Source organism: Veillonella parvula, from assembly GCF_018378075.1.
Taxonomy (GTDB): Bacteria; Bacillota; Negativicutes; order Veillonellales; family Veillonellaceae; genus Veillonella; species Veillonella parvula_K.
This window is the reverse complement of sequence record NZ_JAGZYE010000002.1, coordinates 173,014-230,684: the sequence shown is the minus strand read 5'-3', so window position 1 is coordinate 230,684 and position 57,671 is coordinate 173,014. Positions and strand designations below refer to the sequence as shown.

Sequence of the window (57,671 nt, the reverse complement as noted above, 5' to 3'; positions counted from 1 at the left end):
TTAAAAGCGTGCTTTTACCGGACCCGGAAGGACCTAAAAGGCAAATAAATTCACCTCGTTCAATGTCCAGATTAATATTTTCAAGGATGGTGAGCGGTTCTCCATCTTTCATAAATTCCTTGTGTGCATTGCGCACCGAAATGTAACCCATGCGTCCACCTCCTATTTCTCAATGCCCCAACGTCTATAAATCCATTTTTCGATGAGGGACACGCCCCAATCGAGCAAAAGTCCTACAAAGCCAATCGTCAAAATCGCCACCATCAGAAGATCGTTACGCAAATTGTTCCGCATATCGATGATGAGGAATCCAAGACCCGTCTGAGAGCCTACCATTTCCCCCGTCACCAGGAAAATCCACGCCGTACCGAGCGCGATGTGAAGTCCCGATGCGATGCCGGGAAACACGGCGGGCAATACAATTTTAAATAACAATTCCGGCTGCTTGATACCAAAATTTCGAGCCACCTTGATGTATACGGGATCGATATTTTGAATCGCCGACACCGTGGACAATAGAACCGGGAAAAACGCCGCAATAAAGATGATAACAATGGCAGGCGCTTGACCGATACCGAAGAACAGAACGATAAACGGCAACCATGCTACTGGCGAAATAGGACGAATCACCTGAACGATAGGATTAATATAGTTCCAAATGCCCTTATACCAGCCTAAAATAAGGCCTAAGAACACACCGGCTACGACGGAAATGATATAGCCGATGAAAAAGCGCACCAAACTATCCGCAATATCCTTGAACAATACGCCGTCCCCGATAAGTTCTCCGAACCCGAGCAGCACCTTGTACGGCGTTGGCAACAAGGCCTCGTTAAATCCGCCGATGCGAACAACTAGCTCCCAAATCAGCCAGACCGCGATGAACGCCCCCGGCACATATGTGTATTTCTTCATGGTCTACCCCCTATGGCAATAGCGATGTATCTACAAACTCTGAATAACTCGGCACCTTTTTAATCAAATCGACATGGGTCATGTGATGCACGAGCGCCTTATAACGATCCTCGGTGAGGGCCAAATCTCCAAACCCAATTACTTGCAAGGAACGCTCGATAACAGGATCCTTAAATTTCATATATTTCAAGGCAATCTCCTTTTGCGCCTCCGGATGCTCGTCTAAATATGTACCTGCATCGAGATAAGCTTTTGTGAAAGCCTTCGCCAAATCGTGGTGTTCATCGACGAATTGACCGTTGAACACGAGGGCGCAACAGATATTGTCATGCCATAAGTGATCAGGGTCTTCAAAGACCTTCCCAGCTCCCATTTCTATAGCAAGAGAACCAAATGGCTCCGCCACGCTATAGCCAGCGATTTGACCGACCGACAATGCGGACGGCATTTCAGGAGGGCTCATCTCCACTATCTGTACGTCCTTCTCGCTAAGACCTGCCCGTTCAAGCATGAGGTCTACGAGGATTTTTTGAGTTGATTGCTTATGAGGGATAGCAAAGGATTTACCTTTCAAATCCTGTACAGAGTTAATATCGTTATTTACAACGATAATGTTGCCTTCCGTATGACCTAATGCCGCCGCGCGCACATCTATGCCCTGTTCACGAGCCTTTACGCCGAGCTCAACGAGAACGGCTGCAGCGTCTACTTTACCGGTGTTGAGCGCATCCATGAGTTCCGGCCAGGAACCGTATTTAACAAGCTCTACATGGACAGGACCATCTGCTGTCTCCAATTCCTTCGTAGCAAATACCGGCAGCGCATGAGTAATCGGTAAATACGCAACGCGCACGGTCTTCAGCTCCTGTGCTGACTTCGGTACCGTATGCTGATAATATGCATACGCCGCACCTCCGATAACGAGAAGCACAACAGCAATGATTAGATACCAAATTTTCTTCATAATGTCCCCTCTTTCTACCTCACAACAAGGGGCGTTTATGACTCATATCAATTTCCGCATTTTTCTAAACCTTAGATGAAATCAGGCTTTAGAACACCTCGTCTTCTAAACTTAATATAACCTACTATAACAATATGTATTAATTATGTCAATAAATCATATTAATATTGTAGGTATTATTATTTATGTACGAAAAATGTCAATATAGACAAGAGCCTATTCATTTAAATAAGCATTTTAATATAAAAGGCAAATAAATAGATAGTATGTAGAGGATCAACACCAGTAAACGTTCAGATAACATAAAGCTGCAAGATTTTAATTAACCAAAAACAGCAAACAACTAATTAACAAAAAGTGGTAAGGCGCTAATTAACAAAAAACAGGTAGCATCTATTGGATACTACCTGTTTTTAATGTTTATTAAGTTTTCACAATTATTTGAATAGAGTCTTTTTATTTAGTACGTAAACTTCAGATGTACCTGCTTCACTAGACTCAGATACATGTGGATAAATGGAGGACTGACGGAAATGCTTAATTTCCCCTTTAGGAACGATTAACATAAGTGGCTTACCAGATTCGATAATCTTGTTAAATTCCTCTTCACTTACTTGTTCCATAAGATATTTCTTCTGCCATTCAGCGCTACGTTTTTTTAATTTATCTCGATCATCCCAGCGGCTTTCATCACCATTAATCTTGATAACCTTATGGCCCGTATAATACACAACAGCCGTACTATAGCCGTTATAGTAATAGACATCCCCTTCATAGGAATCCACTACTGGAACAACATCAATATTACTACGTTGCTTAACGAATGGCTCTAAACCTTCCATAACAACTATAGAAGATATAACCATCGTACCAAGGACAATAATTGTAACTAAACGATATCCTCGTTTCGTATACCATGTATAGAACATAGCCAATATTGCCATAGCAACCACGACATAGAGCAAACAATAAAAACCCCATGGTGCGAAGAAAGAACCTGCTACATAAGCAATCCATAGAAGCAACGTCGGCCCCATAATAATCCATTTTAAGGCTCTAGATTTGCCTTTGCGAATAAGCTTCATAACACCCAAAGCACCGATAGCGCTAAATGGGACTAAGCTAACAAAGGTATATAGTGGATATTTGGTAGCCATTAAGGTGTAGAATAGCACAATTCCAACACCCCAAGTCATATTATAGATAAAACCTGTGTGGCGTTGTTTAAAACCATCGATTATACCGTAAATAACAGCACCCGTCCACGGCATGGATGCGCCAAGGAAGATAGCAAGATAATACCACCACACATTATCTTCTGGATGTTCCGATTGAGTAGCGCGAGTCACATTGTGAAGCCCTAAGAAGCCATTGATAAAGTCTTGACCATGAACACTGTACATGTATACATACCACGGCAAACAAACTACACAAAAAGCTAAAATGCCACGCCAATCGAAGATGGCTTTCACCATAGACCAAGAACGATTAATACCTGCAAAAACAAGCAGAATCATACCAGGCAACACAATGGCTACCGGACCTTTAGTGAGTACGCCTAACGCGGCGAATACATAGGCCACAATCATGGCATACGGTTTCTGTTCCACCAGTCCCTTGTAGGAGTAAATCATGACCATCAATGTCGTATAGAGGAGCACCATATCCGTAATAACGCCATGTGCTACGGTCCAGAACATAAGAGATGTGCCTAGAACGGATGCCCCAATGAGACCAAGTGCCCACTTACCGCTCATGGTACGCGTAGATTGATACATAGTCGCCACCGACAAAGCACCAAAAATAGCACTCGGTAGGCGCACCACCCAATCAGCAATTCCAAAGATTTTAAAGCCAAGAGCAATGAGCCAATAAATCATAATTGGTTTATCGTACCAATAAGTACCATAAATCTGCGGAGATAGCCAATCACCTGAAAGAACCATTTCCTTTGCTGTTAACGCATAATTAGATTCAACGGGATCTGTAACAGGCAACATATTATTGCCAAACATATAAAACACTAGCCACACAATAAATACGACTGGTGTTAATCGAGAGAGTTTCATAAGGGCCTCCTTATCGACGATTCCGATAGTATCTAAAGCCCAGTACTACAGCTATAATGACAAATACAACGATCATAACAATCAAGAACTCATGATTGTACTCGATAAGGTCTTGCCAATTTTCACCAAGTACCTTGCCTAAGTAAACGAGCAAAATCGTCCAAGGAATCGTACCGAGTACCGTCCAGATGATGAAATGCCACATGGGATAGCGTGCCATTCCTGCAGGGAAGGAGATAAAGGTACGAACACCAGGTAAAAGTCGACCAAAAAATACAGCTACACCGCCATATTTATTAAACATCTTTTCTGCCAGTTCAAATTTATGTTCATTAAAGAATATATATTTACCATATTTCAATAATAAAGGGCGCCCACCATGCTCACCCATCCAGTAGGATACTATAGAACCAACAATACCTGCTAAGATACCTACCACCATTGTTGTATGCATATCAAATATGCCTTGAGCTATCAAATACCCCGCAAAACCAAGTACGATTTCACTTGGAATAGGCACGTTAGCATTTTCTAGAACCATTGCAATAAACATGGCCGTATAGCCATATGTTTCCATAAACGAAATAATATATTCCACTATTTTACCTCATTAAAAATCCCCATCCGGGTTCTATAATGTACTTATTCTGGTACATCATTTCGTGAAAATTTCACCCAACCATTTGGTACACCATATATTTTACCATAATAAAGAGACCCTCACCACAGGTGGGGCCTCTTTAAGGTATAAACAGTATGCAATTTTCGCAATAGCTTTTTTGCTATTGTGTACATCTCAATAAAAACAGCTAACAATTAACTGGCTATACGATACCTAATCTTCTCTGTTTAAGCAAGACCATATGGTACACATATAGGACATGTTTCTTCACTGCGAGGGCTTTGTAAAATATCCGCTTTAATACCGAACCACTCTGCTAAATTCTCTGGGGTCATCATCATATGCGGAGTTCCATCACCTACAATAGCTCCCTCTTTAATAGCAATAATGCGGTCACTATAGCGCAAAGCTAGATTCAAATCATGGAGCACCATAACGACCATAATATTTCGTTCCCGCTGTGTGCGTTTAACTAGCTCCATCAACTCAATTTGATGGCGACTATCGAGATAGGTAGTCGGTTCATCGAGGAGTAAAATATTCGGTTCTTGCGCCAAACTTAATGAAAGCCATACGCGCTGCCGTTCACCGCCGGATAGTTCCCCTATTTGCCGATACCGATATTTCCATACATCTGTGCATTTCATCGCCTGCTCCACAGCAGCTAAATCCGCATCAGATAGTTCCTTAAAAATCGATACATACGGATTTCGTCCGGATCGAACCAACTGCTCAACTAACATTCCTTCAGGAGCTGTCGTAATTTGCGGTAACAAAGCTATATGACGCGCTAATTCCTTCGTATTCCACGAATGTAAAGGTTTTTCATCCAGCGATATGGTGCCTTGTTTTAGCTTAATAAGTCGGGCCAAAGCTTTCAAAAACGTTGATTTTCCCGAACCATTCGGACCGATAATAGATATTATTTCCGGTTTATCAAAGACGATGGATTGATTTTCCAGTATCAATCGTTTTCCATAACCTACCGTTATATTATCGACTGTTAACACACTCATCTTCGCCCCACCCCTTTCAATAGATACAAGAAGAATGGAGCACCCAAAAAGCTCATCAGTACGCCTACAGGGATTTCACCTGGCGCAATCATCATGCGCGCCAAAGTATCGGCATAAACAATTAATATGCCACCAAAAACCATAGACGTAGGAATCAAATAACGATAATCCACACCTACAATGAGACGCGCCACATGAGGCACAATAAGACCTACAAAACCCAACATTCCCGACACGCTCACCGCTGATGCGGCTAATAAAGAAGCTAATACGAGTAAGGACAATCGACATCTTTCAACATGCACACCTAAAGTGCGCGCCGTATCATCGCCTAAACTAAGCAATGTAAGCCATCTGATAGATATCATAGATCCAATAATTCCTATAGCCGTATAAGGCCAGATCATCATTACATCATCCCAGCTGCGCCCTACAAAACCACCTGCCATCCAGCTCACCGTTCCTTGAACACGATCCGGATAAAACACAGATAGAATCGTATTAAATCCGCCGAAAAAAGCAGCTACTGCCACACCGGCCAAGATAAGGCGCAACGGATTGAGCCCACCTTGCCAAGAAATCCCATAAACCAAAAACGATGCCACTAACGCACCAACAAAAGCACCAATAGGAACAAGCATAACGTAAGTAGGCATGAGAATCATGATGATCATAGCCGCCAAAGCACCGCCAGAGGTAATGCCGATAATTCCGGGATCCGCCAAAGGATTTCGCAAGATACCTTGTAAAATCACACCGGCTAAGGCAAGATTCATGCCCGCTAAAAATCCCACTACAACACGTGGTAAGCGTATAGTCATGATAATTTGACCAATTTTTGATGTATCGCCACCCGTTATGATTTGGTATAATTCGCTCCAAGTTAATGGAACGGCGCCCAATTTCATACTCAGTAACACACCTGCTATTAACAGAATCAGCGCAGCCACAAAAACGCGTAAGCCACGACGTTCCTGCACATTAATGAGATTGTCCATATAACACCTTTTCCGCATATAATAACACTTGATCCATTCGGGCGGTCGGCACCGACGCAAACAACGGACCCGGCAAGACCTCTATATTCCCATTAGCAATAGCAGGTACATTCTGCCATGCCGGCGTTTTAAAAGCCTTTTTAAAAGCTGTTATATCTTTCTCACCGCTACTGCCATGATTAATCAAGATAACCTTGTCACAATCAAGAACGGCCATCGTCTCCAGATTAAGCGGAATATATCCATCCAAAGCATTCTCCGATACATCTTGTGGCAAATATACATCAGCCACATTTTTTGCTCCTAATCTTTGGAAAATATCTCCCACATATGTTTTACTGGAGGCTAGTTGATAACTCGTAGGCGTCCCAAAAACGATGAGAACACGCGGCGCAGACTCATCTTTATGCCGTTGTATGATTTCTGTTAGGATATCATTATATTTCTGGACCAATGCAGCCGCCTCCCTATCATGACCAGTCATAACGCCCACATGTCGAATATGGTCCATGATGTCATCATAATTGGAGGATAGATGGTAAAAGCTAGGAATATGATTCGCATTAAATGCTTTGCGCAACGCCGTTTGAAACGGCATGGCAATGCCGATAACGAGATTTGGGTCGGACATAATAATTCGTTCAATACTTGGAGATACAGCACTATTCATATTCGGATACTGTGCAATTTTAGCCTGCACCTCTGCCGGTAACTCCCTTGAATTTACTACGCCTACCGGGCTAACACCTAAAGCGATGAGTAATTCGCTATCTGCCGAAGAAATAGATACTACTCGACTTGCCACACTCGGCAACGACACAATTTGCTTCGTATCATCTTCAATCTGAATAGCACCTGCCTCACTGAATACCTCTCGCTTGCCTTCAAAACTTATACCCGTAGTGAAAGCCCCCACAATGGCAACAATACCCAATAAACATAATAATGGCTTACTGATAATGATCACCTCACAGATTACTTATGCAAGCTAAACCTCATAGATTATAATTTCAAATTAATGCCACTATATTATGTATGAAATACATGCATTAAAGCCTCAGCATTTCATACATACATTAATATCTCACTATTACATACGCAGATTAAGGCCCATGCGATATGTAGCGCCATGAATATCCCGTAAGTCTTGTTTTTCGCCAAATATATTTTCAACCCCTACATACATGGATGCATTATCATTCAACTGACGAGTCACCATAATATTCCAAGTTTGAATATTTTTCTTCTTCGGAATGCTGAGACGTGGGTTAACAACGATAGCATCGATGCCATCAAGGTAGTTAATATAATAATTACCCCAGAACGCACCAGTCCAACGACCTTGATGATAATTAACACCACCACTGAATACATGGCGACCACGGTTTAACAGACGGTCGTGGGTTACGTCATTTTTCGCATCCAAATATGTATAGTTGCCGAATACATCCCATTTATCATTGAGTCTATGATTTACAGATAATTCCACACCTTGCAATACAGCACGAGGTAAATTGGAATACGAAACATAAATTCGGCGATTTGCCATATCAATACGATTAGCACCGCTTTCAATATAATTTTTAATAACATTGTGGAAATAGGACGCCTTAACATTTGTCCGTTTCCAATCTTTTTCTACGGAGAAATCAAAGTTATATGAGCTTTCAGGTTTCAAATTAGGATTACCTTGCAAATATATATCGAAAGCCCCTAATCGCCCTCTTGGCACATTAGATGCCATAAGCCAATGATGATACATTTCCGTCATACCAGGTGTGGAGTAGCCTGCACCATAGTTCATTTTAAAGCGAAGACTATCATTTGCTTTATAGGTAACACCAATCTTAGGCGACCAATGGCTATCAAATGCATTTGACGTATCATAGCGAACAGCAGGAATAATTACCCATTTACGACTAGGTTTCCATTGATGTTGCACAAAGTAACTACCGTAATTAATGGTTGCCTTACCCGCGGTATCTGTAATGCCTTCTCGAGTTCTTGACCATGCTATGGAGCCATTATTAATACGTGTACTAATCGCTTCTTGACGGCGGAATTGAACGCCATACGTCAAGAGATTCTTCTTATCAATTGCCGTGTTAACCTGTGCCTCTGTAATCCATTCTTTATTATAATATTCATCCCAAATGGATAGTTTTTTTATGCCACCCGTGCGCTTATATTGATCATAAGTGTCTTTGTAATGATTGTAGTAAGACTGCACCATAAGCGATGACCGGCCGCGACGGCCATTCCAACGAAGACCTGTGCTTGTAGTAGTCGTATTTTTATCAACCGATTGAGTCAATGCGCTACCCTTTTTCGTATTCATGTCCAAATCTTCAGTTTCTCGATCTATAAAGAAGGAAAATTTATCCCTTTTTCCCGCTTGATAAGATACGTCAAAATGAAGCGGTATTCGGTCACCATGATAGTTATTATCCGATCCAGAGTCATTATTTCCCGCTATATTCCTGCGAATACCGGCACCAATCGATCCGTTCCACTTTCCTTGTTGTCCACTACGAGCCAATACATTGAAGTTATATCCTGTTGCACTCGATGCATCACGCCGGGAAATTTCAGTATTAACCTCTACACTTGGCTTTCTGGATTGTTTTGTAATAATATTAATAACCCCACCGTTCGCTTCGGAACCATAAAGGGCACTCGACGGACCACGCGTTATTTCGATGCGCTCCACATTATCCATGCCTTGACGAAGCCAACCCATGGCATTAGCTCTCGTTTTCGTCAACTCTCCAGTAACACGTCGTCCATCAATAAGAATTAATGTATGACGAGATTCGGCACCACGCATTGTAATATTTTGTCCACCGTGGGCATCAGTGCTGAAAGCAACGCCTGGCACACTTTGTAAGGCTTGCTCTAAATTACGATATTGACGATCTTTAATTTCTTCTTGTGAAATAATCGTTGTCGCAATTGGCACATCCCGAACTAAAGCCTCCGTACGAGTAGCAGTAACCGTAATATCTTTCATGCGTCTCGACTGCTCATCACTCGCATTATTTTGAGATTCATTCATACTAACTACACTTGTAGAACTATTATTTTCTGCACCTACCACACCTGCAGCAGATGTTAGATACACAACACACAATAGTGCTGCCCATGATTTTTTCATCACACACCTCCAGAAAATATATTAGGGCTCTAATAGCATAAAACGATATCTAATCTCAATTATATATTCATTAAGAATAACTATCAATATTATTTTATGTTATCAAAGTAATATATATACATATAAAAAAACTAGTATCTATAAAGATACTAGTTTTTCATTATACTTATAAATTATAGTGAATTGTGATATCTGCATATTGCTGTGTACCTGTAGAATTTTCAGCGCCACCCACACTATAAGCATATTCCCTAGCATGTTCTGATAACATAGGGTCATCAGAGTTAAGAACTTCCACACTGGCAACACTGCCACCTGGGGCAAAATAAATTCTTAGTGTTACATCACCTTGAATTCCCATAGTGTATGCATCTGTAGGGTAATTACTATTAATTGCACTTTGTAAATTACTCCAATACCCATCATAACTGAATGTGCCGCCACCACCGACATCAACTTCAGTACCTCCGGTACCTTCACGATCGCTAAGCCCTTCTCCGCTACCTGTTGATGCATACCCGATCCCAGAACCTTCAGCTCCGACAAGTCCACTCCCCGTATTGCTACCAACAGAAGATTGTTTAACCGTTCCTATTTCACCAGCACTCGCTTGTTGACTAGACGGACTTACATCACTTTTTGTAGGAACAGCAGAGTTGCCATTTTGTCCTCCATGACCGGCTCCTCCGTTATCAAGTTGAACATTATTATTTTCCAATTCTTTTGAGTGTTGGATCTCATGAGCTTTTTCTTCTTTAATTTGCTCTTTAATTTCCTCTACTTGTTTCTCTGCTTCCTGTTCCGTTAGAAAATTAATTTGTAACGATCCAGTCATTTGAGATTCGATATAATCAGAAAAAGAAACAAAGGCAACACCAACCGTAATAATACTTATAACTGTAGCAATAACAAAGGCTTTTTTATAGGTCATATGTGGATATTTCCACACATCTACATATTTTTTCGCCATAGCATCACCTATTTATTAACAGTGGCAATACTAATACTTGCAGCGCCGGCTAATTTCATCTCATCCATTAATTCCACAACCTTGCCATAACTCAAATCCTTGTCAGCACGAATAAGGAAGTTTTGATTTTTATTCTCTCCAATTTTGGCTTTCACAGAGCTAATAAGCTGTTCTTTCGTCACATATCCATCATCAATCATCAGCTGCCCAGATTTTTCAAAATCAATTAAAACCGGGCGCAACTCTGCGGACTGTTGTGTTTTTGTTTTTGGTAGCATAATAGACAAGGATTGTTGCGGAATCGTATATATGGTGCTAATCATAAAAAATACGAGCAAGAAAAAGATGATATCAATCATAGGGATAACCATCAAAGTAGGCTTTTCTCCCTCCATACGGCTCATTCGTTTCATGCAGCATGCCCCCGATCATAAGAATCTAAGACACGAGAAAATGAATCTTCTAAACGAGATATTGTCATACGTACATGATGAGTAAATCCGGCATGAAAACACAATGCCACAATAGCCACGCAAAGACCAGAAGCAGTTGCGACAAGGGCTTCCCCCACACCACCGGTAATAGCAGTAGGTACCGCACCGTCAGCACCGAACACCTGAAAGGCACCGATCATCCCCGTTACAGTACCAAGCAATCCTAATAATGGTGCTATCGTAACAATGGTAGAGAGCCAATCAAGACCACGGGAAGCGTGCGTATAAACATGGGCCACCATATCCTCCATTTTGGATTGCAATACATTGCGATCATGACACTGTCCAAGCACGCGAGTCAGATTATACGAAATATTAGCTGTATATTTAGATTCTAAGCTAGTTAATAAGGATTGCCAATTTATTTCGCTCTCTTCTAATGCATCATTCAAAGCAAACATTTCCCGCTTCAATTGTCGATAATAAGCTATACGTTCTATCGCTATAGCTACGGTTATGATAAGTGCCACTAGTAGCGGCCACATAACAAATCCACCATGTAAGAATAATTCCCACGCCTCTTTCATCGTAAACCTCCTTTATAAGTAGCTTAATTCTATATACTAATTTCCTACACTAACAAACTGATTATAAATAGACTATCCTATTATAAATTGATAAATAAAATCACTTAATAAGTCTATCACATCATACTACATTTTCCAATCTTATATGTATAACAAGCACTTTAGAGAATATTATAATCTATGAATCTGAAATAATTTTGAATTTATATCTCAATTAATGCGCAAAAAAAGCGACCAGGATTTCTCCATGATCGCTTTTATACTACCTTTAGATTATATTTGTACCTTTCTAGACTACAGCATAGAAGCAGTACTATTGCAATTCAGTAGTTTGTGTCTTTACTTCACGAGCTGTAGTAAATGCTGCTAATTCTGCATCACCAGAACCAAGAATTACTTTATTAGCCACTAACGCATTAGCCGCTGTTTTAGCATCTTGTAAAGTAATTCCAGCACGAGGAGCACTAATTGTGACTGATGTGCTTTTACCACCGACCGTAGAAAATGTAAGATATACAACGCGTTTTTCCGCCATGTGGGCGCCTCCTTTCACGTTTCATAAACAAGTTCATCGAATCTAGATAGGCTGTAAACATGTTAGATTACAAGTATACGTATCTTCGATTCATATCAATAAGGATGGGAATGTGTGGACTTGCTATTTCTACACCTCTTTACGACTATCTGAGAATGTACGAATCTAGCAATAAAATGTGTTTGGAGCACCTAAAACAAGAATGAGTAGAAACTCTACCCTTAATGCCCTAAGGATACTTCATTGACGCGGACCACGTCGGACAAGCTGTGGTCATACAAGGCTGCCAGCGCATTACCAACGGTTTTCACATTATCGTCAGACGCTTCTTCTGCAACACGAGTATAAGTTACGTCTTTGTACTTCGGCGCATCTTCGGTACCGATGTTAAAACGCAACACCAATTTAGTGCGTTTAATGTTAGCCATCGTATCACCTCCTTTCACCCTCTTATATTCCTGAGGGCCTTGTTCGACAACCCCCTTGCCGTTATTTAAGGTACTTATGGTGAAAGTAGCTGAACTCTGACTGTAATACTATAAATTGAAATAGAAAAAGACCTCTACCTAATGATATCTAGAAGATTAATATTCTAGATACCACCAGTAAAGGTCTATAAAGTGCTCTTATTACGAGTACTATTCAAATACATATTATTCGGTTTTCAACGCCAATATAAAGTCATATGCTTTAACAGCAGCTTCTGTGTCCACAAAATGTAGAGGATTTAACATACGACAGAATTTAAAAAGATACTCATGTTTACGTAAAATTTCTTTTATATGTAGCACTGTCTCACGGGCTGTACAAGCTGAACTATAGCCATTCATCATAGCATATAGATACGAAATGGATAAATTATCCTCCCGAAGGAAGCTGTGAACGAAGACGAGTAAATCCCAGCCTTGCGGTGTTAACTCAGGCCAACGACGGCTATTCTCCCAATCGAGCAATGTGATCTTATCTAGTTCAGGCTCATAGGTAATGTCGCGCATAGCAGGACGGCCATGACTCAAGCCATAATCATGCAACTGACCTAATGTCTTGCCAAACATATAAAAAATATGACTTAACATATCCTGCAAACTATCATCCTCTGGATGTTGAGCAGGCAATTGGCTATAATATGTTAACGTTTTACCACAAGCTTCTGTAACAACATAATGTTCTCTAAAACCAGCAATAACAGGAGCTACTGGCAATTGCGTATTCACAAAAGAAATCTTGTAAAACTCATAATCAAAAGAAGCTCTAGGTGCGGGCTTAATCCAACTAGAGCGATGGTTACTTATATCCTGTTTTACAAAGTACTGTTTGTTGTTAAAATCCACAGAAAAAACACGATGTTCTGTCTCTTGATCAATCATTCGATCGATATATTCTAATAGCATATCATTCATTATTTCCCCCCGTATATACACTCTATAATGCTAAACGCCCTCTCAAAGCATAATGACTAGCATGTCCAATATAATATCTCCCAAATTTATATTGTATAATCTAGTATATATAGCATTATAATAATTTATGAATTACAACATATTAGCTATTACTCATATAAGTGTATACAATTTGTGTACTTATTATACTACAATTATCAATCGATATCAAAATCAAATTTATTTATAAAGTTAGTATTTTACTGTATTTATTTTACATTTATCGATTTATATATATTTCACGATTTATAATTCAGTACAATTAAATCCAAACCTATTACTATTAACATTACTGAAATTCCATTTATAGAAAAGAAAAACCCCCTAGCCTATGCTAGGGGGTTCTTCTGGTAATTATGATAATAGGTTTAGATTTAGACTACTATATAGACCAACTCTGATCATGTCTAAATCAAACGAATTAACCTACGAATTTTGTCACTGCTGCAGTGTCAGTTAAGTGACGTTTAGGCATGCCCATTTCAGCAGGGGAAATGCCAAGAGCAAGACCCACTAATTGGGACATATGCAAGATTGGCATATCTTTGCCACCGCCAACAACTTCTTTTGCTTCTTTTTGGAACATATCAAGTTGCATTTGGCAAAGTGGGCAAGGAGTAACTACGCAATCTGCGCCTTCTGTAGCTGCATCTTTATTGATGGAGCCAGTCATTTGCATTACGGAATCATGTGCAGGGTATACAGCATGGAAACCGCAGCAATCAAGTTTACGAGAGAAGTCGATTGGTGTAGCACCGATAGCGGAGATTAAATCTGCTAAGGATGTAGGCATTTGATAATCTTCGAAGCCCAATTCAGTTTGAGGGCGAAGAATATGGCAGCCATAGTATTCAGCTACACGTAAACCAGTTAAAGGTTTAACAACTTTAGCTTTCAATTTATCCAAACCGTAATCGCGGATCAATACCCATAAGAAATGAGTAATATCAGTTGTACCGCGGTATTGTTTACCGATTTGAGCTAATTTTTTATTAACTTCGTTCTTTTCTTTTTCGTTTGCATCAAGTTCATTTTTAGCTTCACGAAGCATCAAAGTACAAGTATTACATACAGTTAAAAGGTTCAAACCTTTTTCTTCTGCTAATGCAATATTACGTGCATTTGTAGCAAGTGTAACTTCTGGAGCGATATCTTGAACGTGGGACGCACCACAGCAAGTCCAGCCGTCAAGTTCTTCCAACTCGATGCCTAATTTTTTAGCTACAGCAACTGTTGCTAAGTAGTCTTCTTTGGCAGCGCTTTCAAGAACGCAACCTGGGAAAAATGCGTATTTCATTATTTGCTTACCTCCTCAGCTGCTTTCATAAGTCTGCGAACACCATCAATACCGTTTACAGGTTTTTGAGGTACTACAAGTTCGAATGGATTGATTTTGCTGTGTTTCCACAAACGTAAAGCATAGAATGCTTGTTTAGCGGAATCAACAACACCATCAGATTTCAAGCTCATAGAAACTTCTTTCAAGCGACCAGTTTTGTAAAGGTCCTCTTTGAAAGCAACTGCATGGCGAACGCCTTTGCTGTTAGTAAGACCAGCTTTTGTAGCTTCTTTACGCAAGTTGGAAATATCTTGAGCAGGTTTTAAGTGTTTAGGGCAACGGGAGATACAGTTCATGCAATGAACACATTTCCAAAGGCCATTGTCGAATGCAGGTTGAATGTGAGCCATAGGTGCATCATCACGGCTATCCAATACGAAACGGTTAGCTTTTGTGAATACATATGGTTCTAAGAAGTCATCTTGACGTGCAGTCAATTTGTTACATTCAGATGCGCAGCAACCGCAAAGAATACATTCTGTACCAGCAACGAATTTTTTGAAGTCAGCTGGAGTTTGGCGAACGATTTTGTCCCCTTCGTTGAATTCAGCTTTAAGGAAAATCCAAGGAGCAACTGTTTTCAAGCGATCAACTTTGGATTCCCAGTCAACAACCAAGTCACGGATAACACGGAAGTTGCCGATTGGAGCGATTGTCAATTCGTCTGTGCCATAACGTTCTGTTAATTCATCGATTTTAGATTCACAGCCGAGCATCGCTTCGCCGTTTACACGAATGGAGCAAGCGCCGCAAACTGCGGAACGGCAAGCTGCCAAGAATGTCAATGTTGGATCCTGTGTATCTTTAATTTTTTGAAGGCCCCAGAGGATTGTACGGTCAGGTTCGTAATCAAATTTGAAAGTCTGTACAAACGCGCGACCTTGTTGGTAACGGTGAATATGGTAGGTGATTTGTCTCATCTTAGTACTTCCTTTCTTGTGGTTCGTATTTAGTGAACACTACGTCGCGTTCTGTTAATTCGTATTGACCGTCAGCACCTAATTTGATCAAAGAATGTTTTAAGTATTTTTCATCATTACGTTTAGGATGGTCTTCACGAATATGAGCACCACGAGATTCACGGCGGTGTAAAGCGCCCATAGCAATAGCTTTTGCTACTGTTAACATGGAGCCGATTTCACAATAGTTTACGAATGCCATATTGTAAGTACGTTCAGGGTCACCTACATAGCAAGTTTTATAATCTTCAATCAATTGTTCGATTTCTTTTAAGGCTTCAGTAATACCTTCTTCATTACGGAAGATACCTACTTTATTCCACATTGCATCAGCCAATGCATCGCGGATTTCTACAACCGGACGACCGCCTTCACGGGATGTTACTTCTGTGAAACGAGCTTCCCAAGCTTTTGCAGCTGCAGCAAGTTCCGCATCTACGTTAGGTTGTTCATGTGTTTCAGCATAATCAGCTGCGCCAGCACCGGATACCTTACCGAATACTACACCGTCTGCCAAGGAGTTACCACCCAAGCGGTTCGCACCGTGGATGGAGATACAAGATGCTTCGCCAGAAGCGAACAAACCAGGCAATTCACATGCACAAGTTTTGTAATCCACTACGTCGATACCACCCATTGTATAGTGACATGTAGGACGAATAGGTACCGGTTGAGTCAATGGATCGCAATGTTCGAAGCACATAGCTAAGTCGCGGATACCATGAAGTTTTTCGATAATAACTTCAGGGCCCAAGTGACGAAGGTCAGCTACTACATATGCGTTAAGGCCAGAACCGAAACCACGACCTGCAGCGATTTCATCTTCGATCGCTTTCGCTACAACGTCACGAGATGCCAATTCCATTTTGTTAGGCGCATATTTTTTCATGAAACGTTCGCCTTCAGCGTTAAGAAGGTAACCACCTTCACCACGAACCGCTTCGGACATCAAGATACCAGTACGACCAAGACCAGTTGGATGGAATTGGATCATTTCCATATCTTTCAAGCCGTTACCAGCGCGGAATGCTGCTGCCATACCATCGCCTGTGGAAAGGAATGGGTTTGTAGTACGAGTCCAGAAGATACGGCCTGCACCACCAGTAGACAAGATAATAGCTTTCGCTTTAATTTGTTCTACGCGACCTTCTTTCATGTTCCACACAACAGCGCCACCAACGTGACCTTCTGCAGATTTAACAAGATCTAAAAGATACCATTCTTGTAAGAAGTGTACGCCTTCTTTCAAGCATTGTTCGTAAGTTGTGTGCAAAATAACGTGACCAGTTTTATCCGCAGAGTAGCAAGTACGTGGATAGGATTGACCACCGAAGTTACGTTGCGCAATTTTATTCTCTTCAGTACGGGAGAATGGAGCACCCATGTGGTCCATTTCAAGTACGCCTTCTGGACAACGAGAGCAGAAGAATTCGATTGCATCTTGGTCGCCAAGATAGTCAGAACCTTTTACAGTATCGAAAGTATGAGTTTCAACTGTATCTTCAGCTGCAACGTTGTTCAAACATGCATTTACACCGCCTTGCGCCATTGCTGTTGCAGAGCGAGTTGGGAAAATTTTAGTAATAAGAGCTACTTTTAAGCCTTTGCGACGACCTACTTCAAGAGCCGCACGCATGCCGGCGCCACCGCTACCTACTACTAGAACATCAAACTGTTCCATAATGACCTCCTCATAACTACCTATTAATAAGAAACCTGTTAGACTATCTCATTTCAAAAACTTATAAAAATTTTTGATAACCTAATCATTTTTCTTTCAAGAAAAACCCCATACTTATGCGATTTTTCTTATTTCTTTACCTATAATTATAGAGAGCATTTCAGGTCATGTCTAAACCCTATTATGCATAATTAATTTTGATTAATCTAATTGATAATTTATTTCACTTAGCATTTTTAAGGTAAAAAAAGGAGTCAAAAAATTACCTATATGAATAATTTTTACAAGAAGTTAAGGATTTTACGAAAGTAGTTCGGTTCCGAAATTTTTCTATGTTTTTATTTCCTTTGGTATCTATAGAATTCGCATAAACACTAGCTTTTTAATTATTGCTAACCATTCCTAATAATTAATATCCATTAAATTCCTACTAAATTTACCTCGAATTTAATCATCGAAAATTATCGTATTTCTCCCTTCATAACAAGCATTTATTTCTGTGATAATAATTATCATAAGTTTTTTTAGTGATTTATCGCACATCATCTAAAATCGATAAAATCACCCTCATCTATGCGCATACGGCAATCTTCGATATAGTTAGATTTTATTCATTAGCAGAATTCATTAAGTTTCAGTCTTTCACCATTTTTAAGGCTTTCAAAGATGAAGAAACGTCTTGTAAACTCGCATGTACATTCATCTTTTGCTCATTACCATTGTATAAGGTATGATAATAGATAAATAAGTTATATAATATTATATATATAGTCACCTTATATGGTGTTGTGGCTTTCAAAAAAAGAAAGTTTATATATATATAATGACTATAATTAATGTAGTTGGAGAGCTATATTTTTAAATCATACATAAGGAGAACAGAGAATGAAAATTTTACTTGTAGAAGACGAAGAAATGCTGAATGGTATCACGGCTAAATATTTACGTGCAGAAAATATGACAGTTGATACATGCTTCAATGGGCAACAAGCGATCGATTACGTTAACACATCTAGCTATGACGTTATCGTAATGGATATTATGATGCCAATCCTCGATGGTATCAGTGCTCTTGCACAAATGCGTAACGACGGTAATACAACACCTGTATTGCTTTTAACAGCAAAGGATTCCTTACAAGATAAAGTTACAGGCCTTAACACTGGTGCAGATGATTATCTTGTAAAGCCTTTCGATCTTGAAGAGTTAACCGCTCGTATTTATGCATTGGCTCGTCGTAATGCGCGTCATGCACAAAACGATATCCATGTAGGTCCACTTACCATCAATGTTCCTCAACGTACTGTTAAACGCGACGGCGAAACAATTACATTGACTGCAAAAGAATTCGACCTATTATTCTATTTAGCAAGTAACGAAAATATCGTATTATCTCGTCAACAAATCCTTGACCATGTTTGGGAATACGATTATGAAAGCTACTCTAACCTTATCGACGTATACATTAAAGATTTGCGCAAGAAAATTGATACTGATGAGAATGTAAAACTCATTCAAACGGTTCGTGGAGTAGGGTATGTCCTCAAAACAGAAAACTAATGATCCTCACCGAGATCTAGATACCATGTCTGGGGCAGCCACCGATTTATTTAATCGGCTGCCCCTAACCTTTAAAATTATGTCTTGGTATACCATCTTTTTGCTTATCATTTTGATGGTTGCATCCGCATGGATTTACGCATATACACATGAATCCGATAACAAAGAAGTGCGCGAACGCTTACAACAACAAGCGATGATTATGGCTACGGATATCCGCAAGTTTAAACCGTACCAAGATAATACATTCTTCTTTGTATCAACTCAAGACGGCTATATTATTAAAGGCGCCTTGCCAGATGGGTTTCCAAACCAAACAATCCTTTCCTTAGGCCAAGTTGGTGAAATTGCTGCTGGTGATGATACCTTCTACTACTACGATACTCCGGTCAACGAACCGAACTATCGTGGTATTTTGCGTGCTGTTACAAAAGTAAAAACAGCCTCTAAAAAGACGGAAAACCTTTTATACAGCTTACTGTTAGGGAATATCATTTTCTTACTAATTTCCTCCCTAGGCGGTTATCTTTTCATCAAAAAAGGACTTAAACCGGTCCGAACCTTGACGAAAACAGCTAAAGTCATCGGTAAGAACAACGACTTGAGCCGTCGTATCGACATTCCGGCTCGCACAGCGAGAGATGAAATCTACGAACTAACTACAACATTTAACCGTATGATTTCAGGTCTTGAGGATTCTTCCAATCGTGAAAGACAGTTTAGTTCTGACGTATCTCACGAGCTACGTACACCAATTGCCGTTATTAAAGCAGAAAGTGAATTTGCTCTCCAATATGGTCCACGACTATACAAGACTCTGTACAGAAAATACAGATAAACAGATTACGATTACATCTCATATTGAGCCTAATTTACATATGAATGCTCACGAAGTATCATTACGTCGAGCTATCACAAACCTAGTGGACAATGCCATTAAGTTTACAAACTCTACTATTGATATTTCGGCTAAACTCGTAGGCAGAGACTTAGTCATTACCGTAACAGATAATGGTATTGGCATCGAACCTGAAGCTCTAGATCATATTTGGGATCGTATGTATCAAACGGAACAATCGCGAAATAAAAAATCTAATCACGGTATAGGTTTAGGCCTCTACTTTGTAAATAAAGTTATTAACTTACACCATGGTACAGTAACGGCCACGAGTGAACCCCAAGTAAAAACTACATTTACCGTGCGATTGCCGTACAATACAAGGGAAGAATAACATAAAAGGGACTGACCAATGGTCAGTCCCTTTTCTATATCAATTTTAATCCAAAAGCCCATAATGTAGAATTAATTAAACCATAAAAAACTAGCATATAGAAGCTCCTTCTATATGCTAGTTTTTGTGTATTTAATTTTAAAGCAACTTATTATAGATAATTAACTTTAGCCTACAAATTGTTGCCAAAACGGCATATATACATATTCTAAGAAGGTCCATACAAGCAGACCCGCTACAGCACCAACGATAGCACCATTAATGCGGATCCAGCTGAGATCGTCCTCCACCTTAGATTCAATAAAGTAAATAAATTTATCTGTACTGAGGCCACCTAATACTTGACGTATGATAGTTTCAATGAGGTCATACCCTTGTTCAAGTACATAGTCGCCAATATCGTGTAAGGTTTTTTCAATACGATTTCTAAGATCTTCTGATTGGCCGTATACATTCCATAATTCAAGAGCAATATTAACTAAAACCTGAGCCGGAGTTTCTCCGTTTTCATCCCCTACGAGCAATAGTTCTTCTATATAAGGGCATAAATGATTTTCGATAACAGATTCCCAGTCTTGTTCGCGAATCCAACGTTCCCACGCTTCATTAAGAGCATCGCAGACTTCATGATTCTCTTCAATATTACGAATTGGTTCTACCCATTGTCGCAACCAAGCAGTTCGTTCGGGGCTATTGGGCCGCTTCCAGCTTTCCAGCATCGCATAGGCCTCTTGTACAATAGCCTCTGCCATTTCTTGATAGTTTACTACATCGGTAGCTTCGGACATAGAAATAAGGAAATCAGACCAGAAGCCTTTTCGCTTTTTCTTATGTGCCTCTTCTGCTACGACAGCGGTAAGCCAGGTAACCATAGCCGGATGATTAATCCGTTCTTGAATCACGTTTAGAACTTGCACAACCATACTTTCATAGCGATTATGCTCACATAAATCGAGTAATACGTGTTTCAAAACGGGCACGAGAGAATGTTGTTGAAGCAATCCACGAATGCGTTTTGCCCCCCATTGTGCCCATTCTTCATTAGTTTGAGATTTCCATAAAAGGTGTAGTCCTTGATGAATCACAAGGCGTGCTGCTCGTTGCCCCTCAGGAGACAACAAGAACTTCTCAAACAATGGCACAAATTGCACATTTTTTAATAATACTTTACAACGCTCCTTGGTAAGCATCTTCGTCTCTACAAGTTTAATAACGCCATTAATGAGGCGATCTTTATTTCGAGGAATTAGCGCTGTATGATATGGGAAACCTAGTGGCTTACGGAATAATGCTGTTACAGCAAACCAGTCGGCCACACTGCCGATGAGGGCAGATTGAACAGCCCAGTACAACGGTTGATACCAACTTTCATAGCCAAAGAAAAATTGTCCTACAAAAGCAAAACAATACAATACGGCAGTCAAGCCTAAAATGCCATTAGCACGCTGTTTCAAGGTAAGGGATTTCAAATAACTAATCATTTGAGCACCCCCTCTACAATGAGGGTCAAACCGTATAAGGTGCCCCCAAGGACAGCCCCTATAAGGGAACCATTAATACGCACCATTTGAAGGTCATAGTACATTTTGCCGCGCACAATTTGAGTGATTTCATCAGGCGAGTAACGAGATAATTCCTGACCTACCACACTGTCGATGAGGGGGTTCAATTTCTGCAACCACGGAATACTACGCAACAAGAAGAACCGCTCAAACGGCGCCTGCTTGTCTGGATTCAACAAAATTTCGGTGCCGAGAACATTAAAGCGCTCCATAACGATGTCCATGAGGCGTTTCCAGTCCAATGTATCCCCATCGATAAGTTTGCCTTCCCATTCTTCAAGAACCATTCTAATCCACTGATTTTTATGTTCTTCGATGAAAGCTTGCCACTCTGTATTAGTTTCCAAATTATTAAAAAAGCGAATGGCTTGGCCCCATACATAGCGCCCCAATGCAGAGTCAATAGATTCATTTTCCTTCAAGAATTGAACGGCTTTTTTCTGTACCGTTTCTACCAATCGTTCTGGTGAAAGTCCATCTCCACCAAAGGCGATGGCCAATTCGCGAAAGAAAGAATCCTTTGTATAAGTTTTCATAATGTCTAGCATGACGCGATACAAATAGGGATATACCTGATTTGATGCGATAACACGCTGACATGTGCGGTTAAAATAAAGCCAAAACACGCTTGCTGTGTGACGTTCTAGCATACAACGACCAAAGAGAATAACAAGGGGTGTTGCTTTCCAGTTTGTAACCCCCTTATAAATGGCCTTATTAATCTCTTGGCGCATCGGTTCAATATCCATATGAGATAAAACTTGATTGCCCACACCGTACAAGAGATTTCGAATTTGAACTTGTCCCACATCGCTCATGCCGTATTCAACGATACGGACCATAACACGTTCTTTTTTGATAGCATAATACATCTGTGGCACGCGCAATAGCTCTTCGCTGAGCATAGTGCGGCCTATCTGAATTAATCGTTCCTTACTGCGCGGCAAGATTGCCGTTTTGAAAGGAATGCCTAAAGGCTTCGTAAAGAGAGCCGTTACTGCATACCAGTCCGCGAGGCCGCCTATCATAGCTGCCCCAGAGATATGCATGATAAAGGCCCAAAATGTATCATGTCGCTGCGGATATGAAATTAAAAATATAATAGCCATGACAACCAACAGGGTGGTTGCCACTGGTTTAGTTTTCATCATCACTTGATCCTAACTTACTCAATTACGCATATAGACTGTTCCTATATAACGTAGTGACCTCGAGGTCTACGGACTTTCACACTTATATCTACAATCTAAAATGTAGCCTCATCGCCATCTTTTTGAGGTTCCCAAATCGACACCTCCCCAAAGAGAGCTTTAAAGTACACAGACGGTGTCCATAATGGACCATTCAAATGCATTGGAATAAAGGCTTTATTCACCTGTACACGGCGCAAAAATTCAATACTGCCCCATTCCATAGCGTCTTCCAAACGATTGTCTACAGGGAACATCGCTACATCTACGGACAAGCCCTCTAATTCCTTGAACTCACGCCAAGCCATACGCTTTGCATCCGCATTGTTTTCTGGCGTATCACCAAGCCAATGCCACCAGTTAAGGTCTCCTGCATGGAAGATAGAGTCAGAGTCGATATTCGCCGTATTTGTCTTTATGTAAAAAGAGCCACCTTCATCGGTGCTGCCATACATATGGATGCCTACATCATCTAATAGTGCATCTTGGCCAGGGCGCATGGTAATACATTTTTTTACCTTGCCCTCTAACGGCACATCTTGATGACAAATATAGCGCGTTTGAGGACCATCAAACTCCGTAATGGATGGGTTAAAGTGATCTCCATGAGTGTGACTTACGAAGAACCAAAGTTCACGACCTCGTTTAGCCAACTGCCAAACAATATTATTAGGATCCTTATAATAATCAAACACATAGCAACGCTTACCATCCTCTACGAGAAATCCGCTATGCGCTAAAAAAGTAACATGTAACATTATTATCAATACCTCTAATTTATTGAGAATTTATATCATTCGTATTTTTTATTATACCATATTTTTCTAAATACATGGCATAAACAAATGGCTATTCATGACACATATAAAGGACTTTTTTAAAGTCTTATCAAATATATAGTGCCCCATATGTATCATAATAAGGGCAGAAATGCCGCTGGCATTTCTTAGATGCGGCCAGCGGCTTTCATATAGTCGATATATTGGTTACCCCAGTTTTCAAGGGAAGCTAATACAGTTTTAAAACCAGCTCCCACTTCGGTAAGGCTATATTCAACCTTTGGTGGAATGGTTCCATATACTTCACGATGTACAAGGCCGTCATCTTCCATTTGGCGCAACGCTCTTGTAAGTGTAGCTTGTGTAATTGGATGTAATCTCCGCTCTAGTTCACGGAAGCGCACAGGACCTTCAGATAATTCATGCATAATCAACAAAGACCATTTACCAGCCAATAACTTTTGGCTCGTTGCAAAAGGACACCGCCCCACTAAATCATGAACATTTACAAGTTGCTCTGCCATTGTCATTCTCCTTATATATCTAGCTTAAGTAGCTTGTTATAACAAAATTAACATCTATAACTAAGCTACTCTTTATAGCTACACTACAATTTCTATTTCGGTATTAGAAATATTTCCACTTAATGTAGTTCAAATCATATCACAATTTTTTAGAATTGCAAGTATTTTATAGTATCATTTTTTAGGGTACAAAAATTTTTGAAAAATTTTTAATCAGTAAATATCACAATTCTATCATATTTGATAGTACCTATCTCAAATAATTCTACTATTCAAAATATTTGCACCAATATATAATAAACTCACTAACTAAATACAATTATCGGTTGGTGAATCAATAACTATTAGATTTAATCATCAACATTTATAGCTAAACAATTGTATCAATTTTACAGCATTAAACAGATTACACATTATCAATTGAAGGATTAGGTGATATTATGAAACGCATGCCTACACTATTCGTCGGTCACGGCAGCCCTATGATGGCTTTAGAACATACAGAAACAACAAATACTTTCAACCGTATAGGACAAAATATAATCAACAACTATGGCAAACCAAAAGCCATACTCGCCATCTCTGCTCATTGGTATGCAGATGGCACCTATGTTCAAAGCACAGAGAATCCAAAACAAATTTACGATATGTATGGATTTCCGCAAGAACTCTACGAAGTTGTATATCCTGCAAAAGGTGACAGCAATTTAACGAAAGAAGTACAAAAATTACTGGGTAACTCCGTTTCTATAAATGACACTTGGGGCATCGATCACGGCATGTGGACCGTATTAGTTCACATGTTTCCTGATGCATCGATTCCCGTTGTCCAACTATCTATCAATAAATACCTAAGCCCAAAAGAAGCCTATCAACTAGGAACAAAGCTTCAGTCATTACGCGATGAAGGCTATCTTATCATGGGCAGTGGTAATATCGTTCATAATCTAAGACGCATAGAATGGGATAATCCATCCGGCACCTCTGCCACAATTGAGTTTGACCAATATATTTCTAAGGCCGTCTTAAAAAACGATATAGATGCTATTGTTAATTACACTCGACATCCTCAGGCTAGCTATGCTGCACCTACACCAGATCACTATCTGCCATTAATCTATATTATGGGTGCTAGTGAAAGTACAAAACCGACTGTATTTAATCAAACCTATAGTTTGGGTTCCCTATCGATGACAGGATTTATCTTTGAGGATGAGCCTCAAAACATACTTTAAGCCCATAAAGATACAAAAATCTCCTAGGAAATTTTATTTCCTATTCACATAAAACCTTACATTACTATGTATAAACAAAAATAAATAAATATATATGTATTTATTTATTTACACAAAAGAACCGCTAGTTACAAAAACTAGCGGTTCTTTTCTTTACCATACTAATGACTCTACTAAATGAGTTTTTTAATGAAAGCTTCCATTTCCATCGGTTTTACAACAGGCTCGAAGCGCCCTACCACATTACCTTTACGATCTATAACAAACTTAGTGAAGTTCCACTTTACCTCATCGTCCTTTAAATAATTAGGATCGATACCATTGAGATAATCTGTAAGCATTTCAGTTTTATCACTAGGTGGGAAGCCTTGGAATGGTTGTTCTCGTATCATGTATTTGAAAAGGTCTAATGCACTTTCATCGCGTACATCTGCTTTCCCCATAACGGTAAAAGTAACACCGTAATTCAATTTGCAGAAAGATTGGATTTCGTTATTAGAACCAGGTTCTTCCTCTCCAAATTGATTGGAAGGAACAGCAATAATTTCTAATCCTTGCTCTTTATATTGCTTATAAAGAGCCTCTAGACCCTCATATTGGTGAGTAAATCCACATTTGCTTGCCGTGTTAACAATGATAAGAACCTTACCTTCATAAGTTTGTAAGGATTGTAATTCACCAGACTTAGTAGGCAGGGAAAATTGATATACAGACATGGAATCTCCTAATTTAAATTAAAAATCTTTATTACACTAATAATGTTTTCACATCATAATTAAATTTTGCCGTTGTTTCCGCCGCAGTTTTTTGCCATTCTGTTGTTGCTGTACCATCTTTTTCAAGGAAGAATCCAGAATCAAGATAGCGAATGATAATATAATTGGAATCCTTTTGATCAAAACCGTTACCGCGGGAGAAGTCGATACCATGTCCGGTATTACGTGTTACGATAGCTTCCAACAAAGGCAACGTAATGGCATTCAACGTAATTTTCATATCACATTTGTCGAAAATCTTTTTAAAGAAGGAACTAGGTTTTTCTTCTTTATATATTAACAATTTACTAATTGTACCATTAGATGCACATACTACGCGACGAATTTCATTAATAGGAATATCTACCTTACCATTTGAGATAACACCATTTTTAATGGTAATTTCTCGTTTACCCATATAGGAGTAATCTAGTGGCAATTGAAGAGTGTCTAAATTTGCAGGGAAGTCCGCAGTCAATTTATTTCGGGCAAAAGCAGCAATGATTGCTTTTGTTTCACGAATATTGTGACCAGCATTAGATTCCTTACGGTCTGTATCTAAATCTTGGCCTTCTATATTTTTCCAATTGTGGTCTCTAAATATAATCGAATAGTTACTATTTGAATTTAAATATCTTGTAAGATGAAGCTCATTTACATCATCAAAATCAATGTCAGTTATAACTTGTCCATTTGCATCTTTGCAGAGTACACCATTATAACTAACCGTCAATGTACGATCCGTACTTTCAAAAACAACAGGATTTGTGTCGAATACAGAAATCATAGCCCTCTCCTTTTCACGACTTCAAACATAACTACACCTGTATATATCAAGTGCATTTACTCAATATATTGATTAAATATATTAATCAAATATAACTAATTTAATCATACACCTTCTATATGAATTTATGCAAATGATGTATTTCCGCCATACTATAGCTACAAACTCATGATTCTCAAGATAACAAAAGACACCAACCATTCGATTGGTGTCTTTACTACATACAAGTAGCCCTTTTGTAATAGCTCCTTGTCGTTATACAGATGATATTATAATCTATTTCATGTCAAACAAAACAGAATTTTCTAAGAAAATATGTTCATGAAGGCCTTCTTCTAAGGCTTTCATGGTCTTAAATACATACACATAAGTAGCACAGCCATCTGCTGGTGCCGTGTACTGATTGGTCAATGCACTTAAGGATTCCAAAAGTACACCTGCAGCTTCGTGTTCAGCACGAAGTTCTTCAAAGTCTACGGGTTTACCCGCTTTAAACTCAGGGAAGTCTACATGTTCTTCATGCCGGAAATGAGGTACAAGAGCAGATTTAAGTTGCAAAAAGGTTTGATAAATCTTTGTCAATTCCTCACCATGATGGTCATAATGTACATTTAGCAGTTTTGCCAACCCTTGGTCAATTTCATCAATCATATTTAATTGTTCTCTATGATAGGTATGAACAATGTAATCAATCAATTGGTCTTTAGAATAGCTAAGCACCTCTGCACGAGAAGATTTCTGAGCAACTTGTACATCATTTAGCATAGCAATGTATGCATCCACATCTTTACCTTTTTCTGCAATAGCCTCCGCTAAAGGATGTCCGCCACCACAACAAAAATCAATTCCATCTTTTGCTAATACATCCATTAACTCTGGATTTACTTTAACCGCATCAGCTACGGTCATGGATTTATTAATAGTTCCAAAACTCATAAGATACACCTCCAATGGTTTACGCCGATCTATTTTCTTATAGTTATACTATACGACCAACCATGGATTCTGTCTGTCGCAGTGGCTACGAATTTGAAAGTAACATGACAATAATGATAATACTGTAGAAAATAATATAGAGTAATGAATATAAAAATATATGGATATATATTGAACATACAAAAAGCTGACCCTATAGAGCCAGCTTTCAGCATATCAAAACATATATAACATATGTGTATATATAATTGTGTAGGCAGCTATTAGATACTTTCAACAGCAGCGATAGCAGCAACGTCTACAACGTCTTGAGCAGAGCAGCCACGGGAAAGGTCATGAACTGGTTTAGCCAAGCCTTGAATCAATGGGCCAAGAGCATCAGCGCCGGAGAAGCGTTGTACCAATTTGTAACCAATGTTAGCAGCTTGAAGATCAGGGAAGATCAAGATGTTAGCTTTACCAGCTACGTTGGAGCCAGGAGCTTTCTTTTCTGCTACGGAAGGAACGATGGAAGCGTCCAATTGTAATTCGCCGTCAAATTTGAAATCAACGTTGCGTTCTTTCAAAATGTTAACAGCTTCAACCACTTTATCTACTTCTGGAGTGGAAGCAGAACCTTTTGTGGAGAAGGACAACATGGATACGCGAGGGTCAGCCATACCAACAACTTTGCGAGCTTTTTCTACAGTGGATTCTGCAATATCAGCCAATTGGTCGCTAGTTGGATTAGGCAATACGCCGCAGTCAGAGAATACTAGCATACCGTCGTCGCCATATTCTTTTTTGCTTGTGAACATGAACATGGAAGAAGATACAGTTTTAAGACCTGGTTTAGTACCTACAACTTGCAATGCAGCGCGCAATACGTTTGCTGTTGGGCAAGCGGAACCAGCAACCATGCCATCTACTGCGCCAAGGCGAACAAGCATAGCGCCGAAGAACAAGCAATCGCCTTTCATAGTTGCGTCAGCTTTTTCAGGAGTCATACCTTTTTTAGCGCGCAATTCTACGAATGTATCAACCATTTCTTGGTAACGATCGTAGTTAGCAGGATCGATGATTTCAGCACCTTCGATGGATACACCAACAGCTTTAACAGCCTCAGCGATTTCAGCAGGATTACCAACGAGTACAGGTGTTACAAAACCTTCTTTCAAAATAATTTCAGTTGCTTTCAATACGCGTTCATCTTTGTATTCTGGCAACACGATTTTTTTACCTAATGGTTTTACTTGGTCTTTTAATTTTTGAATTAAATCCACGATTTTTGCCTCCTTAACATTGGCTTTACGCCATATCAATACTATTATTATAGCAAGTTAACGACTCTCTAACAACCATTCTAAAACATTTCGTTGTTGAATTCCGTCGTAGTTGGCATTTTTATTTAGTTCATCTAAGGTGAGCAAAAACTTAGAGTATTGGTCTTGTACCGCCTCAAGCGGTGCTAGTTCTTGGCTCAAAGTATTAGAGTCAAGTACGGTCTCACTAACTTGATAATATTCGGTAATCCCCCCTTTTTGTGCTACAAAATCTATTTCACCCTTAGCAAGTTGCCCTACATATACAGTGTATCCTCGTCTAATGAGCTCTAGAAAAACGATATTTTCTAGAATATGACCTGTATCACGACTCGCATTCCCCACTAGCAAATTTCGTAATGTTACATCAACACTATAATACTTTGCATTGATACGTAGTAATTCTTTACCTCGTACGTCATAGCGATTTACCTTATATAACAACAAGCTATCCTGTAATCCTTGTAAATACCGTTCTACAGTTTTATTATCGATTTTTCGACCTGCACTAACGAGAGAGTTGGCTATTTTATTTGGTGAAAGTAAACTACCAACATTCGCCATAATATACCGCACTATATCTTGTAAAATTGTGACATCATTAATTTTCAATCGAGCCACAACATCATGCAATAACAAAGTATTATATAATCCACGTAAATATTCTTGAATATCAAAGTCTTCGCCCCCTAATTGCTGAGTATAAGGGAAGGAACTTTCACGAAGATAGGCCTCATAGGCAGGAATCAAAGAATACTGATTACCCTCATACTTGCTATGGTAAAACTCACTGAAGGACAATGGCAACATCTGAATTTCCACATATCGTCCAGTCAATAATGTGGCGATATCAGAAGACATAAAGTATGCATTGGAGCCCGTAATATATAAATCTGTGTTCTCTTTTACAAACAAGCTATCTACGACACGATGAAATTGATCTACATGCTGAATTTCATCAAGAAAAATGTAATTCGTTTCATTAGGCTGCATACGTTCTAAAATATATTGATACAACGCATGGTAATCTCGCAAATGCTCGTATTCCAATTCTTCAAAATTAATGGAAATAATCTGTTCAGGCTTCACATTATCTGCCAATAACTTATCTTTAAACAGCCTAAACAATGTAGATTTACCACAACGGCGTATGCCTGAAACGACCTTAATAATAGGCCGCTCTCGATTACGCCGTAAAAAATCTAGATATCCTTGGCGCTGAATTAACTTCATAAGGGCCTCCTCATCTATGTACCTTCTCATAGATGGAACCCATGTATTAGTAATATCAGATATCATATCACTTACCTAATAAATTTGGATTCCATTCCAACTTCATATTAATTTTATCATAAAGTTGGATTTCACTCCAAATTTTTATTATTTTAAGCATAAAATTGGATTAGATTCCTAAAGTTTTACTTTAAATTTAAACATACAGCACTTCAATTAATGTTTATCTATGAACTACATACCAATAATTGAACTCTTTACACATAATACGCTACAATAATAAAAACAAAATACGGATAGCCAAATGCCAATTTATATTCCTTATACACCCATTTAGGAGGTCTTATGGCGAATACAGAGACAACAATCAACGCTGTTATACATCCAAAATACAATGACACACCTATAGACATAGAGAAAACAATTAAAGCCTTGGAACGCAATAATTTTGTAGTCCATTATTTCGAAACTGGTACTGAAGCTATTTCCTATTTAAAAGATCGTATTCAAAACAAACATGTAGCCATCGGGGACTCTCGCACGTTACTAAAACTCAATGCTTATGAAGCCCTATCCGAAGTCAACGAAGATGTAACGGATATTCAACGTCCCCTTCCTGGTGAAAGCTTCCGCGACACCGCATTGCGCACCATGGGGCGTGATGTATTTCTCACCTCTGTAAATGCTCTTGCTCAAACGGGGGAAATGGTCAATATTGATGGTACGGGTAATCGTGTTGCCGCCTCACTCTTTGGCTCTCAAGAGGTATTTTTTGTGCTAGGCATCAACAAAATTACGCCGGATTTAGCTTCCGCCATCTATCGTGCACGCAATGTAGCCGCTCCGCTCAACAGTAAAAAGAATAAAAAGAGCTCTCTCAATCCATGTGCTAGATTAGAAGAAAAATGCTATGACTGTGGTTCTCCCGACCGCATATGTAATGCATTAACGATTTACTATAAAAAGATGCGCAATATGCAATCCATGGAAGTCATCATCATTAATGAATCTTTAGGCTTCTAATGTTTTGCGGCCCATTCAAAAAATCTTGTATATTCATCTCTCCTAGTCCATACACGACTCTGTAAATTGTGGACCACCGAGGATCTACGGCACCACTTTCAAGGTCACTAATATAAGATTGGGCTAAACCAGATTTATCTGCCAATTGATATTGAGTCATTCCCAATTGTCTGCGCCAAAGTAAAATCAATACACCAAGCTTGTGAACTTCTTGTCGAACTTGTAGATCTTGACAACATACGATAGGATTCATACCAACCTCTATCTACTTTCTCCCTCAACACATATTTATACCTTTACTATAAATCTGAACTCAATCATTTCCTAGTAGTGGTTGAAAAGCGATAACACAAAAGCCTTAACAAAAACTAATGTGTAAATCATTTTAGTTAAGGCTTTTGTGCTATGCAGATTTCATTGCGTAGGATTTCATCATTTCGTGGAATTTTAGTATATATAAAAGTTATTATCATTAAAAATACAGATAGTAAATCAAAAATACAGGTATTATCTATATATTGCAATTCTTATACAGTATTCATACATTATGCATACACTTGATTTATAAAATTACCTGGCGCTATTTAGCACTATTAATACTACAAGAAGACTATACGATATATAGTAAATACGCAATATTGTTAAAATACATTTAGGAATAATAAGTTTATTAACAATACAAAAGGACTATACAGCTGAACTGTATAGTCCTTTCTATGTATTTATATAAAATTATTGATTTGCGCTTTCTTGTGCTTTTTTGATTTCCATGTATTTAACCATACCATCAACAGCTTTTTTAGCTTCACGCATAGCCAATACTACGGTAGCAGGTTTATGAACAACGTCACCACCTGCAAACACGCCTTCACGACTAGTCATACCATATGGATCTTCAGATGTAATAATATAACCTTTTTCATCTACCTTTAAGTTATTACCTTCACCTACAAGACGAGCATTTGGTTTATGACCTGCGGCGATAATGATTTTATCAACAGGCATTACTTGGAAATTACCAGTGCCGTGGATACCTGCACCATCTTCGTTAAGCGCCATCACTTCATATTTGAAGCCTTCAACCTTATCTGTACCTTCTACGCCTACTGGAGAAGCGAACCATTGGAATTGAACGCCTTCAGCGCGCGCTTCTTCGTATTCAGACAACAAGGCTGGCATTTGTTCTTGGCTACGACGATATGCTACTGTTACCGCTTCGCAGCCTAAACGTACGCATGTACGAGCCGCATCCATCGCTACGTTACCACCACCGATGATGATAACACGGTCACCTTTTTTAACAGGAATTTGATTTTCATCAAGTTCCCCATTTTCTACCAATTGTACATTCGTCAACAAGTACATTGCTTGGAATACACCAGGTACTTCATCGTTTTCCATGCGCACGTCTTGAGGAATATGCGTACCAGTACCGATGAAGATAGAATCATATCCTTCAGCAAAGAGATCGTCCAAAGTTTTATCTTGGCCGATAAATGTATTGCATACGAACTTAACGCCTAACCCTTCAAGACGAGCGATCTCACGACGTACAACGGCTTTAGACAAGCGGAATTCCGGAATACCAAATAAGAGTACGCCCCCTGGTTCAGATTGACCTTCAAATACGGTTACTTCATAACCGAGTTTAGCCACATCACCTGCTACGGACAAACCTGCAGGACCAGACCCTACTACCGCTACCTTACCAAGATCTTGTTTAATCTTCTTAGGTTTGCGAAGTTCATTGATGCTTTCAAAGTCAGCAGCGAAGCGTTCCAATTTACCGATGTTAATAGGCGGTTTTTTCGCCTTATTCATGATACAGTTGCCTTCGCATTGATTTTCTCGTGGGCATACGCGACCGCAGATAGACGGTAAATTTGTTCGTTCCGCTAAGATATCATTAGCTTCACCAAAATTACCACGTGCGATAGCTTGGATGAAACGAGGTATTTCGTTTTCAATAGGACAGCCCATTCGGCATAAAGGTTTTGGACAATTTAGACAACGTTTCGCCTCCGCGAGCGCTTCCTCCATCGTATAATCCGCATCAAAATGTAGTGGTTTTAATTCGTTACTCATGGCACATGCCTCCTAACAAGGATCCAGTATACTATACTTACAGCGTTGCATGCACCTAAGCATTCCGATGAGCCCTCTCACATAGGGACGCCGCCACATGCTGCTAACATTTATCTTTTGTAACCATTCGATAGACGTGTGGTCACTGGTCAGACTCACACTATTCTATAGTATATTCTAAATTGTGAAAGTCCCAACAGTCAAGCAAATATAGCACCTTTTGTATACGAATATAGCCCCTATTCATGCAAGGATTGCATAGATTTTATACAAGTCCATTTACATATAATAGGATGCATGTATACTGATAATATATACAGTAATAAGAATTAGAGATACACCTTACGGAATAGAAATATCAATTTCGTAATTGAATATATACATACATATAAGAATTAAAGATATAAAAGCCAAGGTATATCCTTATATGAGGTTTCTTATGAACACAGCAGAATTCACTAGCAAATACTATATAGACCGCCGCGGTTCTCATTCCCGAAAATGGGATGGTCAGCACTTAAAATTCAGTCGCACCGACCTATTACCATTATGGGTTGCAGATATGGACTTTATGCCACCGCAGTGTATTCAAGAGGCCATCTGTAACTATGTGAAAGCCAATCCGTTAGGTTATACTATGATAAATCCAAATTATATAGATGCTGTTATAAGCTGGTATAAACGCCGTCACCATTGTAATCTTCAAGAAGATTGGCTTACAAGCGCCCCCAATGTCATTACCGGTATTATGTGGTGTATTGGGGCTTTCACAAAACCAAACGATTCCATCGCCGTTCTAAGTCCTGTATACGGCGCCTTTGATACGAGCGCTAGCGATGCACAACGTCACATCATCGCAGTTCCGATGAAACGGAACGAAGATAATCGCTATACTGTCGATTATGAGACCTTTGAAATAGCAATTATCGAGCACGATGTGAAGCTGTTCATTCACTGCAATCCGCATAATCCTATCGGCCATGTGTGGACTGAAGCGGAAATGGGCCGATTATTTAGCATCTGCCGACAGCACAATGTGTTCATCATAAGCGACGAAATCCATCAAGACCTTATTACAGGCCCAACAGCCTTTACATCAGCCTTGACCGTAAAGAACGGAGCCTATGCAGATAACATGATTGCCATGTCCTCCTTGTCCAAATCGTTCAATATGGCTAGCTTGCACCACGCAGAGGTTATCATTCCTAATGAAAAGCTACGAAGCCAATTCAACGCCTATAAAGCTCATGTATACCATACGGACTCAGACGTTATTGCCGAAACTGCCATCACAGCAGCCTACACTCACCCAGAGGCCGAAGCATGGTTGACAGATATACTAGCCGTCGTTCGTGAAAACTATGAATATCTGTGCCGAGAGCTTTGTACGGCATTACCAAAAATCCGCATCAGCCCTATGGATGGCACCTATTTAGCATGGATTGATTTTGGTGCCTATGTAAAGCCCGAAGATATGCACGACCTATTTGAAAACAAATGCCGCCTCGCATCAAGCTTTGGCGAATGGTTCGGAGGTGAAAGCTACGCAACCTTTGTACGTCTGAACTTAGCTACAAGCCTAGAAAATATAAAAGCCGCTACTCACAGCATTATTAGAAATATTTAACATATCAGTCATATTAAGCATAATAATCCTATCTAATCATACTATTTCCCTACACAACCTTAGTACATACAAGGATGTATGTACGGTAAATTATGAGGCATACAAAAAGGCTGCTCTACCATCAAACGGTGTTAGAGCAGCCTCTTTTTCATATATGTCTTATATATGTTACCTATTCAGGTTACCACATATATAGGGTCTTATTTAGTTCTAGCAAAATGATCTTTTGCAAATTGCATGTCTTGTACGAGTTCCAATGTACCAATATAATTATTGTTTTGGTCACGAACAGCCATGTAATTAACATAGAACGGACGACCTTGTTTTTCAAGCCATACAGCTACATTATCGCGATCACCTTTACGGAAGGAATCAATGATACCACGTACGATTGGTTCTACCTTTGGCGGATGGCAGGAATACACATCACGACCGATAGCTGTCGTAGGGCGTTTAAAGACCTTTTCACCATCGTTGAAGTAACGGTTAATGTCTTCGTGATCAACAAAGGTTACTTCCATTGGCATTGTATTAAGCATGGCATTTAATTGATCCACAGTCAAGCTGCCACCGATTAGAGCAATGGTATTATCATCGCCACTTGCTTTTGTTGTTTGTGTTGCTAATGCGGTTTCAGCCTCTGTCCAAGCAGTGCGTTTTACCCCAAAGATTTCTTCATACTGTGCTGTATCTTTGTAGATTTGGTACCACTCTTCAGTGCTGAAGTTTTCTGCACAGATTGGGAACAAAATATTTTGTTCTTTATAGATCATTTCTTGTGCACGTGTAAGAAGCTCATCAAAACGTCTATACCAATCATCTACGCTTTGGCTAGACTTAGCTAAATCACCTAGTTGGTCCCGAATATCACCATCAACAGTCCACATAACCATAGATGGACCAGAAATATCATAGGCTACTTTCAAATGCGGATACAAAAGGTCACCCTTCTTAGCATAGTGAACAGATACTTGACGCACTGCATTTACATCATCAACGGTTGCCGTTTTATCTGCCACTTTAGGTCGAATGGATTCAATTAACGCATCAAGAGCCTTGTTTTCTTCTGTTAATTGATGGAGTGGATGTCCTACAGTTTCAATCAAGGACACCACACTTTTGCTCTTTTCTTGAGCCTCTAGCACAGCCTCAACCTTAGCATGTTCTGACTCCATTTGTTCATGAATGGTAGAACCGTGGAACAAGGCGGAGTGAAGGTCACATAATTGTTGAACCTCAGCTAACGGTGTACCTTCACGCATAAGACCTTGTTCAGCTTTCATAATTTCACTAGCCTCAACATGGGCGAATTGACTAGCAAAATCTTCACGAACGGCACCCAGGTCTTCGCCCGTACCTAACCGTTTCAAGAAACCTTTAAGTTGCTCTACACGTTCGCTATCTTGAACAGCATCTTCAGCCTTAGCTTCGGAATTCTCTTCCGTATTAGCTTTCGCTGTATTAGATACTGGTGCACTGATTTCCACTGCATTTGCTGCAATTGTACTAGAAGCTACCTTAGCAGATGCATCCGTAACATTAGACTTTCTAGCCACTTCAGTAGGTGCCACGCCAGGATGACCCGTAGTTTCTGCATCATTACCAGATAGATTTGGCATGTCACCTTCTAAGGTAAAACCGGCTTTCATAAAAGCACCCACGATATCAATCATGGATACACCTTTCATCTTAGCCCCTTTTGGGATGGTCATGATTTTGCCAACAGAATTCAACATCACCTTATTTGTGATTTCGCTGAATCCTAATTCCTTCATAATATCTGTTACTTCAGGATATTCTTTCACCAAATCATATACCGATTTGGATAAATCTAATTTCTTTTCCATTTTGTTCCCCTCGTGTCAAAAATTTCTATACTATACTTATAAAATAGTATCATTCCTCTATATGCGTATATTACACATATGAAGCTATTTATTTACGGTAAAAGGTCTATATGTAATGACCTATGGTTCTATGATAAACGATATCGATTAGAAAATCTGTATCCGTGGCTATACTTTTGAAAGTTATTTATAAGATGAGATAACAGTAATAAAACACCGGATAATCGATCATGTAGACCAACTATCCGGTATTTACGTTACATTATATTATTATTCTCATTTCTGTTTCTGTTTCTGTTTCTGTTTCTGTTTCTGTTTCTGTTTCTGTTTCTAACAAGTGTACCCCTTAATCATGGTGTGGTTTCAATGCTTTTTCGTAGTTTTCAGAAACTTTGTCCCAGTTAATAACGCGGAAGAATTCCTTGATATAGTCTGGACGACGGTTTTGGTAGTGCAAGTAGTATGCATGTTCCCAAACGTCTAAACATAAAATTGCTTTTTTACCTTCCAATAAAGGATTATCTTGGTTTGCAGAGGATGTCACTTCTAACTTGCCATCTTTATTAACTACAAGCCAAGCCCAACCAGAGCCAAAGCGTGTAGCTGCTGCAGTAGAGAAGCTTTCAACAAACGCATCGTAGCCACCAAGTTCAGCGTCAATAGCCTCTTTCAAAGGGCCTTGCAATTTAGAAGTATCTGGTTTTGTCATAATTTCCCAGAACATAGTGTGGTTCTTGTGACCACCACCATTATTGATAACTGCTTGACGGATATCTTCTGGCACATTAGCAATATCGCCGAGAATGCAGTCTACACAACCATACGCAAGATCCGGATATTTCGCGATGGCCGCGTTCAAATTATTAACATAAGCTTGGTGATGCTTGTCATGATGCAATTTCATTGTTTCAGCGTCGATAACAGGCTCAAGGTAATCATAAGCATACGGTAAGGGTGCGAGTTCGAAAGGTTTCATAATAGTCCTCCTTATAATTAGGGCATAGAACAATGCTAATTATTTCGTATCATCGTTCTTGTGAAAGCGATTCGATGCACCTGCATCGGTAGTATAGAATCAATCTACTAGCATAGCATATATACTTCAAGAAGAGACGTATTATCCTAACTTCAACCAGAAGTTAAGATATACTTTTCAACCAATAAATTGATATGAATTATCATTCTTTATCTAATTGTACACATTATATAGAAAAACGTCAATATAAAAGGCTAACATAAAAAGGCCATGGGAACTCCCACAGCCTTTCATTAGTTGATTGTTATGTGACTTTTACTCAGCAATAACACATAGTTCTACATAAAAACATATACAGATATATACAAATTATTCAACAATGCACTGACACATTTTCATCGTTGTTAATGCCGCTTGATGGGACTCCTCTGTTACGCCAGCACAACAGCTCGAATCAATGTGAATAGGAATCTCTGGCAAGCCTGCTTTCAACATAATCGCATTGGAAACAACGCAAATATCTGTGCATAATCCGATGAGCGTAATAGACTCAATAGGATTTACCCTATCCATGCCCTCTAACCGAGTGAGCAGCTCAAAAGAAGCAAAGTTTGGTTTATCTACAAATGATACAGGGCTCATAATTGATCGACCTTCTGCAGCCTCAATCAAGCCGTCCACAATATGCCAGCCCTCGGTATTTTTAACGCAATGTGGCACTGGTAAAAGCTTTCCTTCTTGGTGTTCCAAGTAATCTCTATCATGCGTGTCACGCGTAAAGATAATAGGGCCATCAAAGCTTTCAATTTTCTTACGCACATTATCTACGATTAACTGTGCTTGCGATGAACCAAGGGCACCATCTACAAAATCATTTTGCATATCGATTACTACTAGAACCTTTTGCATAGCTCCTCCTGTATATAGCTACAAAACAAAGTACTTATTTCCAATCAATATTATTTATACTCTTTATTCTTTATAACATCAATAATATCTAGCAACTCTATACATTGTTATCAAGTTGTTGTGAAAGTGTCATCATGTTGTTGTGAAAGTGTTATCAATGAGTCATCAAAGCCCACCTCATACTCTATCGACAAGTAGATATATGACGGACTTCTATTCTTCTGCTATAGCATGTTGCACGCGATTTGGTTCATTATGTGCCAGTTTTCCTGCCGCTGCTGCCGCTACAGCACCTACCAAATCATCGAGGAATGTATTACAATGCCCACCCTCTTCACTATCTAGTTTCTTGATGATACCTGGCTTCACCTTGTCTAAATAGCCATAGTTTGTAAAGCCAATGGACCCATATAAATTAACGATGGAAAAGGCTAAAATTTCATCAATCCCATATAGGCTTTCATCATTAGCAACAATGCGTTGCAATGGCTGAGATAGTTTATTTTGCTCCGTTAACTTATCAAGCTCTATGCCCGTAATAATCGCATTATGCACCTCCCGTTTAGATAGTACAGAAGCCACACTTGTACGACACTCTTCTAGTTTTAAATTCGGCATATACGGTTTTTGTACGTAAAAAACAAGCTCTGCAATGTCATCTAATGTGACACCACGCTCAGCGAGAAGATCATAAGTATATTTCTCTAAATCTTTCGTAGTTTCCATAAGCCCTCCTTTATCGTTTCTTAGAATTAGTATCAGGTAGCATGACAATACTAACGGGAATCGTTACAACAAGCGCTTCATCAGTATCAACATGTTTAGTATTCCAAGCCGCTTCTTTAGCAGCCTCCTCAAAGATAGGGTACGCTTCACGATCTAGTTTCCAATTATTAGGACCTGCTTCAACAGCTACAATATTACCCTTATCATCCGTCTTAACCTCTATAGGAACGATTAATGTTCCATCTGCACTCGTTTCAAAAGCCTCTGGCGGAATGATCACATTATAAGAAATCTGTTGTTGCAATTCATAATTACGCTTGTCCGCAGGCTTTACCTCTGCAGCTATAGAACTAATAGGACTCATTGCAGACACTAATAAAGCCAATAATATAACACGGTTAAACATAGTTTCCTCTCATCTAAATACTCTCATACTATATGCATTATAAGTTGATTATACCACGAAAAAATCCCTACCGAATTTTTATCGGTAGGGATTTCTTAGATTAGATTTTCTTAACCATTTCGGATTTCAATGCCATCGCACCGAAGCCATCAATTTTACAATCGATATCGTGACCATCGCTTGCATCGGTGATGAGGCGAATATTTTTTACGCGCGTACCTTGTTTCAATACCCCCGCGCCTTTTACTTTGAGGTCTTTTACAACAACCACTGTATCGCCATCAGCGAGCTCATTGCCGTTAGCATCGCGAATAATACCCGCTTCAGCTGCAGCTTGCACATCGGCCACTGTCCATTCGTTGCCACACATAGGGCAGATAAACATATGACCGTCTTCGTATGTGTACTCGTCGCCACACTTAGGGCAGTTAGGTAAATTTACCATTTAGATCTCCTTTGTTTATTACATAATGAAAGTATTATACCATACCTTGGAAACCGGGCTCTATATTAATATGATGACCATTGACTCTAGATTGACGATATACGCCAATCTCATTATAATGTAATAAAGAGATAGTCGACGAGTGGTTCCGTCAGGCTCATCCCAAAACATTATAAAGCACGAAAAAATGGCCTTTCGTTTTCAGCTACCAGTTGGTAACGAAGGGCTATTTGTCGTTATTACGACAAATCAGCACTATCAATGCTCCAAAGGAAATAACGACAGTTAAGATCCCGAGGACAATCATGATGACTTCATAAGCATTCATAGGCTTTCACCCCCTTCAAAGAAAAAGGGTGGCCCAACCTCGTTCGACTATCTTACGTTCATTATAAACCGAACTTATGTTCTATGCAATAAAAAATCTATTAATAAATATTAGTCTATTTATAACTAACAAAGGGAGACTCTTGATAGAGTCTCCCTTTTATTCGCTACCCTCGTAGTGTTAATTCTTAAGAAATAATCAATATATTGATTATAAAATAAGATAAACCTAACGTTTAAGACTAAGTACGGCAATACTTAGACACGTTAGGTTTATCAAATTCACAATTCTTTGATGAGCCTAACGCCTAGAACACGTTAATTGGCTCTTTTGTACTTATAGTATAGTCTGAATTCTAAAGACTGTCAATTTACATCGTCATTAGAGGATATTATAAAATTAATGGGAACATGAAAAACAAGTTCTTCTTTAACATCAATATACCCTATATTCCAAACGGTATCCTTTGCGGACTGTACTAACTCTAAATATATCTCATCATTAGAGGTACTCTCATTTGGATCTAACTCAACAGAAGTAATACGACCTTGAGTATCCGTTTTTATCTGTAAGGCAAAACTATAATCTCTATTAAGCTTCGTTTTAAGGACTTTTGCCGGAATCTTTAACTGAGACTGTATCTGCTCATTAAGAGAGCGTTGTATATCAAGCGTGTCCCTCTGATAATCAGCAAAAGCATTAATAGGACTCAAAACAACTAGCAATAAAAATAAATATAAAACTCTAACCATAAAATTTCACCAATCATAACACACAACATAAAATTATTATTGAGTTTTATATTAACAAAACAAATAAAATATGTCCATTTATCTAAGCATCAATACTTTAAGGAAAATAATGACAATTAAAAGTTCATGGATAATTATAATAAAAACAAAGAAAGCACAGCGCTACTAGCGCTGTACTTTCTTGAGTGTCATCATTAACTATACTAACATCTTTTTCTACATCGTATACCAATAAGTATACTATTACGCAAGTCGTCTCCGTAATATAGCATATAAAATCATGCTAATAATGACACTCATAACGGCTTGAATGGCGTTCGTCAATATACTAGCAATGGCTACGCCTAGGTCGAATACAAAGTATTCAGCGATAAAGTAGCCTGCTACGATGATAATACCACCTAGGATAGTTGCCGCTAAGGCAGAGGTAGTTGTCTTATTTTTATAGACAGTACCGACAAGATAGCCTTCAAGTCCTTTCACCACGAAGGTGATGGGTACAAAGACTACATAGCCGAGAAATAAATCGGCTAGCGCCGGGCCGATAGCACCAATATAGGCGCCATATTTTCGACCTAATAATAGAGCTGACGTCATAATAACGACATCTCCTACATTGAAATAGCCGCGAATGCCAGGTACTGGAATTTTCGTGTACATGGTAAACAATGTTGCGAGGGCAATCAATACGGCTGTGAGTACTAACGCAGACGTAGTACTGCGGGTTTGAACGTGTTGCATAGCGTCCTCCTTATAAAGAAAAATAGATATGCGATAAAATACACCGCATATCTATACTATATACCTTTATAACAACACCCGCAAACAGAAGGAATTAATAATACACTCTTCCCAACATTTATCGTTATTTACGTTTAGAATAGGTGCTCTTCACTAGACTTTAACTTAATATAGCTACCATTTTACTATACAGATTCTCTCAACCTGACGATGATTAACAAGAAAGGAACTAGCCATGAATATTTTAATCATTTACACCTATCCTAATCATCAAAGTTTTAATGACGCTATTCTGAAAGTAGTGCAACAGAATCTTTCAAAAGACCACAATGTGAACACCTTGGATTTATATGAGGAGCAGTTCGATCCTATATTACGATTTGATGACACGCACAAACGTCGAGATTTAAGCACTGTACCGGACATGGAAAAGTATCGTAACTTAATTACTTGGGCAGACCATATCGTCTTTATCTACCCAATTTGGTGGAGCGGTATGCCGGCAATGCTCAAAGGCTTTATCGATCGCGTGTTTACAGCGGGCTTTGCCTATTCATACGGAAAACGAGGACTTATAGGTCATTTACAGGGAAAATCCGCCTGGATCATCACCACCCACAATACTCCCGCCTTTTTGACGCCGTTTATTCAGGACTATGGCAAGGTATTGAAAAATCAAGTTCTGAAATCCTGTGGCATTAAACCGGTTACACATACCCAGTTGGCTGGCACAGAAAACAGCTCAGACGAAAAACGCCGGCGCTTCTTAGACAAAATCGCTAATATCGCCGGCAGTATTTAACATTTCTAGTATACTATGATTTTTTACCAAAGATTACTTGGTTACCAAAATCACAAATAAATTTTCATTAGACTGCTTACAGTTTGCTCTAAGTCAAAAACAAGCTGTATACGAAAACCTTCCCAATTACATAGATATTACTCTTCAAATCTCTCTTCTACATTGTAGAGAACCTCGCAGTCACAACCGCCACCTTCGTTGACGATCCAGTCTAATACGATTTCTACATCTACCTTTTGTTTTTCCAAGAATTCTCTAGTGAAAGTCAAACTATGATCGCAACCGTCATTTTCCTCTAATTTCTCGTCTACATAATCAAAGAGATTCCAAAACAACTCTTCATCCATAGGTAAACTATCTTTAAACGATTGTCTCTGCTTATCTGCATATGCTTTTAACAATTCCTTTTTACGTGCTTTATCCATGATAATAATTTCCTTTTATGAACTTAGCAAATCGATACAAGCACGTTCCCATTAGCGTCTAGTACTTGTTTGTAGAAACGTTTCATTTGCTCGAAATCATGAAGAAGTTCGTCTTTGATTTCCTCCTCTTCCTCATCGTAATCCCAAATATCTGGATATAGCTCAGCCTCTTTGCAAGCTGCCATATCAAAAGATTCAAGAGCCTCTTCCATATCAAACTGCTCTAGAGCCGCCACGATATCTGCTAACTTATCGTGTTCCGTATACGCTAAGTAATCCGATAGTTCTTCAACAGCTGTTATGCCAAGCACAGCTTGGCTAAGAGGATTCTTATCGTCCTTATGGTCAGTGCCTACGCCAGTTAGCACAAAGTGAAGTACATCCCACATTTTATCGATATCAAGCAATAATTCATCATCGTCATTCCACTCTTCAACGCTTTCAAGAATTTCCTCTTCTTCTGAGCCCATGGCTTTAATTTCTTTTAAATTCGCATCGCTTAAACAGCTATAATTTGCAATTAGTCCCATAGCCCATAACCTCCTAATCCTGTAATCTCAGTAGATATGTAATAATCTGCTATCCCCTTAGATATTTAGTACTCTATCTCTCATTTAGTACTCTATCTCTGTCAGTAAGTCTAGTAAATTAGCTTCTCCTTCATGAGATTTATCTAATAACGGAATAGCTAGTAAAAGCACTTGCAGTGAGTAGTAATAAAAGCTAAAGAATAAATCATCAGGAAATACGTCTTCTTCCTCATATCTAAGAACATCTTCGTCTTCATCGTATTCTTCAGACCAAAGGTATTCTTCGTTAAGCATATCCACAAAATGAGGTAATGGATCTGCATGCTCTAGCACGAGACCATCTCGGATGCACTCAGCAATCACAGTAAATAGGTCTACCAATTGTTCTGCTAAATAATGAGCTACTTCATTCTGAGTTCTCTCTTCTAGGGCTTTCTTAAAAATACGAAGCAAGAAAATCATAGCAAATGGTGTAGCATGCCACAATGTCGATTGGTGCTCAATATTCATTGCTAACGCCTCACCAGCCGCATCAACAGCATCAATACTTTTCATGCTCCACAACACATCAAGCTCTGTAGGAAAATCTGTGGCACGACCGTAAGTTGTGGTTAACCGATGCCACGGTATATCACTGACTTTCACAGTTTCTATATATTGTTTCGTCACAGTATCCATTATAGTTATACCTTTAGCATTATATATACGCCCACCTATTAATGCGTTTACCCCATAATTATTTCTGAATAACCTTTTTCACCAGTTCATAGGTGTCTATGAGACGCAGTTTTCCTATCCTAGGATTATCTGTAATCTCCTCATAAATATCTTCCAACGTGCCTGCTGGTGCTAGTTTCCACAATTTACACGGATATAGTTCGACGTTCCCTATGATTTCTAAATCGTCTAGCAATAGGCCTAGGTCTTTATGATTAAACCAACAATCTGTATCGATACCGAAATTTGTATTATCTTTCCGGCAGGCGATTTTACTATTTAAAAACTGCTCCATTGTAGGTTTTTCTTCTTGTAAAAGTCGCGTACAGGCTAAATGATATTCGATTTTCCGCGGTGATTGATCCACGTCAGATACAAAGACGGCACCATAGTCGTTTTCAAACTTAACAGCTAATACGTCGCCCACCTTAAAATGAGTTTCTCTCCTCGTTTTAGATTTACGAACCTTAATAGGCTTTGGATTTTCACTTTGTAGCTGTACTGCTAACTTATCTAATACCTTTTGGCGCTGTTTAAGTGCCTTACTATCAATGTCTAGCCAAAACTCATGAGGGCCCTGAGCGATTATGTCTAAGGTTTTCTCTTTGATATCCTCAGACAGATGCCCTATCTTCCATAAAGAATAGGCCACCGCAGTCCAATAAATTTCTGTGTAAAACTCATCAGTACAAAAATTTTGTTCCTCACCTAAGATTTCAGAAATTATAGTATCGACACTGATACCATCCTTGTACCGCTCAACAATAGCATTATAAATATCATGACCGTCATCGCTGTCTATGATCTTTACTCCATCAATTGCCATACGATTCTCCTATTACAACACAAAACCTCTTGAAACACTCTTTTATTGCTGATTATTTTCCCATTTTACATATTAAAAGAATAGACCTTCATAAGCCGTAATACTACCATCTTCTTCATGGTAAAAGCCTTGGTATACAGGTTCTCGATGTGCCGCATCGTAAAACTTTTGCAGTACAGCAGCCAAGTTTGCTTCAGAAGGCATGCCTAGCGCCTTAACAACTGTTTCCCATTCGTCCATTTCTGTATAAGATGTAATTTGAGCATATCGCTCCTTAGCATACGATTCAAGAATTCCTACATCCGTATATTGGCTAGAGTCACAATAGTCATGCCAGCAAATGCTATACACCAATAAACAAATTAAATCGTCTATACTTTCAGCTATGCGACCGCATTCACCTTCGCTACTCATATATCCAATTGATCCATCCTCTAGTTGATGATATTCACCGCCTGCACCATCACGAGCAAAGGCTACTCCATCCACGGAAAAGGTACATCGCCCCTCTACCTCATCACGTTTTGTAGGTTCATCAAGCAGAAAGAAATCAAATAGTGCATCAAAATCTGCTGCCAAGTTAGAATCTTCATGTAATATTTTTAAATAATCCATATTGTTACCTCTTATAGATTCGTCTATTCTCTCTATTTCATCTCTTATTTTCTCGTAATTCTAACAACGCAGAAACCTCGCTCATACTGAGATTAAACATGTTGCTTTCTAAATCAATAGGTACAAAATAATAACAAACTATATCTGCACCAAACTCATCTTCTAGCTTTAGCCATTCTGCCCCTGAAAGCACGGTAAATCCGAGCGTATCATCGCCAAGGCTTTCAGCAAGCCAGCGCACCTCATAATCAGGTTTAACGAAGTCGTTGAAATATTTGATAGTCACATCCCTGTCTTTCTCATCACCGTAGGGAATTAGCAATTTTTTATTGCCCTTTTGTAGTACAATATCGTCACCATACTGCTTTCCATTGCTAACGGTTTGAATGTCGATAGGCTCATCCATCATGTCATTAAAATAGTTCACCACATCTTCGTCATCCTCGCGCCAGTCAATCCAGATGATAGCTTCGGAATCAAATAAATCATCTAAATCCATATCATGACTAAAGAAATCTTTGACTAATTTATACATATCTTCCATAGGCTCTCTCCTGCATATCACTTATATTTTTAGGTAGAATACAACACCAGTATCACCACTTTAAAACAACTCTATAAGGTTTCGTATATCACATCTTGTTGAGCCGTAAAGTTTTCATCAAAAGGAACCAAAACATATAGATGTCCTGCTGGGGATTCTCCCACATCATAGCCTAGTGCAAATGCATCGTAACAACCTGATTTATCCAGCATTATATCCGTTAGCGTTAGTACAACAGACTCTTCTTGCGGTATTCCCTTTTGTATGAGCCCCTTCGCCAGTTGGTCTAATTCATCTAATTGGACATATAATTGCTCCCATATTGATAGTGAAAGTACATCATCCTCAGTATAACCGGTACAACTAATATTAAGTTTTTTAAAGGCTTGTCCTACAGTCTCTAAACGATTAGTGCCCAATCGGCAAGATACAAAGTAAACACCATAAGGTTCTTCAAACCAGCTTTCAACATTCCATAATGTCATTAATTCCGATTTTCTCATTAGGACTCTCCATTAATTGATTATCCTGCAATATCTGCATCAACAGGGTTCCCATCCGCATCAATATGAGCCATGATACAGTGCCCCCAGAAAATATCATCATCGTCATAATAGACCTCTATGGAGCCATCGTTACGAAACGCCAATTCACCCATCGTAATACGCTTAGCAAATACGTCTGACGTAATCGGATCTTGATCGTCATTGTCGAGCCAATCATTAGCAAGGTCTAGCAATTTTTCACTAATATATGTACTAATTCGTTGTTCAAATGCTTTGAAGTTATTGATTTTATTGAAAGCAGCCAATGCTACGGTACAGCTTTCATTAGAGCCCTCATCCACATCAAGGGTGAATGCATAATCATCAATTCTCGCTGTGTAATATTGATACTCTCGATTTAACAGGAAATCGCCCTTGTCGGTATGAAGGTATTTAGGGCTTTTCAAATAAGCCGACAACGCCTCCAACTCGCTATGTTTAGCATGTTCCTCTAACACCTCAAGCACATAATAGCGATTATTCCAAGAAGGACGCATATAACCCAAGTCCTCTATAGGTTTTGCTTTCTTAACCAATAATTTGTAAACGCCATGGGGCTCAAAACTATACCCCCAACCATTATCAAAACCTTCAATAATCCACGTCAAAATGCCTTCGCTACGGTCAAGCACGCCAGTTCGAGTATCTAAGATAGCATCGGTAGACACTAGTGGTCTATGGTACTTCTCTAAATAAGGACTAGCCCCATTTACATCACTGCGCGGCAATGCATAGATTTCAAACTCTTCCGATTCAAACTCTGCTTCATATTCTGGTAAACGTACAATACTCATATGACTCTCTCCTATTCATCACAAGCGTTCAGCTACATCGATTCTATGTAATAGTTCTTTTCCTAGTTCTTTGGCTGTTTTGAATTCCTCATTTGAAAGCACCATAAGTACAAAGCTATCGGTTCCGATGTCCATGCCTGCTAACGTATAGTTTTCCCATTTAGAATTAAGATCAGCACGCCAGTCCATAATAACTTGATCTTCATCTAATGCTGATAGGTCAATAATTAGATCTTCGCCGGTATCTAAAGACTTGTTACGTATTAATTTCTGTACATAATAAATAAAATCCTCTAATTCACATTTACAGCTTAGCTCTACAGCATATCCTTTAGCTACTAGTTTCTCATAGAAATTCCACCAACTATCTTCTAATTCTTCCATGGAGCGCAACTTAGCCTTGGTCATAAACGATTTAGCTTGTTTAGCATCGCCTAGCAACAACGTTGCTAACTCTGTAAATATAGGTCGCATCTGATTGATATCTAGATACGCTGCTTCTACACCCAAACTACAATCAGGTACTCTGCGTTTTTTCACAAAGGCCCGCATCATCTTCACTGCATCAGGATAACTTACATCAGCCATACGATACGTCTTACCATCTATGTCTAAGAATATATCGACTGCATCTGGTGTTTTTCCTACACGCGCTTTCATCGCAGTGCAACCATCGATGGCATGAGGTGGATACAATTCTATATACATGAAAAATCCATCATGCATAGCCTTTAGAGTATTATCTATTCCTACTATATTAAAACCATTTCGATTATAATCAGGGCACTTCAAACGCCATTCTTCGTAATCATCAAACAGTTTTTCTTGAATCCAATTGTAAAAGCTCATATACACTCTCCCCTATACACTGTTGCTTACATATAATGTCTAACTGAATATGTAACTAAATATGTAACTGAATATATATCTTAATTATATCATTATTAAGGACTACTTATCATAAAACTTATGTTTAATTAGCATATGAATAATTTTTGATAAAAGCAGGTTTTCAAACCTATTCTGCTCTATAGAAACGGTGTTTTAAATTTCAAAACTTAAAAAGAGCCAAGAATTAAATCTTGGCTCCTAAAAAGGCATAATACTAAAAAACATATGCTCATTAATTATTTTTTTGGTGCGCCTAACCGGAATCGAACCAGTGACACGCAGTTTAGGAATTTTATCCCTATAAAACTTTACATAAATTATTTTTTTATAATAATCCAATAATCTAGCTTTTATAAAAAAATTAATGCACTTATCATTGTAATTCTATGATTTAATACAATCTATTTTCTTAAAAAAACTTATACAATCTAGAAAAAAGGCTTATAAATTGGCTTATAAATACTATTGTTTCCACAAAGTCAATAAATCTGCATTTTCACTATTAGGAGATTTTTCTGATAATAGTTTATCTACTTGTACTAAAATTGGTAACTCATAACTAGTCCCCGTTATAACACATTGTCCTGGGGCTAATATTGGAATCTGCTTTTTAGAAACAGAATCCAAAGTACTTATCGTATTAGAAATCATAAATAAATCATTATCATTAACTAACCTATGAATAAAATAATTATGAATTTGTGACATTATAGTTTGGGAAATATCTGCAGGTCTTTGGCTTGCTATGGTTACATAAAACCCAAACTTTCGGCCTTCTTTTATTATTTCCTCAAAAACTTCTAACCGATAATCTTTCCAAGCCTGATCCTCTCTTTTAGATTGTTCAGACAATATATTATGAGCTTCATCTATAATTAAATGTGTTGTATGTGTAACTCCAGTTTCTTGCTCAATAATTTTTTTCTGTAAATCATACAAATAATTAACCAAAAGTAATGGGATAAGTTTTTTAGCAACTGTATTGCACTCTTTTAATGAAATAATAGTTAGCCCCTCATCTAAACTAACATTATTACTTATATCAAATATTTTATTAATAACAGCTGACTGACTTTCAATTCGACTAAGCAAAGGAGCGACAAAATCATATTGTATTTTATTATAACATATACAGTAAATAAGATGACAAATTATACTTATAGTAATTTTATGAGTAATCTTAACATTGTCCCTTATTTCATGACCTTCTAATGCAGATTTTAAGCACTCCTGAAATTCATTTCTATCTGTAATTATCGCCTCATCGGTTTTACTACTTATATAGCTAGCAGTAGTGCTCCCATCATAATATGTTTCATTTTTTGAATGCCATTTAAATGAAAGAAGATTTATTATCTTAGAAGACCAAATATCCTTTTTCTGCTTATCAGTTATCTCTTCAATACTCTCAATAACTTTATTTAGAAGTAGCAAAGACTGAGAATTATTATTACATTTAAAAACATTGTAAAATGCACTTCCAATTCCATCTATTAAGGTATCGATAGAAATATCATTAGTTTCCAAATCAATAAAATATTTAATTGCATTATGTAAAAAAGGTTTTTGAACTTTTTCTGTAGCAGAAAAAAGAATTGCAAGTGTTTCTATGTTCCAAAAGTATTTTGAAGGTAACTTTAATTTCTCTCCAGTTTCCCTATTAGTTGATAATCTAATCACTTTTTTTTGATTAGTTAATATTGACTCCCCGACATATTCCCCATTAAAATCAATCAAAAGAAATAATGACTTACCCCTCAATTGAATTTTGCTTTGTTTATCTAAGTTAAAAAGCTCTGTATAAATTTTTGCTAATGTATTAGATTTCCCACTACCAGTATTACCAAAAACACCTACATGAGTATTAAATAGCCTTTGCCAAGGGAGTCCTATCGGAACAGAACTAGATAATGTACTTCCAAGTGGAATCAGATTATCATCAACCACTTTATTAGCCGTTAAAATTGTACTAATCTCTTCAAAAGTAAGCAACGTAACTTCCGAATAAATCAGTGGAAATAATTTCAAACCATATTCAACCTTCCCCTTTATTAAGCTCCCTATAATCGATACCTCAATAATTCTTTGATATCGACCTTTAGTAAATGCATGATTTGTAGGATCCTTAAATAGGTCTTCTAAATATTCACGTTCAACACGACCAATTATCCTATTAGCACCCCTTATAATACCAACATATGACCCATTGGAAATACCAGCATAATATATTCCATTATAATGTACTTGTTCTAAATTAGTTCTATCATTCATTAGAATTCTAACTTTAGTGCCATTAACCTCAATTACATTCCCAATAACATAGGATATTTTCATCACTCAGCTCCCAATAATTTTAACAAATAATCAAAATCCCCTCTAATACTTTTCATAGCAACATCAAAATCTGGGAAAAACTGAACATTATTATAGCCTTCAAAATAACTTTTCATCGTCTTATAACTTTTTTGGGAAAATGAAATTATAATCACTTGCAACTCGGGATTCAGTAAAGATCTTTTTACTATAGATCGAATATGTTCATCTGCAAAAGAAAAACCAAAAACTATCAATGTTGTTTGCTTCTTCTCAAGTTCATAACTAAAAGCTCTCAAAAACTGATAGTAGTATTGATTAAATACAGTTTCTTCAAACTTTCCTTTATTAGGACTAACTATAGGTATCTGCCTATATCGTTCATAAAAATTCTGTAATAAATCATTACTAAGCTCACCACCATCATTAGCTATATTTTTTTCATTTAGTTCTTCTACATATTCATCCAAACTAGTGGCCTGTAATGTTTCAAGACGATTCAATACAATCTTTTGAATATTATCATTTATTATTTGATTTAAATTATTAAATAAAGAAAAATTCTCATCTACTAAAATATATTCTTTATCCTCAGAATATTTCCACAAAACAGAGCCATGTAATTTGTATAAATTTATCATAGATAATTCTCTATGATAATTATCGTTAAAACCACTATGCAAAATATTTATATTATAGTTTTCTGAATTTATGACTTTTTGAAAAAATCCTCTCGAACCATCATTAAACCACAATAGAGGCATATTTTGCAAAGAATAGTCAAATGTCTGTTCGAACAACAAATCATAATTTGTGGTAAAAAGATTAATTCTTTTAGGCTGATCAACTCCCGTATTAGCTAAATATTCAGCCATCCATTTAACAAACAGAAAATAGTTGTACACAACTAGCTCTTCATCATCTAGTTCATCTTTATCTTTATCAATAATATTTTTTATTTCTATTAGTTTTGTTGTTTTATTAATAATAGATGAATAATAGTAAATATACAAAATAACCTTAGAGTTATCACTTAAACTTTTATGTGTTAAGACATCCTCAAAAGAAAATTCTACATTTGTTGGTAAAGCAAGCGTCTTATATAATGGAGTACTCATCCCAGAACCAATCAAAAAATTTATATGATTTCCGGCAATCTTTTCATATAATTCCCCATCTATAATACTATCAACCCTTCCTAGATTTTCTGCCTTTACTTGTTTTTTCTTCAAATTCAATTTCTTTTTTGGTTTTTGCATCATTCCACTCAAGCGCATATTCAATAGCTAGAGCTTGCGCTTCCTTTCGATCTAATTCAAGCCAACTACTAATACGTTTTACCAAATCAATTGAATAGGTCGCATATAATTGGCATCCTGTAGCTAAACTAGAAATATGTAATCGTATAATTTTAAAGCTAATATATTAGGTTCTTTCGTCGGTCAAAAGATAGAATTACCTAGCCATGATTTTTTCTAATGCCATATACAAGCTGATTAATAATGGATATCCATTTATACGTAAATTTTCATCACTAGATGCAGCTTTATGTGAAAAAGATTCTTTAGTTAAATAACCTAACAGAATATCTTCACTAGAAATTGACTCCAAAGTATCAGCTATTCTTTCAAAATGTTTCTGTATAACATTATTATTATGTGATTCTAATAAAAGAAAATTAGCTCCAACTATTGCTAAATCATCAGGTCCAATACCAGATTGAATACCGTATGTTAAATATTCATTTTGTGTAATCCCAATCAATCCCTCTCTAGCATCAAATTCTACTTTATTAGAATAATCATATTGAAAACTAAGTTTATATGTACTTTGATCTAACATCCAATTAAAGTAAAAATCGTGCCGAATTGGGATATCCGTTAATTCTTTCAAAGCACAATAAATAAATTTGAATCTATCACCAGTAATGTTATCGGATCTATAAAAGACTTAGATAAACGTAAAGATAATGCAGCTAATTCAGCACATGAACGCACCACAGCTGACTTAAAACGGATTTTCCAAAATATTGAAGAGGCAGGTATAGCTTATAGTAAAGGACAATGTGATCGATTAAATAAAACAATCGAAAACTATGAAAAAATGCTAAATAAAGGTCGTGAAGCACTTGAATTTTGAAGTTTTGGAAAAAAGTTATTAGTAGTTATTCTTAGCGCTATGCTCATCTTCCAATTCTATTATAATTACAAACTAAATAATCATTTAGAGGAGTTATATACACAAATAAATATGATACACACCCTTTATAAAGGAGAAACGAAGTACTGGTTTGATGCTAATAATCAAACTACATATGTTGAAATCCAAAAGGCACACAATCAGCGAAAATAGCCCTCCGCAAATTTTAATAATAAATGGATGCATTCCTTTAAGAGCTTTAAAAGGAGAATTAAGATGAATAAAAACTGACTCACCATAAATGAAATAGCAAGTTATCTAAATGTATCTCGTACAGCGATTGTAAATGCAATTAATCGTAAAGAGATTCCAACAACTCGAATAGGTCGTCGTATTTTAATAAAACAGAATGGTTTTCAACGATATCTACATAATATAGAAATCAAAGGTAAAAACGATCTATGAAATGTCGTAGTAATGGTGAAAGTAGTATCTTTCACGATAAAAAGCGTAATCACTATGTTATCAGACTAACCTACGAGGATTCTCTAGGTATAAAAACGGAAACATATTTATGGAACTACTGCTGCAGAAGCAAAATATAAAGCAAAAGAATGGAAGAAAGCTAGCCTATCTAAAGATAATAAACTGACTAAAAATCCACTGATTAGTAAATGGATTGATGAATAGTTAGAAACTTATGTAAAAAATGCTGTTAGACCTGCTACATATAAAATCTATAGAGTATGCCTAGCTCCTATCAGACAAGCCTTTACTAAGCACCGACTAGATCAATTAGAACCGACACAACTTCAAAACTATCTCAATAAACAGTTAACGCATGGCGGACGAAATCATACTGGATTACCTCCTTTTACCGTTCGAAATCAACGCAGATATTTCGCTAACTGTATTGATACTGCCTTAAAACTAGGATTAACTAAATCTCCAAAATAAACCAAAGCAGAGATACAACCACTCTCTCAATACGAAGCACAAATATTAATCAATCAAGCACAACAATGGCTAGCGGGAGCCAAAATAATTAAAAACCCACATAAGATAATAGTCTCCGCAAATCTATATATAGGTATCTATATTGCCCTTGAAACAGGAATGCGTTTAGGAGAAATTATGGTCCTTCGATGGAGCAATATAGTAATTGATTCTTATATCACTGTTCAGAGGTCAAAATCAGAAGTTAAAGAGCAAAATATAACCTCACCTAAAGCTGGAATTGGAAGGAAAATACAGATAAGCCAACGCCTTATATCAGCTTTAAAAAAACACAAAAGGATTCAAAACACTTATAAGAAAGAACTAGAAGATCTCTATGAAAATGATTATAGAATTATAGGTGGGTTACTTGGTAAAGGCTTTCATGCTCGTCATTATAGCTCTAGGTTATTTAAGCAGCTACTACAACGAGCAGGAATAGATAGACGCATAAGATTTCATGATTTAAGACATACCCATGCCACACTTTTACTTCTATCAGGTGTAAATCCTAAAATCGTACAAGAACGACTAGGTCATTCTAGTATTAATGTTACTTTAGACATTTACTCTCATGTAGCCTTAGCCGATCAGGATGTCGCAATCACTGCATTAGATAAATTAAATTTATAATATATGCGCTTTTAATTCTGTATTGCTGTTACAATACCATCATCTATATAAACATATTGGTTACCATAAACCAACTGTTCACTTACTCCATTAGCTGTTTGTGTACGATTCACTCTCATAGGGTTACCCCATTTTTGTATAACTGTATTTTTACTGTCACCAATATGTATGCTATGAGCTTCCTTTTCTTTATTTTCAGCCTCTACCTCATCAGCCAATGCTTTTAATTTACGATTTACTTCAGCATCTTTAGCCTCTTTTGCTGCTTTGAGTTTATCTATACGTTCTTGATCTTGCTGAACTAATACTGGATCAACATTATTTATTTCTCTAATTTTATCTGCGAATTCCCCATTAAGAGCATCTTCAGATAAACGATTTACACTGTTTTTTGCACTAACATAATGTTTTTCATTATAATCAATAATAGCTGTTGCTATATAATACATATCCTTTCCTTTTTGAGATTTCGCATCAACTAAAGATATAACATCGTATTTAGCAGCTTTATAATCTTCTGAATGTAAATCTTGTACTACTTTATCATAATATTTCTTCTCAGAAGCACCCATTCCATCATTATCATTCCCACAGCCTACTGCTAAAGCAATAAAAATAATTGATATTAATATTAAAATCCCTGAAATTATTTTTTTTGTCATATTTCAATCTCCTAATAATACTAACACTTTATTGTAAACTGGCTTATCATTTGGCTTATTTTCCCCTAATTTTAAAATCCAAATAGTTATTAAACACAGTATTTATCTATGGTGCGCCTAACCGGAATCGAACCAGTGACACGCAGTTTAGGAAACTGCCGCTCTATCCAACTGAGCTATAGACGCATGTATACTTTATTATATCGTTTTTAATAAAGTATACGCAAGGCGTCCTTATTGTTGTAGGTATTGGTTATTTACTTGTTTTTGTTCTTCTGGGCTAAGGTTTTGGTAGCCTTTTGCCAATGCACTAACCCAGGATCCATAGGCAGGGTTTGGGAATACTACAAAGGTAGTGCCAAAGTCTTTTTGGTGGGCATCGATGATGGCATTTCTTTCAACTAAAGTCTTGCCTTTTGTACCAATAGGGAAGTCTCCTGCATTATCGCCCATGTATACAACGACATAATATTTTTTAGCAATCATATCAAAGCGAGGTTGTTTATCAGAGTCTTTTTCGAATAGTAGTACATGGTCTTTATCGACAGATGGGAATCCTAGTTCTTTAAAGTTCTGTATCGTTACGTCAAGGTTTACAGGTGCGTAGCGGTTTGAAACATAGAAGATTTCTACCCCTTGTTTATGAACTTCATTTAAAAATTCAACGGCTCCATGCATGGCTTGCGATTTTCCTTGATGTACGGCTTGGCGCCACCAAGGTGCATCAAAACGACCATTGCCGTTTGCTATACTTTCACCCATCAACTTGGTATTGTCCACTACTGTTTCATCCGCATCAAGAACGATAGCTAAAGGTTTTCTTTGATGAGATGGATCAGTAACGGCCATCTTAACGGCATTCATTGCCACATTGTACCCTTGATACGCCAACGCTCTGTACTCTGCAGAGGTGCGCATCCATAGCAAACCCATCGTTTCAGTTTCGGCTTGGTACTGTTGTTTTTGCTTGAGGGCTTCCTGTGCCGCTACATCATTAGCTACTACATTATTAGCTACTGCATTATTAGTTACTGTATGATTTGCTGTAGCACTAGCTACATCATTCTTAGCTGCTGTAACAGTAACAGGTTGAGCTGGTTGAGCCTGCGTTACAACAGCAGCAGAAACAGGGCTATTTACTTTCACCGTCTCTGGAGAATTCGCCTGTACTACAGAACCCACACAAAGGCTTCCTCCAATGCAAGCCACCGCCACATACCATGCCAAACTACTAGATTTCATAATTGCCTCCTATTCACATATAACATTACGTGCAACTTTAATACATCATATAACTCTACATAATTATACTAAAATTCTTTTGAAATTTGTATATTTTCAACACAGCAAAAGGGCCCTTACTACACATCTTTGATGATTCTTAACTTAGATGTGATTAGCAAAGGCCCTTTAAAGGTTTTTATTTGTTTATAAGATAATTGGTATCAGTGTATAAAACTTTTGTGTGAATTTAGATTTTTTATAGATTTGTTTTTTATATAAGTGTAAGAGAGTTATTAGTTAAGAAAGTTCTTTTCAATCGTTAGTATTGTTTAGATTAACTGTCTTTTGTGTTGTTTAAATAGGATGTATTCCCT

At 38.0% G+C, this 57,671-nt stretch carries 59 protein-coding genes, 1 tRNA gene and 1 pseudogene (2 of these 61 only partly in view); 8 read left to right on the top strand and 53 right to left on the bottom strand.

Translation table 11 applies throughout. The features are described 5' to 3' along the window. The 18 genes from KH286_RS03810 to KH286_RS03725 form a co-directional block, all read right to left on the bottom strand. Nucleotides 1-151, bottom strand: the 5' portion of a protein-coding gene (locus KH286_RS03810) for an ABC transporter ATP-binding protein (RefSeq protein ID WP_004698211.1). It extends 623 nt beyond the left edge of the window; the window shows 151 of its 774 coding nt (coding positions 1-151); it begins with the start codon at nucleotides 149-151; its stop codon lies beyond the left edge, outside the window. A gap of 11 nt (nucleotides 152-162) precedes the next feature. After that, nucleotides 163-915, bottom strand: a complete 753-nt coding sequence (locus tag KH286_RS03805; RefSeq protein ID WP_038125664.1) for an ABC transporter permease — start codon at nucleotides 913-915, stop codon at nucleotides 163-165. A 10-nt stretch (nucleotides 916-925) separates the two neighbouring features. After that, on the bottom strand, nucleotides 926-1,879 hold the full coding sequence (locus KH286_RS03800) for an ABC transporter substrate-binding protein (RefSeq protein WP_278617623.1): 954 nt from the start codon (nucleotides 1,877-1,879) through the stop codon (nucleotides 926-928). Nucleotides 1,880-2,316: 437 nt separating this feature from the next. Next, nucleotides 2,317-3,948 (bottom strand): ArnT family glycosyltransferase, encoded by a 1,632-nt coding sequence (locus tag KH286_RS03795; protein WP_058948257.1) that lies wholly within the window; start codon nucleotides 3,946-3,948, stop codon nucleotides 2,317-2,319. Between the two features lie 10 nt (nucleotides 3,949-3,958). Further along, nucleotides 3,959-4,546: a DedA family protein gene (locus KH286_RS03790; protein WP_008602158.1), complete on the bottom strand. Its 588-nt coding sequence runs from the start codon at nucleotides 4,544-4,546 to the stop codon at nucleotides 3,959-3,961. Nucleotides 4,547-4,797: 251 nt separating this feature from the next. After that, nucleotides 4,798-5,586: an ABC transporter ATP-binding protein gene (locus KH286_RS03785; protein ID WP_278617622.1), complete on the bottom strand. Its 789-nt coding sequence runs from the start codon at nucleotides 5,584-5,586 to the stop codon at nucleotides 4,798-4,800. After that, entirely contained in the window at nucleotides 5,583-6,584 is a 1,002-nt protein-coding gene (locus KH286_RS03780) for a FecCD family ABC transporter permease (protein WP_105087221.1), read from the bottom strand. Before KH286_RS03780 ends, KH286_RS03785 begins: the two co-directional genes overlap by 4 nt. Continuing rightward, on the bottom strand, nucleotides 6,568-7,551 hold the full coding sequence (locus KH286_RS03775; RefSeq protein ID WP_278617621.1) for an ABC transporter substrate-binding protein: 984 nt from the start codon (nucleotides 7,549-7,551) through the stop codon (nucleotides 6,568-6,570). Before KH286_RS03775 ends, KH286_RS03780 begins: the two co-directional genes overlap by 17 nt. Before the next feature lie 123 nt (nucleotides 7,552-7,674). Further along, a complete protein-coding gene (locus KH286_RS03770; protein WP_227037266.1) occupies nucleotides 7,675-9,738 on the bottom strand; it encodes a TonB-dependent receptor plug domain-containing protein in 2,064 nt (687 codons plus the stop codon). Between the two features lie 166 nt (nucleotides 9,739-9,904). After that, nucleotides 9,905-10,708 (bottom strand): cell envelope integrity protein TolA, encoded by an 804-nt coding sequence (locus KH286_RS03765; RefSeq protein ID WP_008714762.1) that lies wholly within the window; start codon nucleotides 10,706-10,708, stop codon nucleotides 9,905-9,907. Between the two features lie 8 nt (nucleotides 10,709-10,716). After that, entirely contained in the window at nucleotides 10,717-11,121 is a 405-nt protein-coding gene (locus tag KH286_RS03760; RefSeq protein WP_227037265.1) for an ExbD/TolR family protein, read from the bottom strand. Then, nucleotides 11,118-11,729 carry a MotA/TolQ/ExbB proton channel family protein gene (locus KH286_RS03755; protein ID WP_008602145.1) on the bottom strand — a complete coding sequence of 204 codons (612 nt, stop codon included), beginning with the start codon at nucleotides 11,727-11,729 and terminating at the stop codon, nucleotides 11,118-11,120. Before KH286_RS03755 ends, KH286_RS03760 begins: the two co-directional genes overlap by 4 nt. A 313-nt stretch (nucleotides 11,730-12,042) precedes the next feature. Next, nucleotides 12,043-12,264, bottom strand: coding sequence for a DUF2922 domain-containing protein (locus tag KH286_RS03750; RefSeq protein WP_021148713.1), 222 nt, complete (start codon nucleotides 12,262-12,264; stop codon nucleotides 12,043-12,045). 221 nt (nucleotides 12,265-12,485) lie between these two features. Next, nucleotides 12,486-12,692, bottom strand: coding sequence for a DUF1659 domain-containing protein (locus tag KH286_RS03745; RefSeq protein ID WP_009352393.1), 207 nt, complete (start codon nucleotides 12,690-12,692; stop codon nucleotides 12,486-12,488). A gap of 225 nt (nucleotides 12,693-12,917) precedes the next feature. Beyond that, nucleotides 12,918-13,664, bottom strand: a complete 747-nt coding sequence (locus KH286_RS03740; RefSeq protein WP_278617620.1) for a hypothetical protein — start codon at nucleotides 13,662-13,664, stop codon at nucleotides 12,918-12,920. A 460-nt stretch (nucleotides 13,665-14,124) separates the two neighbouring features. Beyond that, the gene (locus KH286_RS03735) at nucleotides 14,125-15,000 is read right to left on the bottom strand and encodes a CoB--CoM heterodisulfide reductase iron-sulfur subunit B family protein (RefSeq protein ID WP_004698224.1); all 876 of its coding nucleotides are present in this window, start codon (nucleotides 14,998-15,000) and stop codon (nucleotides 14,125-14,127) included. After that, nucleotides 15,000-15,962 carry a succinate dehydrogenase/fumarate reductase iron-sulfur subunit gene (locus KH286_RS03730; protein WP_004698188.1) on the bottom strand — a complete coding sequence of 321 codons (963 nt, stop codon included), beginning with the start codon at nucleotides 15,960-15,962 and terminating at the stop codon, nucleotides 15,000-15,002. The genes KH286_RS03735 and KH286_RS03730 overlap by 1 nt, the downstream gene beginning before the upstream one ends. Nucleotide 15,963: 1 nt before the next feature. Further along, a complete protein-coding gene (locus KH286_RS03725) occupies nucleotides 15,964-17,682 on the bottom strand; it encodes an FAD-binding protein (RefSeq protein ID WP_004694652.1) in 1,719 nt (572 codons plus the stop codon). Between the two features lie 885 nt (nucleotides 17,683-18,567). Between KH286_RS03725 and KH286_RS03720 the strand changes: the two genes are divergently transcribed. Further along, nucleotides 18,568-19,242 carry a response regulator transcription factor gene (locus tag KH286_RS03720; RefSeq protein WP_004698139.1) on the top strand — a complete coding sequence of 225 codons (675 nt, stop codon included), beginning with the start codon at nucleotides 18,568-18,570 and terminating at the stop codon, nucleotides 19,240-19,242. Then, nucleotides 19,220-20,474: pseudogene (locus KH286_RS03715) on the top strand (HAMP domain-containing sensor histidine kinase). The gene KH286_RS03720 and the pseudogene KH286_RS03715 overlap by 23 nt, the downstream one beginning before the upstream one ends. 167 nt (nucleotides 20,475-20,641) lie before the next feature. On the opposite strand, the gene KH286_RS03710 reads toward KH286_RS03715, so the two are convergent. The 4 genes from KH286_RS03710 to KH286_RS03695 all read right to left on the bottom strand — a co-directional run bounded on the left by KH286_RS03710 (nucleotide 20,642) and on the right by KH286_RS03695 (nucleotide 24,529). Further along, nucleotides 20,642-21,955, bottom strand: a complete 1,314-nt coding sequence (locus KH286_RS03710) for a DUF445 domain-containing protein (protein WP_058948265.1) — start codon at nucleotides 21,953-21,955, stop codon at nucleotides 20,642-20,644. Continuing rightward, nucleotides 21,952-23,187 (bottom strand): DUF445 family protein, encoded by a 1,236-nt coding sequence (locus KH286_RS03705; RefSeq protein WP_215676075.1) that lies wholly within the window; start codon nucleotides 23,185-23,187, stop codon nucleotides 21,952-21,954. The genes KH286_RS03710 and KH286_RS03705 overlap by 4 nt, the downstream gene beginning before the upstream one ends. Before the next feature lie 95 nt (nucleotides 23,188-23,282). Next, on the bottom strand, nucleotides 23,283-23,984 hold the full coding sequence (locus KH286_RS03700; protein ID WP_105087228.1) for an MBL fold metallo-hydrolase: 702 nt from the start codon (nucleotides 23,982-23,984) through the stop codon (nucleotides 23,283-23,285). Nucleotides 23,985-24,172: 188 nt separating this feature from the next. Further along, nucleotides 24,173-24,529, bottom strand: a complete 357-nt coding sequence (locus tag KH286_RS03695) for a winged helix-turn-helix transcriptional regulator (protein ID WP_004694640.1) — start codon at nucleotides 24,527-24,529, stop codon at nucleotides 24,173-24,175. A gap of 440 nt (nucleotides 24,530-24,969) precedes the next feature. Between KH286_RS03695 and ygiD the strand changes: the two genes are divergently transcribed. Beyond that, nucleotides 24,970-25,764, top strand: coding sequence for a 4,5-DOPA dioxygenase extradiol (gene ygiD, locus KH286_RS03690; protein ID WP_118091232.1), 795 nt, complete (start codon nucleotides 24,970-24,972; stop codon nucleotides 25,762-25,764). 173 nt (nucleotides 25,765-25,937) lie between these two features. On the opposite strand, the gene KH286_RS03685 is transcribed toward ygiD, so the two are convergent. The 5 genes from KH286_RS03685 to KH286_RS03665 all read right to left on the bottom strand — a co-directional run bounded on the left by KH286_RS03685 (nucleotide 25,938) and on the right by KH286_RS03665 (nucleotide 30,776). Then, nucleotides 25,938-26,480 carry a glutathione peroxidase gene (locus KH286_RS03685; RefSeq protein WP_004694635.1) on the bottom strand — a complete coding sequence of 181 codons (543 nt, stop codon included), beginning with the start codon at nucleotides 26,478-26,480 and terminating at the stop codon, nucleotides 25,938-25,940. Between the two features lie 31 nt (nucleotides 26,481-26,511). Then, on the bottom strand, nucleotides 26,512-27,306 hold the full coding sequence (locus tag KH286_RS03680) for a hypothetical protein (protein WP_156697325.1): 795 nt from the start codon (nucleotides 27,304-27,306) through the stop codon (nucleotides 26,512-26,514). A gap of 276 nt (nucleotides 27,307-27,582) precedes the next feature. Next, a complete protein-coding gene (locus KH286_RS03675; protein WP_004694630.1) occupies nucleotides 27,583-28,242 on the bottom strand; it encodes a DUF542 domain-containing protein in 660 nt (219 codons plus the stop codon). Between the two features lie 263 nt (nucleotides 28,243-28,505). Continuing rightward, the gene (pta, locus tag KH286_RS03670) at nucleotides 28,506-29,504 is read right to left on the bottom strand and encodes a phosphate acetyltransferase (RefSeq protein WP_156697326.1); all 999 of its coding nucleotides are present in this window, start codon (nucleotides 29,502-29,504) and stop codon (nucleotides 28,506-28,508) included. Nucleotides 29,505-29,561: 57 nt separating this feature from the next. After that, complete coding sequence (locus KH286_RS03665; protein WP_105087230.1) at nucleotides 29,562-30,776, bottom strand: ATP-binding protein; 1,215 nt, start codon at nucleotides 30,774-30,776, stop codon at nucleotides 29,562-29,564. Nucleotides 30,777-31,121: 345 nt separating this feature from the next. On the opposite strand from KH286_RS03665, the gene KH286_RS03660 reads away from it, so the two are divergent. Further along, nucleotides 31,122-31,799, top strand: coding sequence for a lactate utilization protein (locus KH286_RS03660; protein WP_118091229.1), 678 nt, complete (start codon nucleotides 31,122-31,124; stop codon nucleotides 31,797-31,799). Here KH286_RS03660 and KH286_RS03655 read toward each other — a convergent pair. Then, the gene (locus tag KH286_RS03655) at nucleotides 31,777-32,052 is read right to left on the bottom strand and encodes a helix-turn-helix domain-containing protein (protein WP_118091228.1); all 276 of its coding nucleotides are present in this window, start codon (nucleotides 32,050-32,052) and stop codon (nucleotides 31,777-31,779) included. The genes KH286_RS03660 and KH286_RS03655 overlap by 23 nt on opposite strands. 479 nt (nucleotides 32,053-32,531) lie before the next feature. Further along, the gene (locus KH286_RS03650; protein WP_004694624.1) at nucleotides 32,532-33,884 is read right to left on the bottom strand and encodes an NAD(P)-dependent oxidoreductase; all 1,353 of its coding nucleotides are present in this window, start codon (nucleotides 33,882-33,884) and stop codon (nucleotides 32,532-32,534) included. 439 nt (nucleotides 33,885-34,323) lie between these two features. On the opposite strand from KH286_RS03650, the gene KH286_RS03645 reads away from it, so the two are divergent. Further along, entirely contained in the window at nucleotides 34,324-35,511 is a 1,188-nt protein-coding gene (locus KH286_RS03645) for a MalY/PatB family protein (RefSeq protein ID WP_156697328.1), read from the top strand. Nucleotides 35,512-35,711: 200 nt separating this feature from the next. Here KH286_RS03645 and KH286_RS03640 read toward each other — a convergent pair whose 3' ends face one another. The 8 genes from KH286_RS03640 to KH286_RS03605 all read right to left on the bottom strand — a co-directional run bounded on the left by KH286_RS03640 (nucleotide 35,712) and on the right by KH286_RS03605 (nucleotide 42,641). After that, the gene (locus KH286_RS03640) at nucleotides 35,712-37,358 is read right to left on the bottom strand and encodes a DUF438 domain-containing protein (RefSeq protein WP_156697329.1); all 1,647 of its coding nucleotides are present in this window, start codon (nucleotides 37,356-37,358) and stop codon (nucleotides 35,712-35,714) included. Nucleotides 37,359-37,704: 346 nt separating this feature from the next. Continuing rightward, the gene (locus KH286_RS03635; RefSeq protein WP_008602097.1) at nucleotides 37,705-38,334 is read right to left on the bottom strand and encodes a superoxide dismutase; all 630 of its coding nucleotides are present in this window, start codon (nucleotides 38,332-38,334) and stop codon (nucleotides 37,705-37,707) included. Nucleotides 38,335-38,703: 369 nt separating this feature from the next. After that, on the bottom strand, nucleotides 38,704-39,243 hold the full coding sequence (locus tag KH286_RS03630) for a cysteine hydrolase family protein (RefSeq protein WP_155085814.1): 540 nt from the start codon (nucleotides 39,241-39,243) through the stop codon (nucleotides 38,704-38,706). Nucleotides 39,244-39,456: 213 nt separating this feature from the next. Further along, nucleotides 39,457-39,969 (bottom strand): phosphatidylglycerophosphatase A family protein, encoded by a 513-nt coding sequence (locus KH286_RS03625; RefSeq protein WP_123138182.1) that lies wholly within the window; start codon nucleotides 39,967-39,969, stop codon nucleotides 39,457-39,459. Between the two features lie 10 nt (nucleotides 39,970-39,979). Then, nucleotides 39,980-40,375, bottom strand: a complete 396-nt coding sequence (locus KH286_RS03620; RefSeq protein ID WP_156697331.1) for a hypothetical protein — start codon at nucleotides 40,373-40,375, stop codon at nucleotides 39,980-39,982. A gap of 100 nt (nucleotides 40,376-40,475) precedes the next feature. Next, nucleotides 40,476-40,820, bottom strand: coding sequence for a zinc ribbon domain-containing protein YjdM (locus KH286_RS03615; protein ID WP_156697332.1), 345 nt, complete (start codon nucleotides 40,818-40,820; stop codon nucleotides 40,476-40,478). A gap of 693 nt (nucleotides 40,821-41,513) precedes the next feature. Continuing rightward, a complete protein-coding gene (locus tag KH286_RS03610; RefSeq protein WP_042986556.1) occupies nucleotides 41,514-41,900 on the bottom strand; it encodes a hypothetical protein in 387 nt (128 codons plus the stop codon). 243 nt (nucleotides 41,901-42,143) lie between these two features. Next, nucleotides 42,144-42,641, bottom strand: a complete 498-nt coding sequence (locus KH286_RS03605) for an ECF transporter S component (RefSeq protein WP_008602085.1) — start codon at nucleotides 42,639-42,641, stop codon at nucleotides 42,144-42,146. 235 nt (nucleotides 42,642-42,876) lie between these two features. Between KH286_RS03605 and KH286_RS03600 the strand changes: the two genes are divergently transcribed. After that, complete coding sequence (locus KH286_RS03600; protein WP_004698115.1) at nucleotides 42,877-43,443, top strand: NAD(P)H-dependent oxidoreductase; 567 nt, start codon at nucleotides 42,877-42,879, stop codon at nucleotides 43,441-43,443. A gap of 137 nt (nucleotides 43,444-43,580) precedes the next feature. Here KH286_RS03600 and KH286_RS03595 read toward each other — a convergent pair whose 3' ends face one another. From KH286_RS03595 to KH286_RS03540, 12 genes are all read right to left on the bottom strand, one after another. Further along, entirely contained in the window at nucleotides 43,581-43,868 is a 288-nt protein-coding gene (locus KH286_RS03595; RefSeq protein ID WP_004698173.1) for a DUF2695 domain-containing protein, read from the bottom strand. A 23-nt stretch (nucleotides 43,869-43,891) separates the two neighbouring features. Then, nucleotides 43,892-44,398, bottom strand: a complete 507-nt coding sequence (locus KH286_RS03590) for a YfbM family protein (protein WP_004698303.1) — start codon at nucleotides 44,396-44,398, stop codon at nucleotides 43,892-43,894. Nucleotides 44,399-44,482: 84 nt separating this feature from the next. Continuing rightward, entirely contained in the window at nucleotides 44,483-45,076 is a 594-nt protein-coding gene (locus KH286_RS03585; protein WP_118091220.1) for a hypothetical protein, read from the bottom strand. Nucleotides 45,077-45,134: 58 nt separating this feature from the next. Then, nucleotides 45,135-45,941, bottom strand: coding sequence for a hypothetical protein (locus KH286_RS03580; RefSeq protein ID WP_004698310.1), 807 nt, complete (start codon nucleotides 45,939-45,941; stop codon nucleotides 45,135-45,137). Between the two features lie 72 nt (nucleotides 45,942-46,013). Further along, nucleotides 46,014-46,556 (bottom strand): hypothetical protein, encoded by a 543-nt coding sequence (locus KH286_RS03575; protein WP_008602078.1) that lies wholly within the window; start codon nucleotides 46,554-46,556, stop codon nucleotides 46,014-46,016. Between the two features lie 37 nt (nucleotides 46,557-46,593). Continuing rightward, entirely contained in the window at nucleotides 46,594-47,100 is a 507-nt protein-coding gene (locus KH286_RS03570) for a hypothetical protein (RefSeq protein WP_278617619.1), read from the bottom strand. A gap of 71 nt (nucleotides 47,101-47,171) precedes the next feature. Further along, complete coding sequence (locus KH286_RS03565; protein ID WP_004698248.1) at nucleotides 47,172-47,603, bottom strand: hypothetical protein; 432 nt, start codon at nucleotides 47,601-47,603, stop codon at nucleotides 47,172-47,174. A gap of 20 nt (nucleotides 47,604-47,623) precedes the next feature. Then, a complete protein-coding gene (locus tag KH286_RS03560) occupies nucleotides 47,624-48,439 on the bottom strand; it encodes a DUF2262 domain-containing protein (protein WP_278617618.1) in 816 nt (271 codons plus the stop codon). 18 nt (nucleotides 48,440-48,457) lie between these two features. Continuing rightward, a complete protein-coding gene (locus KH286_RS03555) occupies nucleotides 48,458-49,288 on the bottom strand; it encodes a DUF6630 family protein (RefSeq protein WP_278617617.1) in 831 nt (276 codons plus the stop codon). Nucleotides 49,289-49,792: 504 nt separating this feature from the next. Continuing rightward, nucleotides 49,793-51,664, bottom strand: a complete 1,872-nt coding sequence (locus tag KH286_RS03550; protein ID WP_004698195.1) for an ATP-binding protein — start codon at nucleotides 51,662-51,664, stop codon at nucleotides 49,793-49,795. Beyond that, nucleotides 51,664-52,905 (bottom strand): SIR2 family protein, encoded by a 1,242-nt coding sequence (locus tag KH286_RS03545; RefSeq protein ID WP_176605614.1) that lies wholly within the window; start codon nucleotides 52,903-52,905, stop codon nucleotides 51,664-51,666. Before KH286_RS03545 ends, KH286_RS03550 begins: the two co-directional genes overlap by 1 nt. A 193-nt stretch (nucleotides 52,906-53,098) precedes the next feature. Continuing rightward, nucleotides 53,099-53,536 carry a hypothetical protein gene (locus KH286_RS03540; protein ID WP_141561820.1) on the bottom strand — a complete coding sequence of 146 codons (438 nt, stop codon included), beginning with the start codon at nucleotides 53,534-53,536 and terminating at the stop codon, nucleotides 53,099-53,101. A gap of 543 nt (nucleotides 53,537-54,079) precedes the next feature. Between KH286_RS03540 and KH286_RS03535 the strand changes: the two genes are divergently transcribed. Together KH286_RS03535 and KH286_RS03530 are read left to right on the top strand one after the other, a co-directional pair. Continuing rightward, the gene (locus KH286_RS03535) at nucleotides 54,080-54,247 is read left to right on the top strand and encodes a helix-turn-helix domain-containing protein (RefSeq protein WP_278622091.1); all 168 of its coding nucleotides are present in this window, start codon (nucleotides 54,080-54,082) and stop codon (nucleotides 54,245-54,247) included. Between the two features lie 504 nt (nucleotides 54,248-54,751). After that, a complete protein-coding gene (locus KH286_RS03530) occupies nucleotides 54,752-55,411 on the top strand; it encodes a site-specific integrase (RefSeq protein ID WP_423838149.1) in 660 nt (219 codons plus the stop codon). A gap of 11 nt (nucleotides 55,412-55,422) precedes the next feature. Here the strand turns inward: KH286_RS03530 and KH286_RS03525 are convergent, their stop codons facing one another. The 4 genes from KH286_RS03525 to KH286_RS03510 all read right to left on the bottom strand — a co-directional run. Continuing rightward, a complete protein-coding gene (locus KH286_RS03525; RefSeq protein WP_004698281.1) occupies nucleotides 55,423-56,073 on the bottom strand; it encodes a hypothetical protein in 651 nt (216 codons plus the stop codon). A gap of 109 nt (nucleotides 56,074-56,182) precedes the next feature. Next, nucleotides 56,183-56,259, bottom strand: a tRNA-Arg gene (locus KH286_RS03520). A 48-nt stretch (nucleotides 56,260-56,307) separates the two neighbouring features. Then, a complete protein-coding gene (locus KH286_RS03515; protein ID WP_278617616.1) occupies nucleotides 56,308-57,315 on the bottom strand; it encodes a 5'-nucleotidase, lipoprotein e(P4) family in 1,008 nt (335 codons plus the stop codon). A 355-nt stretch (nucleotides 57,316-57,670) separates the two neighbouring features. After that, nucleotide 57,671, bottom strand: a 1-nt sliver of a protein-coding gene (locus KH286_RS03510; protein ID WP_278617615.1) for a catalase. 1,463 nt of this gene lie beyond the right edge of the window; only 1 of the gene's 1,464 nt is visible here; the start codon falls outside the window, past its right edge; the stop codon is cut by the window's right edge — 1 of its three bases falls inside, at nucleotide 57,671.

What these genes read in the sequence shown, in the direction of transcription:
- KH286_RS03785 (WP_278617622.1), bottom strand. Translation starts at nt 5,586, where the DNA reads ATGAGTGTGTTAACAGTCGATAATATAACGGTAGGTTATGGAAAACGA.
- KH286_RS03570 (WP_278617619.1), bottom strand. Translation starts at nt 47,100, where the DNA reads ATGGAAGATATGTATAAATTAGTCAAAGATTTCTTTAGTCATGATATG.
- KH286_RS03580 (WP_004698310.1), bottom strand. Translation starts at nt 45,941, where the DNA reads ATGGCAATTGATGGAGTAAAGATCATAGACAGCGATGACGGTCATGAT.
- KH286_RS03675 (WP_004694630.1), bottom strand. Translation starts at nt 28,242, where the DNA reads ATGAGTTTTGGAACTATTAATAAATCCATGACCGTAGCTGATGCGGTT.
- KH286_RS03780 (WP_105087221.1), bottom strand. Translation starts at nt 6,584, where the DNA reads ATGGACAATCTCATTAATGTGCAGGAACGTCGTGGCTTACGCGTTTTT.
- KH286_RS03595 (WP_004698173.1), bottom strand. Translation starts at nt 43,868, where the DNA reads ATGGATAAAGCACGTAAAAAGGAATTGTTAAAAGCATATGCAGATAAG.
- KH286_RS03620 (WP_156697331.1), bottom strand. Translation starts at nt 40,375, where the DNA reads ATGTTTAACCGTGTTATATTATTGGCTTTATTAGTGTCTGCAATGAGT.
- KH286_RS03805 (WP_038125664.1), bottom strand. Translation starts at nt 915, where the DNA reads ATGAAGAAATACACATATGTGCCGGGGGCGTTCATCGCGGTCTGGCTG.
- KH286_RS03590 (WP_004698303.1), bottom strand. Translation starts at nt 44,398, where the DNA reads ATGGGACTAATTGCAAATTATAGCTGTTTAAGCGATGCGAATTTAAAA.
- KH286_RS03700 (WP_105087228.1), bottom strand. Translation starts at nt 23,984, where the DNA reads ATGTTACATGTTACTTTTTTAGCGCATAGCGGATTTCTCGTAGAGGAT.
- KH286_RS03630 (WP_155085814.1), bottom strand. Translation starts at nt 39,243, where the DNA reads ATGCAAAAGGTTCTAGTAGTAATCGATATGCAAAATGATTTTGTAGAT.
- KH286_RS03525 (WP_004698281.1), bottom strand. Translation starts at nt 56,073, where the DNA reads ATGACAAAAAAAATAATTTCAGGGATTTTAATATTAATATCAATTATT.
- KH286_RS03770 (WP_227037266.1), bottom strand. Translation starts at nt 9,738, where the DNA reads ATGAAAAAATCATGGGCAGCACTATTGTGTGTTGTGTATCTAACATCT.
- KH286_RS03730 (WP_004698188.1), bottom strand. Translation starts at nt 15,962, where the DNA reads ATGAGACAAATCACCTACCATATTCACCGTTACCAACAAGGTCGCGCG.
- KH286_RS03660 (WP_118091229.1), top strand. Translation starts at nt 31,122, where the DNA reads ATGGCGAATACAGAGACAACAATCAACGCTGTTATACATCCAAAATAC.
- KH286_RS03745 (WP_009352393.1), bottom strand. Translation starts at nt 12,692, where the DNA reads ATGGCTAACATTAAACGCACTAAATTGGTGTTGCGTTTTAACATCGGT.
- KH286_RS03635 (WP_008602097.1), bottom strand. Translation starts at nt 38,334, where the DNA reads ATGAAACCTTTCGAACTCGCACCCTTACCGTATGCTTATGATTACCTT.
- KH286_RS03555 (WP_278617617.1), bottom strand. Translation starts at nt 49,288, where the DNA reads ATGAGCTTTTACAATTGGATTCAAGAAAAACTGTTTGATGATTACGAA.
- KH286_RS03695 (WP_004694640.1), bottom strand. Translation starts at nt 24,529, where the DNA reads ATGGCAGAGCAACTTGTAAATGTTCATGATTTAGTGGGGCGGTGTCCT.
- KH286_RS03565 (WP_004698248.1), bottom strand. Translation starts at nt 47,603, where the DNA reads ATGAGAAAATCGGAATTAATGACATTATGGAATGTTGAAAGCTGGTTT.
- KH286_RS03625 (WP_123138182.1), bottom strand. Translation starts at nt 39,969, where the DNA reads ATGGAAACTACGAAAGATTTAGAGAAATATACTTATGATCTTCTCGCT.
- KH286_RS03765 (WP_008714762.1), bottom strand. Translation starts at nt 10,708, where the DNA reads ATGGCGAAAAAATATGTAGATGTGTGGAAATATCCACATATGACCTAT.
- KH286_RS03665 (WP_105087230.1), bottom strand. Translation starts at nt 30,776, where the DNA reads ATGAAGTTAATTCAGCGCCAAGGATATCTAGATTTTTTACGGCGTAAT.
- KH286_RS03585 (WP_118091220.1), bottom strand. Translation starts at nt 45,076, where the DNA reads ATGGATACTGTGACGAAACAATATATAGAAACTGTGAAAGTCAGTGAT.
- KH286_RS03615 (WP_156697332.1), bottom strand. Translation starts at nt 40,820, where the DNA reads ATGGTAAATTTACCTAACTGCCCTAAGTGTGGCGACGAGTACACATAC.
- KH286_RS03740 (WP_278617620.1), bottom strand. Translation starts at nt 13,664, where the DNA reads ATGAATGATATGCTATTAGAATATATCGATCGAATGATTGATCAAGAG.
- KH286_RS03640 (WP_156697329.1), bottom strand. Translation starts at nt 37,358, where the DNA reads ATGGAAAAGAAATTAGATTTATCCAAATCGGTATATGATTTGGTGAAA.
- KH286_RS03600 (WP_004698115.1), top strand. Translation starts at nt 42,877, where the DNA reads ATGAATATTTTAATCATTTACACCTATCCTAATCATCAAAGTTTTAAT.
- KH286_RS03800 (WP_278617623.1), bottom strand. Translation starts at nt 1,879, where the DNA reads ATGAAGAAAATTTGGTATCTAATCATTGCTGTTGTGCTTCTCGTTATC.
- KH286_RS03685 (WP_004694635.1), bottom strand. Translation starts at nt 26,480, where the DNA reads ATGTCTGTATATCAATTTTCCCTGCCTACTAAGTCTGGTGAATTACAA.
- KH286_RS03655 (WP_118091228.1), bottom strand. Translation starts at nt 32,052, where the DNA reads ATGAATCCTATCGTATGTTGTCAAGATCTACAAGTTCGACAAGAAGTT.
- KH286_RS03605 (WP_008602085.1), bottom strand. Translation starts at nt 42,641, where the DNA reads ATGCAACACGTTCAAACCCGCAGTACTACGTCTGCGTTAGTACTCACA.
- ygiD (WP_118091232.1), top strand. Translation starts at nt 24,970, where the DNA reads ATGAAACGCATGCCTACACTATTCGTCGGTCACGGCAGCCCTATGATG.
- KH286_RS03720 (WP_004698139.1), top strand. Translation starts at nt 18,568, where the DNA reads ATGAAAATTTTACTTGTAGAAGACGAAGAAATGCTGAATGGTATCACG.
- KH286_RS03680 (WP_156697325.1), bottom strand. Translation starts at nt 27,306, where the DNA reads ATGATTTCTGTATTCGACACAAATCCTGTTGTTTTTGAAAGTACGGAT.
- KH286_RS03725 (WP_004694652.1), bottom strand. Translation starts at nt 17,682, where the DNA reads ATGGAACAGTTTGATGTTCTAGTAGTAGGTAGCGGTGGCGCCGGCATG.
- KH286_RS03755 (WP_008602145.1), bottom strand. Translation starts at nt 11,729, where the DNA reads ATGAAAGAGGCGTGGGAATTATTCTTACATGGTGGATTTGTTATGTGG.
- KH286_RS03710 (WP_058948265.1), bottom strand. Translation starts at nt 21,955, where the DNA reads ATGATTAGTTATTTGAAATCCCTTACCTTGAAACAGCGTGCTAATGGC.
- KH286_RS03550 (WP_004698195.1), bottom strand. Translation starts at nt 51,664, where the DNA reads ATGAAAATATCCTATGTTATTGGGAATGTAATTGAGGTTAATGGCACT.
- KH286_RS03575 (WP_008602078.1), bottom strand. Translation starts at nt 46,556, where the DNA reads ATGGATTATTTAAAAATATTACATGAAGATTCTAACTTGGCAGCAGAT.
- KH286_RS03735 (WP_004698224.1), bottom strand. Translation starts at nt 15,000, where the DNA reads ATGAAATACGCATTTTTCCCAGGTTGCGTTCTTGAAAGCGCTGCCAAA.
- KH286_RS03645 (WP_156697328.1), top strand. Translation starts at nt 34,324, where the DNA reads ATGAACACAGCAGAATTCACTAGCAAATACTATATAGACCGCCGCGGT.
- KH286_RS03560 (WP_278617618.1), bottom strand. Translation starts at nt 48,439, where the DNA reads ATGAGTATTGTACGTTTACCAGAATATGAAGCAGAGTTTGAATCGGAA.
- KH286_RS03610 (WP_042986556.1), bottom strand. Translation starts at nt 41,900, where the DNA reads ATGGTTAGAGTTTTATATTTATTTTTATTGCTAGTTGTTTTGAGTCCT.
- KH286_RS03545 (WP_176605614.1), bottom strand. Translation starts at nt 52,905, where the DNA reads ATGATGCAAAAACCAAAAAAGAAATTGAATTTGAAGAAAAAACAAGTA.
- KH286_RS03705 (WP_215676075.1), bottom strand. Translation starts at nt 23,187, where the DNA reads ATGATGAAAACTAAACCAGTGGCAACCACCCTGTTGGTTGTCATGGCT.
- KH286_RS03760 (WP_227037265.1), bottom strand. Translation starts at nt 11,121, where the DNA reads ATGAAACGAATGAGCCGTATGGAGGGAGAAAAGCCTACTTTGATGGTT.
- KH286_RS03650 (WP_004694624.1), bottom strand. Translation starts at nt 33,884, where the DNA reads ATGAGTAACGAATTAAAACCACTACATTTTGATGCGGATTATACGATG.
- KH286_RS03750 (WP_021148713.1), bottom strand. Translation starts at nt 12,264, where the DNA reads ATGGCGGAAAAACGCGTTGTATATCTTACATTTTCTACGGTCGGTGGT.
- KH286_RS03515 (WP_278617616.1), bottom strand. Translation starts at nt 57,315, where the DNA reads ATGAAATCTAGTAGTTTGGCATGGTATGTGGCGGTGGCTTGCATTGGA.
- KH286_RS03795 (WP_058948257.1), bottom strand. Translation starts at nt 3,948, where the DNA reads ATGAAACTCTCTCGATTAACACCAGTCGTATTTATTGTGTGGCTAGTG.